The sequence below is a fragment of the Ruminococcus sp. CAG:330 genome, assembly GCF_000437175.1.
Taxonomy (GTDB): Bacteria; Bacillota; Clostridia; order Oscillospirales; family Ruminococcaceae; genus Ruminococcus_C.
This window is the reverse complement of record NZ_FR898065.1, coordinates 1-44,513: the sequence shown is the minus strand read 5'-3', so window position 1 is coordinate 44,513 and position 44,513 is coordinate 1. Positions and strand designations below refer to the sequence as shown.

At 53.5% G+C, this 44,513-nt stretch carries 30 protein-coding genes, 3 tRNA genes, 1 rRNA gene and 1 riboswitch; of the genes, 12 read left to right on the top strand and 22 right to left on the bottom strand.

Annotated features, from left to right (window positions below; all coding sequences use genetic code 11):
- The coding region (gene rnr / locus QZL66_RS07715; RefSeq protein WP_293601985.1) for a ribonuclease R at window positions 1-2,010 on the top strand (2,010 nt) is incomplete at its 5' end.
- 385 nt (window positions 2,011-2,395) lie between these two features.
- Here rnr and QZL66_RS07710 read toward each other — a convergent pair.
- The 8 genes from QZL66_RS07710 to glmS form a co-directional block, all read right to left on the bottom strand.
- Window positions 2,396-4,792 (bottom strand): GH36-type glycosyl hydrolase domain-containing protein, encoded by a 2,397-nt coding sequence (locus QZL66_RS07710; protein WP_022411153.1) that lies wholly within the window; start codon window positions 4,790-4,792, stop codon window positions 2,396-2,398.
- A gap of 340 nt (window positions 4,793-5,132) precedes the next feature.
- Window positions 5,133-6,092 carry a TIR domain-containing protein gene (locus tag QZL66_RS07705; protein ID WP_022411152.1) on the bottom strand — a complete coding sequence of 320 codons (960 nt, stop codon included), beginning with the start codon at window positions 6,090-6,092 and terminating at the stop codon, window positions 5,133-5,135.
- Between the two features lie 150 nt (window positions 6,093-6,242).
- Window positions 6,243-7,607 carry a hypothetical protein gene (locus QZL66_RS07700; RefSeq protein WP_022411151.1) on the bottom strand — a complete coding sequence of 455 codons (1,365 nt, stop codon included), beginning with the start codon at window positions 7,605-7,607 and terminating at the stop codon, window positions 6,243-6,245.
- 16 nt (window positions 7,608-7,623) lie between these two features.
- On the bottom strand, window positions 7,624-8,208 hold the full coding sequence (locus QZL66_RS07695) for an RNA polymerase sigma factor (RefSeq protein WP_022411150.1): 585 nt from the start codon (window positions 8,206-8,208) through the stop codon (window positions 7,624-7,626).
- A gap of 158 nt (window positions 8,209-8,366) precedes the next feature.
- A complete protein-coding gene (locus tag QZL66_RS07690; protein ID WP_022411149.1) occupies window positions 8,367-10,061 on the bottom strand; it encodes a leucine-rich repeat domain-containing protein in 1,695 nt (564 codons plus the stop codon).
- 22 nt (window positions 10,062-10,083) lie between these two features.
- Window positions 10,084-11,565: a leucine-rich repeat domain-containing protein gene (locus tag QZL66_RS07685; protein WP_022411148.1), complete on the bottom strand. Its 1,482-nt coding sequence runs from the start codon at window positions 11,563-11,565 to the stop codon at window positions 10,084-10,086.
- On the bottom strand, window positions 11,562-12,761 hold the full coding sequence (locus tag QZL66_RS07680; RefSeq protein WP_022411147.1) for a leucine-rich repeat domain-containing protein: 1,200 nt from the start codon (window positions 12,759-12,761) through the stop codon (window positions 11,562-11,564). Before QZL66_RS07680 ends, QZL66_RS07685 begins: the two co-directional genes overlap by 4 nt.
- 58 nt (window positions 12,762-12,819) lie before the next feature.
- Window positions 12,820-14,640 carry a glutamine--fructose-6-phosphate transaminase (isomerizing) gene (glmS, locus tag QZL66_RS07675; RefSeq protein WP_022411146.1) on the bottom strand — a complete coding sequence of 607 codons (1,821 nt, stop codon included), beginning with the start codon at window positions 14,638-14,640 and terminating at the stop codon, window positions 12,820-12,822.
- Window positions 14,641-15,104: 464 nt separating this feature from the next.
- Between glmS and QZL66_RS07670 the strand changes: the two genes are divergently transcribed.
- From QZL66_RS07670 to metG, 9 genes are all read left to right on the top strand, one after another.
- A tRNA-Thr gene (locus QZL66_RS07670) sits at window positions 15,105-15,180 on the top strand.
- A 27-nt stretch (window positions 15,181-15,207) separates the two neighbouring features.
- Window positions 15,208-15,292: transfer RNA gene (locus QZL66_RS07665), tRNA-Tyr, on the top strand.
- Between the two features lie 139 nt (window positions 15,293-15,431).
- Window positions 15,432-17,252: a translational GTPase TypA gene (typA, locus tag QZL66_RS07660; RefSeq protein ID WP_022411145.1), complete on the top strand. Its 1,821-nt coding sequence runs from the start codon at window positions 15,432-15,434 to the stop codon at window positions 17,250-17,252.
- 106 nt (window positions 17,253-17,358) lie between these two features.
- Entirely contained in the window at window positions 17,359-18,054 is a 696-nt protein-coding gene (locus tag QZL66_RS07655; RefSeq protein WP_022411144.1) for a leucine-rich repeat domain-containing protein, read from the top strand.
- 15 nt (window positions 18,055-18,069) lie between these two features.
- Window positions 18,070-18,750 carry a hypothetical protein gene (locus QZL66_RS07650; RefSeq protein WP_022411143.1) on the top strand — a complete coding sequence of 227 codons (681 nt, stop codon included), beginning with the start codon at window positions 18,070-18,072 and terminating at the stop codon, window positions 18,748-18,750.
- A gap of 423 nt (window positions 18,751-19,173) precedes the next feature.
- The gene (serC, locus tag QZL66_RS07645; RefSeq protein WP_022411142.1) at window positions 19,174-20,259 is read left to right on the top strand and encodes a 3-phosphoserine/phosphohydroxythreonine transaminase; all 1,086 of its coding nucleotides are present in this window, start codon (window positions 19,174-19,176) and stop codon (window positions 20,257-20,259) included.
- Between the two features lie 17 nt (window positions 20,260-20,276).
- A complete protein-coding gene (locus QZL66_RS07640; protein WP_022411141.1) occupies window positions 20,277-21,437 on the top strand; it encodes a phosphoglycerate dehydrogenase in 1,161 nt (386 codons plus the stop codon).
- Between the two features lie 72 nt (window positions 21,438-21,509).
- Window positions 21,510-21,621: riboswitch (THF riboswitch) on the top strand.
- Between the two features lie 107 nt (window positions 21,622-21,728).
- A complete protein-coding gene (locus QZL66_RS07635; RefSeq protein ID WP_022411140.1) occupies window positions 21,729-22,352 on the top strand; it encodes a folate family ECF transporter S component in 624 nt (207 codons plus the stop codon).
- Between the two features lie 348 nt (window positions 22,353-22,700).
- A complete protein-coding gene (metG, locus tag QZL66_RS07630) occupies window positions 22,701-24,653 on the top strand; it encodes a methionine--tRNA ligase (RefSeq protein WP_022411139.1) in 1,953 nt (650 codons plus the stop codon).
- An 85-nt stretch (window positions 24,654-24,738) separates the two neighbouring features.
- Here the strand turns inward: metG and QZL66_RS07625 are convergent, their stop codons facing one another.
- Window positions 24,739-26,325 (bottom strand): dockerin type I domain-containing protein, encoded by a 1,587-nt coding sequence (locus QZL66_RS07625; RefSeq protein WP_022411138.1) that lies wholly within the window; start codon window positions 26,323-26,325, stop codon window positions 24,739-24,741.
- A 128-nt stretch (window positions 26,326-26,453) separates the two neighbouring features.
- Here QZL66_RS07625 and QZL66_RS11960 point away from each other — a divergent pair, with 128 nt between their 5' ends.
- Entirely contained in the window at window positions 26,454-26,813 is a 360-nt protein-coding gene (locus QZL66_RS11960) for a helix-turn-helix domain-containing protein (RefSeq protein ID WP_022411137.1), read from the top strand.
- Window positions 26,814-26,874: 61 nt separating this feature from the next.
- Here QZL66_RS11960 and tsaA read toward each other — a convergent pair whose 3' ends face one another.
- The 11 genes from tsaA to QZL66_RS07565 form a co-directional block, all read right to left on the bottom strand.
- Complete coding sequence (gene tsaA / locus QZL66_RS07615) at window positions 26,875-27,546, bottom strand: tRNA (N6-threonylcarbamoyladenosine(37)-N6)-methyltransferase TrmO (RefSeq protein WP_293601999.1); 672 nt, start codon at window positions 27,544-27,546, stop codon at window positions 26,875-26,877.
- A 22-nt stretch (window positions 27,547-27,568) separates the two neighbouring features.
- On the bottom strand, window positions 27,569-28,630 hold the full coding sequence (locus QZL66_RS07610) for a hypothetical protein (RefSeq protein ID WP_022411135.1): 1,062 nt from the start codon (window positions 28,628-28,630) through the stop codon (window positions 27,569-27,571).
- Window positions 28,627-33,894 carry a hypothetical protein gene (locus QZL66_RS07605; protein ID WP_293601979.1) on the bottom strand — a complete coding sequence of 1,756 codons (5,268 nt, stop codon included), beginning with the start codon at window positions 33,892-33,894 and terminating at the stop codon, window positions 28,627-28,629. Before QZL66_RS07605 ends, QZL66_RS07610 begins: the two co-directional genes overlap by 4 nt.
- Window positions 33,895-34,519: 625 nt before the next feature.
- Window positions 34,520-34,747 (bottom strand): hypothetical protein, encoded by a 228-nt coding sequence (locus tag QZL66_RS07600; protein WP_022411133.1) that lies wholly within the window; start codon window positions 34,745-34,747, stop codon window positions 34,520-34,522.
- 18 nt (window positions 34,748-34,765) lie between these two features.
- Window positions 34,766-35,572 carry a sugar transferase gene (locus QZL66_RS07595; RefSeq protein ID WP_022411132.1) on the bottom strand — a complete coding sequence of 269 codons (807 nt, stop codon included), beginning with the start codon at window positions 35,570-35,572 and terminating at the stop codon, window positions 34,766-34,768.
- Window positions 35,548-35,724, bottom strand: a complete 177-nt coding sequence (locus QZL66_RS07590; RefSeq protein WP_226942537.1) for a hypothetical protein — start codon at window positions 35,722-35,724, stop codon at window positions 35,548-35,550. The genes QZL66_RS07595 and QZL66_RS07590 overlap by 25 nt, the downstream gene beginning before the upstream one ends.
- A 621-nt stretch (window positions 35,725-36,345) precedes the next feature.
- Complete coding sequence (locus QZL66_RS07585; RefSeq protein WP_022411131.1) at window positions 36,346-36,972, bottom strand: accessory gene regulator B family protein; 627 nt, start codon at window positions 36,970-36,972, stop codon at window positions 36,346-36,348.
- Window positions 36,972-37,124, bottom strand: a complete 153-nt coding sequence (locus tag QZL66_RS07580) for a cyclic lactone autoinducer peptide (protein ID WP_022411130.1) — start codon at window positions 37,122-37,124, stop codon at window positions 36,972-36,974. The genes QZL66_RS07585 and QZL66_RS07580 overlap by 1 nt, the downstream gene beginning before the upstream one ends.
- A gap of 161 nt (window positions 37,125-37,285) precedes the next feature.
- The gene (locus tag QZL66_RS07575) at window positions 37,286-38,578 is read right to left on the bottom strand and encodes an ATP-binding protein (protein ID WP_022411129.1); all 1,293 of its coding nucleotides are present in this window, start codon (window positions 38,576-38,578) and stop codon (window positions 37,286-37,288) included.
- A gap of 11 nt (window positions 38,579-38,589) precedes the next feature.
- On the bottom strand, window positions 38,590-39,312 hold the full coding sequence (locus QZL66_RS07570) for a LytR/AlgR family response regulator transcription factor (protein ID WP_022411128.1): 723 nt from the start codon (window positions 39,310-39,312) through the stop codon (window positions 38,590-38,592).
- Window positions 39,313-39,491: 179 nt separating this feature from the next.
- Window positions 39,492-41,771, bottom strand: a complete 2,280-nt coding sequence (locus QZL66_RS07565) for a cation-translocating P-type ATPase (RefSeq protein ID WP_022411127.1) — start codon at window positions 41,769-41,771, stop codon at window positions 39,492-39,494.
- 255 nt (window positions 41,772-42,026) lie between these two features.
- On the opposite strand from QZL66_RS07565, the gene QZL66_RS07560 reads away from it, so the two are divergent.
- A complete protein-coding gene (locus tag QZL66_RS07560) occupies window positions 42,027-44,189 on the top strand; it encodes a leucine-rich repeat protein (protein WP_022411126.1) in 2,163 nt (720 codons plus the stop codon).
- Window positions 44,190-44,309: 120 nt separating this feature from the next.
- Here QZL66_RS07560 and QZL66_RS07555 read toward each other — a convergent pair.
- Both QZL66_RS07555 and rrf read right to left on the bottom strand, forming a co-directional pair.
- Window positions 44,310-44,385: transfer RNA gene (locus QZL66_RS07555), tRNA-Asn, on the bottom strand.
- Between the two features lie 32 nt (window positions 44,386-44,417).
- Window positions 44,418-44,513: ribosomal RNA gene (rrf, locus tag QZL66_RS07550) — 5S ribosomal RNA — on the bottom strand; the annotation flags it as partial.

Sequence of the window (44,513 nt, the reverse complement as noted above, 5' to 3'; positions counted from 1 at the left end):
ATCAACGAGCTGCGCCACGAAGGTGCCATCTGCGAGCGCCGGCGGGGATATGTTTCCTCCGCCAACATGGGATATTTCCCGGCAACCATCGTTCGCCTGAGCCGTACCTTTGGCTTCGCACGGCCGGAGGAAGAGGGTGCGCAGGATGTCTTTATTCCCGGAAAGTTCCTGCAGGGCGCAATGACCAAAGACCGTGTGCTCATCGGCAACATTCCCTCCCGCAGCGGAAAGCCGGAGGGCGAGGTGCTCGCCATTCTGGAGGAGGCGGACAGCAAGCTGACCGGTGTCATCATCGACGACAACGGCAGACTGATGTTCCGTGCGGACACCATGTCCAAGACTCCCATCCAGATTCAGCGCAAGGACAGCGTCATCTATCACGAGGGCGAAAAGGTGCTGGCAGAGGTCGTATACCGCGGACAGCGCCACGCAGAGCACAAGGTCAAGATCGTCTATAGCTTCGGCGTTTCCACCCGTGCCAGCGTCTGTGCGGAGGCAATCGTTGCCATCCGTGGCGTAAACGTGGCGTTTCCGGAGGAGGTCGTTGCCGAGGCTGAACAGCTGGCAAACGCACCCATTCCGCAGGAGGAATATGAAAAGCGTCTGGATCTGCGCAGCACCCCCATCTTCACCATTGACAGCGCACACTCCAAGGATCTGGACGACGCAGTTTCGCTGGAAAAGACAGCCTCCGGCTACAAGCTGGGCGTACACATCGCCGACGTATCCCACTATGTCCGCCCGAACACCCCGCTGAACACCGAGGCGCTGGACCGTGGCACCAGCATCTACTATGCGAACCACGTCATTCCCATGCTGCCCACCAGCCTGTCCAACGGCATCTGCTCTCTGAACCCCTGCGAAGACCGTCTGGCGTTCTCCGCACTCATGGAGCTGGACGAAAACGGCGAGATCGTGAAGTACGAGTTCCGCAAGACGGTCATCCGCTCCGCCGTCAAGGGCGTATACAGCGAGGTCAATCAGATTCTGGACGGCTCGGCTTCTCAGGAGCTGCTGGACAAGTATCGGGATGTCATCCACATGATTCCGCTGATGAACGAGCTGTGCGACATCCGTCTGCGGGAGCGGAAGCGCCGTGGTGCGCCGGAGCTGGAAACCGCCGAGGGTGCGCTCATCATCAACGATGAGGATGTCTGCGTGGACGTGGTTGCACGGGAGCGTGGAAAGAGCGAGTGCATCGTCGAGGAGATGATGCTGCTGGCAAACGAAGCTGCCGCAAAGATGGCACGGGAAAAGAACCTGCCTTTTGTCTATCGTGTCCACGACAAGCCCTCTCCGGAGAAGATCGAGAATCTGGAAAAGATCCTCCTGCGTCTGGGCGTGGATGTGCCGGTGTTCACCGACATCAAGCCCCGCCATCTGGCAGAGATTCTGGACGGCGCAAGAGGCACCGACCTGTATCCGGTGCTGAACGTCATGGTGCTGCGCTCCATGGCAAAGGCTGCCTATGCGCCGGATCCCATCGGCCACTTCGGTCTGGCACTGAAGGACTACGCCCACTTCACCTCCCCCATCCGCCGTTATCCCGACCTGGCAATCCACCGGATCCTCAGCAGCTACTGCGAGAATCCCGATGCCGATGCCATGCACGAGATGTACGACAGCTTCGTTGTAGAGGCTTCCACACGCTCCAGCGACACGGAAGTTCGTGCCATCACCATTGAGCGGAGCGCCGACGACTGCTACAAGGCGGAGTACATGCAGCAGCATCTGGGCGAGATTTTCGACGGCATTGTTGCCGGTGTCACCGATTTCGGCTTCTATGTAGCATTGCCCAACACCGTAGAAGGTCTGGTGCACGTGGCAACCCTGCCGGAAAGCGACTGGGTCAACGACGACAGCATCGCTTTCAAGGAAGAACAGGGAAGCGCATGCTACCGTCTGGGCGACACGGTACGGGTGCAGTGCACCAAGATCGATGTCAACAGCGGAAACGTGGACTTTGCGCTGGTAGACGAAAACGGCAATCTGCTGGGAAATGCGAAATAACGCTTTCCCATCATCTTGCATAAAAACAGCAGGCGGATGTGATGAACACGTCCGCCTGCTTTGGTATCTTAGAGCCTGTGCAGTATTTTATGATATTCAGCTGTGTAAACTCTGAAACCGTGGCAGAGTAAAATCCAAGTAAAAACCCGCCTGTGTCCGAAAAAGCCGGAACGCAGGCGGGTTTTCTGTTGATTTCTAGTGTGTCTGATTGGATTCTAAGGCTTAGAGCTTGTGTTCGTAGGAAATATATGCGGATTTTCGAGCAAATTTTTTTGCAGACAAGGCAAAAATTTGCAGGCATACTTTCGTATGGCAAGAATTTTTAACGCAGTATGCAACAAAATTTGCCGAAAAGACGTAGATAGACGCCTATGAACACGAGCTCTTAGCCCAGAACGACCTCAACGGTGTTCTGTTCAGCCAGTGCATCCGCCGGAACATAGTCGCCGTCCAGCTTCTTGCCGTTGAGGGTCAGAGAAGCCACACCGCTTTGTACGTGTGCCGGATTCTGTACGGTGATGCTGAGCTTCTTGCCGCGGAAGGTCTTTTCCATGGTGAAGCCGTCCCATGCTGCCGGAATGGACGGGCAGATATGCAGACCATCTGCATCCGGACGCATACCGCAGATACCCTCGACGCAGCCAACCATCACGGTGGATGCGGTACCGGTCAGCCAGTGTACGTGAGAGCGTCCTGCATACGGGGAAGCCGTGGACTCGGTGAACTGACCGTGTACATACGGCTCCAGAACACGCTGCTCTGCCTTGTCATTCATGGATGCCGGCGAGCTCTCCTCGAAATAGCGGAATGCATCGTCGCCGTGACCCAGCAGGCTCTCTGCCAGAATCAGCCAGCCCTGCGACTGGGAGAAGATACCGCCGTTTTCCTTGGTGTCCGGATTGAAGATGTGCATCAGAGCGCCGTCAAAATAGTGGTCGATGTACGGCGGATCCAGCAGCTTTGCGCCATACGGGGTGTCCAGAATGTCTGCCACGGACTGCATTGCCTTGTCGCTCTGCTCCTTGGAGGCAAAACCGGAGATGACACTCCAGCTCTGGGGGTTCAGCCACATGGAAGCCTCCGGATCCTTCTTGGCGCCAACCACAACGCCGTCCTCCCGAATGCCGCGGATGAAGCGGTCTTCGTCCCAGCAGTCTGCCAGCGCTTCGCCCAGCGCCTTCTGCGCCTTGGTCAGGTAGGAGATGTATTCGGTATCCTCACGCTCTGCTGCCAGTTCCTGCATCATGGACATTGCATAGTACAGCTGGAATGCCACGAATGTGGACTCGCCCTTCTTGCCCAGACGCAGACAGTCGTTCCAGTCTGCGTGCAGACCAGCCGGCATATTGTGGTCGCCCAGACGCTCCATGGAGAAGCGGATGGCACGCTTCAGATGATCGTAAACGGTGTCCTCACCGCCGTTGGCATAGACGATGACCTCGTCATAGAATGCCTTGTTGCCGGATTCGCCCACATACTTGCGGATGGTGGGGAACAGCCACAGGGCATCGTCTGCACGGTAGGACGGGTGTCCGGTCTCCTTGACGTACTCCGGATCGTCCGGTGTGTTCTCGTGGCCGGCATTGTGGTCGAACTTGACCAGCGGCAGACCGCCGCCGTTGTCCACCTGTGCGGACAGCATAAAGCGGATCTTGTCGGCAGCAAGCTCCGGATCCAGATGGATGATACCCTGAATGTCCTGAACGGTGTCACGATAGCCGTAGCCGTTGCGCAGACCGCAGTATACGAAAGAGGCTGCACGGGACCAGATAAAGGTGATGAAGCACTGGTATGCGTTCCAGACGTTGATCATGTTGTTGAACGCATCGGACGGCGTCTGTACCTGGAAATTGTCCAGCTTGCCGTGCCAGAACTGCTTCAGTTCCTCCACTTCCTGATCTACCTTGCCGGCAGCCTCATAGGAAGCCAGAATCTCGTTTGCCTGTGCGTTGTCCTTCTGCCCCAGAATGTAGATCAGTTCCCTGGACTCGCCCGGCTGGAGCACGATGTCGCTCTGGAGCGCACCGCATGCGTTGGAGTTATAGTTCATCTCGCCGTTGCACTTGCCCTGCTCTACTGCAATGGGGTTGGAGTAGGTGCGGTACGGGCCGATGAAGCTGTCCAGATTGCCGTTATAGCCGGTGATTGGTGCGCCCACCATGCCGAAGAACCGCTCTCTGTGATTGGAACCGGTGGCATCCTTGCCGCTGTTCTCGTTGATGTGCTGGAGGATCTTGTTGCCCTCGAAGCTGGTGCGGGTGATGAACAGGGTGTACTGGAGGTTGACCTGATCCTGCTCATAGTTGTTGTCGTTGGTGAATTCTACGAAGCCGAAGGCGGACAGGTTTCTGGGCTTATCGCTGTTGTTGGTGATGACCGCACGCCAAACCTCATAGGTTGCGCCGTTGGGCACGTAATAGGTCACCTCAGAGCGGATGTCTGCATAGTCGGCAGAGATCACAGTGTATGCGGTGCCGTGACGGCAGACGCTCTTGTAGGTATCCAGCGGCTTGCCAACCGGCTGCCAGGAAGCCGACCAGTAATCTGCGGTGTCGTTGTCCCGCAGGTAGATGTAACGGCCAGGCAGTGCCATCATCGAGTTGAAGCGATAGCGGCTGATTCTGCCGTTTGCGCCGGACTTGACGAAGCTATAGCCGGCAGCATTGTTGGAAATGATTGCGCCGTATTCCGGCGAACCAAGGTAGTTGACCCACGGTGCCGGGGTATCCGGATGGTCGATCACATACTCCTTGTTCTTGAGGTCAAAGTAACCATACTGCATAAGTAGGATTCTCCTTTATCGGTATTTTTCTGAATTTTTACCGCAGCGCTCTGAGAGCCTGCGCCCTGCCGTCTGCCATTGCAATCTGTGCAAGAGAAGCAGCGCAGGTGTTAGAATCTGTCTTCACAAGACACACGGATACGCTTGTGAAGACTGGTTCTTATGTTATCATATCATGGAACAGCATTTTTTGCAAGGGGGTTTCGGAAAAAATCCGATTTTTTTCGGGAAATTCCGGAAAATTTACATGCAGGGCAAAAAATCACATCGGCCGTCTTGAAACACGATTCTCCCGGATTCACAGCCCCCTTGAGATTTATCAGGAGAAGTCCCTGATAAATCAGTTTGTTCCCAGGGTGCGGCTTGCCTTTTCCCAGATATAATCGAATTCTTTTGTATAGAGCTGATATGCGTCATCTGTTCCATAAAACGTGACATGATAATTGTCGGAGGGCCGATAATTCCCATAAGTGTAATATTTCACATTGACAGCACCGCCATCCTTGCCTCTGATGATATACATCCTGTGCATCAGCGGAACATCTGAAATCCGCACTTCTATGTTCTGCGGGAATTTCTTCGAGAGCTCGTCCCATTCGGCTGCGGTGTCATCGAGCGAAACATATTTTTTTAACGGCTGTCTCATGTGCGAGCACACCAATTCAGCAACATCGCCGGTATTGACCAGCACTCTTAATTTGAGATGTCTGGCAATGATATCCGTGAGAATATCCACCTTTTCCGTTTCCCTTTGCCACTCTGCACCGGCGTGAAACGCCATGTCCACACCGGAAACAGAAGCGATCTTCTTCAGTCCCTCCTGGAAAAAAGCATCGGTCTGTAAAAGATTTGAAACCGGCTCTTCCACATCTACCAGATAATCCCGGATCTTCTCGATGGTTGCCGGAAGATATTCCTGACTGAACAGCACCCCTTGTTTCGTATCCAGCATTTTCATGCAATCCGGCAGCTGCTGGACCAGTTCTTTTTCCTGCGGGAACGTAAAATCCGGATACCGAACCGGAATAATATTTTTGTTCAGCCGAACCGCTTCCAGATATTCTCTTCGAACCCAGTCGTCTTCATTCACACAGCGTTCCAGTGTTCCGTTTGTCAAAACCAAAATAAAGTTCGCCGACTCTTGAATCGCAACAAACAAATTTTCATCAAATTGTCCGGAATGTTCCTGCTCCAGATCAAGAAAGCAGCGAACGCCCTTCTCTTTCAGCAATTCTCTGAGAACCTGTGCCATAAGAAACCCTGTTTTTCTCCGATAACTTATAAACGCATCGTATTTCATGCCATCCTCCATCTCCACCGATTTTGACAAAGCCCCACATTTCCAGTATAACATAAAACGCCTTATGATGCAACAAAAATCCACAAAAAACAGCCCCGCCCGTCTGCACCGCAGCAGACAGCAGAGCTGTTTTCCACTTCAAAAAGGAGATTATTCCGCCGAATAGATCACCGTTTCGTCAGAAACGGCAAAGCCACCAAACGTCTCCGTTTCCGCATCGCCGCCCTGAAATGTGAGGCGCACCAATTCCACTTCCGCCACATCCTGCGGTGCAATGGGTTCGCTATAGCAGAGAACCATGGAGAAATTTCCCTGCGAGTCTGTTTCCGTCCCGTACAGAGACATCAACGGAATGTACGAATCCAGACTATCTGCGGCGCAGCTTGGAATTGCGTGGATCTGCCGAATGGCATAATCCGAAGCTTCCGCCTGCCCTACCATATCCTCTGTGTACACATCGCTGAGCTTTCTGCCGTCTTTCAACGTGATCACGAGCGTGACATTGCTTTTCTCCCTCTGCCATTCCCTTGGCATAGAGATATTGGCAGAGAGCGTTTGCAGTGTGACACTGCCGCCGTCAAACGCTGCGGTGATGGGGGCATTTCCAACAAAGTTCAGCGCCATCTCCGTGTGCCATGTTCCATCCAGCACTGCATCAGAAGAGGCGTAGCACTGCGCACGCTTTTCCATTTGCTTCTGCGCCAACTGGTTCTGGCTACGGTATTCTTTCCATGCAGCAACATCAAATTCTGCCGGAAGTTCTCCTGCTGCCAAGCCATCCAAAGCAGCGGCACCATACACCTCCCGCACGTAATCACTGAGAAAGGAATCCTCATACTGATTTACCTGTGCATCAATCGCCTGGATCTGCTGATCGGTATAGAAATTCTGGAACGTCAGCTCCAGCTTTTTCCCTTGCAGTCCGGATTTCTGGATGCTGAGATTCAAATAGTAGGCGCCGTTTTTTTCCCGAAGTTCTGCCACCGTTCCGCCGTCGTTTGCCTCCTCCAGCAGTACCGTTCCGTCTGTGTCCAAGACAGAAAGCTGATACGGAATCTTCAAGCCGTCCGTCAGCGATACGCCGGATGCCGTGACAGAAAAGCTCAGCAGCGCCTGACTATCATCGCCGTACATTCCCAACAGTGCAAACTGCACCTGTGCATTGGTACTATCGATTACCGCATGCGGCACGGTGACCAGCGATTCCATTTTTTCCGGATGTTCCGGCACTTCTTTGGAAAACAGGCTGCGGAAAAACGCTTCAGTTCCACCGATTCCGGCAGCTGTGGAGAGCATCGTTCCGCCAGTCACCAGAACTGCCGCAGCGGCAGCACCGGCAACCCAGCGTGTCCACGTTCTGCGGCGCAGCGAATGCATCGGCTTTATCGTGATTCCCAGCTGTTCCTGCACACGCTTTGCAACAGCATCTGCTGCAATCTCCTCTGATGTTATCTCCGGTACGCCGTTTTTTTCCGCATCATAGTGGTCAAACCAATCGTAATCATTCATTTGCATATTTTGTCACTCCTTTTCATATGGCAGCAAACTGTATCTTCTGCACCGCCGGCGAATCCTCATAGGCATAGCCACGGTCAATCAATTCCTGCTGCAAACGCTTTCGGGCACGGCTCATCCGCATTTTCACCGCAGATTCTTTCATGCCGAGATCCTCTGCGATCTGCTTAACGCCCTCGTAGTAATAATAATGGCGCACCAGGATCTCCCGATCTTTTGGTGCAAGGGCATCCAGCACATCCTGCAGCATCTCCGCCAAAATCTTCTGATCAATCTCCTGCTCAATGTCCTCGCAGCAGCAAATTGATTCCGCCTGCTCTAAACCAACTGTTTCCTGATATCCGCGCAGCCGATTCTTGGCGCAGTTTCGAGCGACAGTCGCAAGATAGGGGCGCAGTTTCCCCTGCTGAATTTCTTTGCTGTGGTTCCAGACGATGACAAAAACATCTGCCGTTACCTCTTCTACATCGGACTCTGTCAGCACCTTCCCCAGAATGTTCCGAACAATGGTTCCCACATATGCGGTGTATTGCTGCATCAGTTCGGACAGTGCATCCGGATCATGCTGTTTCAACTGTTTTATCAGCCTTCGTTCCTGCATGCGATCACCTTCTTTTTCTGTATTTCACGGCCGTTCACTTATAATAACACCGCTGCCGCCCGTTTGGTCACATTTTGAGCAACAAAAAAACAGCCCCGCCCGTCTGCACCGCAGCAGACAGCAGAGCTGTTTAACATCAGAACCGAAACGAGTTTCCGTTAGTCCTCTTTGGTGTCATTCTCCCCATCGGATTCCGCAAGCGGTTCCGGCTGGTCTGCGTGGCCGATCTGGTGGAGTCTGCCGTGGGTATAGGTATCGTCATACTCCGGAACGGCCGCATCCTCCTCCGGCCCGTCGTCCTCCAAGATGCCGCGGTAGCCGTCATCCGGCTCCTCCGCTGCCTCGGCAGCGCCGTTCTCTCCACGCTGGGAAAGCGGAATCTTCTGAAGTTCCTTTGCCTGGCGCAGCGCTTCCTTTTCCTCCCTGGTCATGATCGTCCGGCGAATCACCTGCACGGCAATCAGCAGCACCACGAGAATGGCAGCGCACAGCACCACGTAAAATACCAGTCTGCCCCAGTCGAAGTTCAGGGCCTTGAAGTTGATCTTCACGTCGCACTTCTTGACGTAATCCGCAGCAGCACCGGTGTATCCGATGAGCAGAAAGTCATCCATGGCCTCCACCTGCATGTCATCGGAGCTGCTGCCGGAGGAGGAGTTCTCGCTGCTGTCGCTTTCCACGGAAACACAGCCAAACGCATAGTCCCCGATGGAGGACACCCGCTTGGGCAGTGTCACCTCTTTCAGGCTGTCGCAGCAGAAAAAGGCATAGCTGCCGATTTCCAGATTCTTTTCTGCGGTGTCCTCATCCTCTGCGCCCACAAAGGTGACCTCCTTTAGAGCGGAGCAGTCCGAGAACGCCGTTTCCCCGATGGTCGTCACGCTCTCCGGAATGGTAATGGATTGCAGTCCGCTGCAAAAGTCAAACGCCATCTCTCCGATGTACTGCAAGTCATCGTGGAACGTCACCTGCTGCAAGTTTTCAGCGGCAAAAAATGCTCCGGCGTATACCACCAGCGTTCCCTCCGGCACTTCAAAGGACGTGTCCTCCCGTCCTGCCGGATAGGCATAGAGGATGTCGTGCGCCTTGTTATACAGCACGTTGTCATCCACAATGTAATTGGGGTTGCCGTCCTCCACGGTCAGGGTCTTCAGACTCCGGCAGCCGAAAAACGGCAGTGCACCAATGTCCTCTAGCGTTGCCGGCACATCAAAGGACTCCATGGACATACAGCCATAAAACGTATACGAACCCAGCTGCGTCACATGTGCCGGAATGGAAACCTCTTGCAGCGCCGTGCAGTAATAGAACAGCTGGTCGCCGATGGTTTCCAGCGCACTCGGCAGCGTGACCTCTTCCAGCGAGGTGCAGTAGCCAAACGCCATGCTTCCGATCTCTGTCACATCGTCCCCAAGCTTCAGATCTTTCAGTGAAGTGCAGTTGAAAAACGTGCCGTCCTCGATCTTGGTAACAGCGTCCGGAATCGTCAGCGATTCCAGCGAGGTGCAGCCGTAAAAGGCAGCCGAGCCAATGGACTGCACCGTTTCCGGAATGGTCAGACCCTGCAGGGATTCGCACTCTGCAAACGCCTCTTCCCCGATAGCAGTGACGTTGTAGCCGTCGATCTCCGGCATAATGCTGACGTGAGTCGCCGAAGTGGCACAGCCGGTGACGGAAACATTTGTGCCGTCTGTAATGGTATAGGTCAGCGTGCCGTCGTCAAAGGTGTTGGACTGCGTTGTGCTCTCCTCGGCAAATACCGCACCGGAGGAAACGGCAAGCATTCCGGCAGACAGCACCGCTGCCAGAAATCCGGCAAAGGTGCGTGCCGCCGTGTGTTTGATATGCTTCATAAAATTTCTCGGTCCTTTCCGTCTATTTTCTCTTCCCCGGTTTCGTCGCCGATGCCTGGCGCGTGGTCGTGCGGATGCGGTTCCGGCTGCGATGCACCAGAACAATCGCCGTAATCCCGCCTGCCGCAGCGACAGCGATGCCGCCGGCAAGCAGCCATTTCCACAGGGACGCATGCTTCCAGCTGCGCTCATAGGCACGCACCGCAGCGCTGCCCCCATTGCGGATGTTCAGCTTGTCGATGCGCTGGTCGTCCTTGCCGTCTGCATTGGTGTAATACCCCAGTGCCTTTTCCCCGATCTCTGTGATGCTCGCCGGAAGCGACAGTTCCAGCAGCGCACCGCAGTTATAGAAACATTTCTCGCCCAGCTGTGTCACGCCGTCCGGAATGTTGATGTCCGCCAGCGCCACATCGGAATAGAAACAGTAGTCTCCCAGCGTCTGCATCGTGTCGGGCAAGGTCACCTGCTCCAGAGACGTGCAGTAGGCGAACACCGCACCGTTGAGCTGCGTCACGCCGTCCGGCACGGCAATGTTCTTCAGCGCCGTACAGTAATAGAAGCAGTCCTCCCCGATTGCAGTCACCTGATTCAGGTCGATCTGTTCCAAGGTGGAAGCGCCGATGAAGCTCCAGTCCGAAAGCGTCCGGCACGCATCCGGCACCGCATAGCCGGTTTCCTCCCGTGCCTGCGGATAGCGGATCAGCGTGGACTGGTCGGCGGAAAACAGCACGCCGTCCTCGGCACAGTATGCGGAATTGCCCTCTTCCACAGAGAACGCCGTCAGCGCCTGACAGCCGTCAAAGGCATAGTCGCCGATGGAGGTGCAGGATGCCGGCAGTGTGATGTCCGTCAGCTTCTGGCAGTTCTGAAAGGCATACTTCCCGATGGAGGTCAGCCCATCCGGCAGCTCCAGCGATGCCAGCGCCGTGCAGCTGTAAAACGTCTCGTTTCCAATGCTTTGCAGAGTGTCCGGCAGTTCCAGAATAGACAGGAATGTACATTCATAGAACAGAGCATCCGGCAGCGCCGTCAATGTCTTTGGCAGGTTGATGATGTTCAGCATGGAGCAGCTCTCGAAAGCACCCTTGCCGATGGAGGTCAGCCCCTCCGGCAGAACTACCTCGCAGAGCATGGGACAGGAGGCAAAGGCACTCTCGCCGATAGCAGTCACATGCTCCGGAATCGTCACGGTGGAGACGAAACTGCAATTCATAAACGCTGCATCGCCGATCTGCGTCACCGGTGCCCCGTCGATCTCCGCCGGAATCTCTGCGCTGGTGGCAGCAGTGTCGCAGGAAGTGATGGTAATGCCGCCGTCCGTATTTTCCCGATAGGTGAACACATCATACTTGGCATCCTGCGAGGTGTCCACAGAAATGCCGCTGTCCTCCGCTGCCGCTGCGGATGTCTCCAGTTCCGCTGCTGCTGCCGGAAACTGCGGCACAGTGCCGAGTAAAAGCACCGCTGCAAGCAGACCGCATCCGATCTGATACCACGTTCTCATCGTTTTTCCTCAGCGGACTTATCAGAGGATTCCGGCGCATCCTTTTTCTTCTTACCGCCGGCGATCAGCACCACACCGCCAACCAGCAGCACTGCCACGCAAACGCCCAGCAGCACCCACTTGCCGTACTGCTGCCACGGACTCTTCTCTTCCACTGCGGTCTGAAGCTTGGTATCCTCAGTGGCAGAGGCTGCGCTGTCCTCAGTGAGGACGCTCTGGAAGGTAAAGCTGTTGACATAGTCGTTCTCGGAATCCTCCACGGTGCAGTACCGCTGCGCTTCCGAACCGACGCTGCCGTAGATCACGAAATCGCTTACAGCAGTCTTCATGTCATCCTCGTATCCAAAGGCGCAGAAGCCAATGGCGCTGACACTTGCCGGAACGGTCACCTCTTTCATGGCAGTTCCGGCGAACGCTGCCATCTCAACGGTTTCCAGACCGTCTGCAAATGTCACACTGCTCAGGTTGGCGCATCCGGCGAATGACGCTGCGTCAATGCTGCGCACCGATGCCGGAAATGTCATCTCTGTGAGGCGGGTACAGTAGGCAAACGCATAGTCATAGATCTCTGTCACTGTATCCGGCAGCGTCACCGACTGGATGTCGCTGTAGGCAAACGCCCACTCATCAATGAAGAGCAAGCCGGAGGGCAGGCTGACGCTGGTCAGACTCGTCTGGGCAAAAGATGCCGGCCACAGCTCGGTTACGCCGTCAGGCACGGTGTAGGTGTCCCCCGACTTTGCCGGCGGATAGGCGATGAAGCTGGTGCCGTCTGCGGAGAGCAGCGCACCGCTGTCGTCCACTGCAAAGCTGGTGCTGCCGCTCTCCACCGAGAACGACTCCAGCGAGGAGCAGCCAAAGAAGCAGGCATCGCCAATGCCGGTCATGCTCTCCGGAATGGTGACGGATTGCAGGGACGTCTGGCTCTCCAGTGCATCATCCCCCAGCTTTGCCACAACGTGGCCGTCCAGCTTGCCGGGCAGGGTCAGATCCGTGTCCTTTCCGCTATAGCCGACAATGGTCGCCGTGCCGTCTGTCTCCAAAGTATAGGTATAGTCACCGCTGGTCACGGTTTCCGCCTGTGTGGTATCCTCTTCCATTCCGCCGATTTCCTCGTCTGCCGAAACCGGCAGGGCAAGCAGTGCAGTGCCGGTCAGAACAGCAGCCACCAGAAGTGTGATCTTATGTTTTCTCATAATTCTTTCTCATCCTTTAAATTTCTCTGGAAATGCGCTTTCCCATCCTGCGCTTTCCTTATTCTACCGTTACCGACTTTGCCAGATTGCGGGGTTTATCCACATCATTTCCCTTGAGCACCGAGGTATAATATGCGATGAGCTGAAGCGGTACGACCGCAATCATGGGCATCAGCAGATCGTCGAATTCCGGCAGATCAAAACGAATGTCCACTGCCTCCGGATCTACGCTGTCGCTCTCCCGGCAAACCAGAATCACCCTGGCGCCCCGTGCCTTGACCTCTTTGATGTTGCTGATGGTCTTTTCTTTCAGCGCCTTCTGCGTTGCCACGGCGATGACCGGCATGTTCTCCGTAATCAGGGAGATGGTGCCGTGCTTCAGTTCGCCGGCTGCGTAGGACTCCGAGTGGATGTAGGAGATCTCCTTGAGTTTCAGCGAGCCCTCCATGCTCAGTGCGTAGTCCAGCCCGCGTCCGATGTACAGCAGGCTGTCTGCGGTAATCAGCGAGGAGGCGATGTACTGCGCCTGTTCCTTGTGCTCCAGAATGGCAGCGATGCTGTCCGGTGTCTGCTGGAGCAGTTCCACCAGTCTGCGGCACTCCGCCTCATCGATTTTTCCCACAGCCAGCGCCAGTTCAAAGGCAAACAGATACATCACAGCGATCTGCACGATGTACGCCTTGGTGGAAGCCACGGCGATCTCCGGCCCTGCGTGGGTATAGATGAGCATATCCGCCTCCCGTGCGATGGAACTGCCCATGGCGTTGACAATGGCGAGGGTCTTTGCCCCCAGCGACTTCGCCAGACGCATTGCTGCCAGACTGTCCGCCGTTTCACCGGACTGGGAGATGATGATGACAAGGTCGCCCTCTCCCACCAGCGGTTCCCGATAGCGGAACTCCGAGGCAATGTCCACAGTCACCGGCACACGTGCCAGCTTCTCGATCACGTACTTGCCCACAGTGCCGGCATGCATTGCCGTACCGCACGCCACCACCTGAATATGGCGGAAGCCACGGAGCACCTCCGGCGTAATCCCGCACTCCTCCAGATTGGGCAGGCCGTTCTGGATGCGGGGCGCAATGGTATTGCGAATGGCGGTGGGCTGCTCGTGAATCTCTTTCAGCATGAAGTGGGCATAGCCGCCCTTGCCGATTGCCTCCACATCCCAGTCCGCCGTTTTCAGCTCTTTCTGCACCGGCTGTCCAAAGGCATCGTAGATCTGCACGCCGTCACTGTTCAGCACGGCGATCTCCTCGTGTTCCAGCAGATAGTAATCCCGTGTGTACTCGATGATTGCCGGCACATCCGAGGCAATGAAGCTCTCGCCCTTGCCAACGCCCACGATCAGCGGGCTTTCACAGCGCACGGCATACACCTGATCCGGATGGTCGGCGAAGATGATGCCCAGCGCATAGGAGCCCTCCAGGTCACGGATGGTCTCGGAAATCGTCTGAATGGGACTGCCGTTATAGCGGTAGTCCAGCAGCCGTGCCACCACTTCCGTGTCCGTGTCGCTGGTGAAGGTCACGCCCTTGCCCATGAGGAAGTCTTTCAGCTCCTTGTAGTTTTCAATGATGCCGTTGTGCACGATGGTGACTCTTCCGCCGGTGTGGGGATGCGAATTCACATCGGACGGCTCGCCGTGAGTCGCCCAGCGGGTGTGGCCGATGCCCACATGCCCCTTTGGACGGCCCTCCTTTTCCATCCGCTCCTCCAGATTTTTCAGACGGCCCTTCGCCTTGGCAACAACGATCTTCCCTTCCTGAAACACGGCGATGCCTGCGGAGTCATATCCGCGGTATTCCAGCTTGCTCAGACCGCTCATCAAAACATCCGTGCAATCCCGCTTTCCCACATATCCAACAATTCCACACATAGAATCAATCCCTCACTTTCCGTTTCCGGCAAAACAGCGCCGAAAAACAGATCTCTTTATTTTCTTTCTGAATACATTATAATAGTATTATCGATAAGCTCTTGTATTTTACAAAAGATGCCCTATAGATTATAACATAAATGCAACGGGAATGCAACTGATTTTTTGGTGAAAATTACGTGATTGCGATTTGAAAAGGAAATCATCCGCCGTTTTTGAGCCGCTGGGTTCCGCTGCGCCGAATGCGCCGGGTTTGCCGTCTGACCCCGGATTGCTCTTACTTCAGGTATTCCGCCGTTTCAACCGCATTTGTTTTCTTTTACAGCACAATCAAAATTGCCTGCATCGCAAGCACCTCTAGAAATATTTCTAAACTTTATTGCTATAAAACTTAAAAAATCAAAAACCTCAAAAAAATGCTTGACGAATGGGACATCCTGTGATATAATAAATATCGTTGCAGCGCTGGTGTAGCTCAGTTGGTAGAGCAGCTGATTTGTAATCAGCAGGTCGGGGGTTCAAGTCCGTCCACCAGCTCCAATATTCTACAACCTACATGTGTGATTTGGGAGAGTTCCCGAGTGGCCAAAGGGGGCAGACTGTAAATCTGTTGCTTCTAGCTTCGATGGTTCGAATCCATCCTCTCCCACCAAAAAACAGGTAGACTCTTCGAGAGTTTACCTGTTTTTTTTCGATTTCATGTGTATGGCTTTGTAGATCCAAAAATCAGAAGCCGTGTCCTGCGGATGCTGCTTCTTCAAACGACGAACACGAGAAAGAGGAAGAGAATTATGGTACGAGAAGATTTGAGAAATGTCGCCATTATTGCCCACGTTGACCACGGCAAGACCACGCTGGTTGACGAGATGCTGAAGCAGGGCGGCGTATTCCGGGAAAATCAGGCTGTGGCAGACCGTGTCATGGACTCCAACGATCTGGAGCGTGAGCGTGGTATCACCATTCTGGCAAAAAACACCTCGGTACGCTACGGCGACACCAAGATCAATATCATTGATACACCGGGACATGCGGACTTCGGCGGCGAGGTAGAACGTGTTCTCAGCATGGTAGACGGCGCACTGCTGCTGGTAGATGCGGCTGAGGGCCCGATGCCTCAGACACGCTTTGTGCTCTCCAAGGCACTGGAAATGAACCTGAAGATCATCGTTGTGGTCAACAAGATCGACCGTCCGGACGCACGCCTGGACGAGATCGCAGACGAGGTGCTGGAGCTGCTCATGGATCTGGATGCCAGCGAGGAACAGCTGGAAAACACCCCGTTCCTGTACTGCTCCGGCCGTGCCGGCACGGCCAGCTTTGACCCCCACGAAACAGGCACCGACCTCAAACCCCTGTTCGACACCATTATGTCCTATGTGGATCCGCCGGAGGGCGATCCGGAGGCACCGCTGCAAATGCTGATCTCCTCCATTGACTATAATGAGTACGTGGGCAGAATCGGCATCGGCCGCATCGCAAGAGGCACCATTCAGGTGGGACAGCAGGTGCTGCTGGGCAACTACCACGATCCGGAGAACTCCCGCCGCAACAAGATCGTCTCCCTGCTGCAAATTCAGGGACTTCAGCGTGTGCCGGCAGAGTCCGCAACCGTGGGCGACATCGTCTGGATCAGCGGCATTGAGAACATCTCCATCGGCGACACCGTCTGTGCGCCGGAGTGCTTCGAACCGCTGCCGTTCACCAAGATCAGCGAGCCGACGGTGGAAATGACTTTCTGTGTCAACGACAGCCCGTTTGCCGGACAGGAGGGTAAGTTCGTCACCTCCCGCCAGCTTCGTGACCGTCTGATGCGGGAGCTGCTCCGTGACGTTTCCCTGCGTGTCACTGAGACCGACAGCACCGATGCATTCCGTGTTGCCGGCAGAGGTGAAATGCACCTGTCCATCCTGATTGAAAACATGCGCCGTGAGGGCTACGAGCTGGGCGTTTCCACGCCTCGTGTTCTGTTCCACGAAGTGGACGGCAAGCGCTACGAACCCATCGAGGAACTGTCCATCGACGTTCCGGAGGAGTGCGTTGGCTCTGTCATGGAAAAGCTTGGCTCCCGTAAGGCAGAACTGCAGGACATGCACCCGCAGGGCAGCCGTACCCGTCTGACCTTCCTGATCCCCTCCCGGGGTCTGTTCGGCTATAAGAGCGAATTTCTCACTGACACCAAGGGCGAGGGCATCATGAGCAGTGTCTTTTATGAGTACCAGCCGTACAAGGGCGATATTCCCCGCCGCAGCGTTGGTTCGCTGATCTCTTTCGAAACCGGCGAAGCTGTCACCTACGGTCTGTTCAACGCACAGGAGCGCGGCTCGCTGTTCATCGGCGCAGGCGTGCCAGTTTATGAGGGCATGGTTGTGGGCGCATCCCCCAAGGCAGAAGATCTGGTAGTCAACGTCTGCAAGCGCAAGCACCTCACCAACACCCGTGCCAGCGGCAGCGACGATGCGCTCCGTCTGGTACCGCCGCGCAACCTGAGTCTGGAAGACTGTCTGGAATTTCTGGCGGACGACGAGCTGCTGGAGGTCACCCCCAAGACACTCCGTATCCGGAAGCAGATCCTGAGCAATCAGACCCGTGCAAAAATGCGCGGCAAAAAATAAGAGCAACGCCGCACAAGCTTTGTGCAGGATTGCCTAAAACTCGTGTTCCCCGAAAGCCAACCGCACCGATTCAGTTTCAGTCGGTGCACCGAAGAAAGGAACGAATATGACACATCATCCATTTTGGAAAAAAACATTGTGGGCTGCCCTCCTGACCGCAGCGTTCGCCATGACCGCTACCGGCTGCGGCAATCAAAAGGATGACAGCAGCACCGCCGGCGCAAGCACCTCCGCCTCCCAGACCGAAGTCGGCACGACACCGGAAGGCGGCGACACTGCACCGGAAACCAGCATCTTCAACTATCAGATGAACGATGACGGCACCATTTCCATTACCGGATACAACGGGACAGATACCGATCTGAACATCCCGTCCACGGTGGACAGCTATGTGGTTTCCGCCATCGCCGACCACGCCTTTGAGGCAAACTGGAATCTCACCAGCGTGACGCTGCCGAATGGTCTGGCCACCATCGGCGAGAGTGCGTTCATGGACTGCGGTTCGCTGACCTCGGTTTCCATTCCGGAAACGGTTTCCACCGTGCGCCGTGCGGCATTTGCAAGCTGTTCCAGCCTGACCAGCATCTCCCTGCCGGCTGCAACAACCACCGTTATGGAAGAGGCGTTCACCGGCTGCGGCAGCCTCACCGACCTGACGATCGCCAGCAGCACGCTGGAATACGACCGCTGGGGTCTGGTAGAGGGCGCAGAACCGCTGGCAGTGACCATCACCTGCCCGTCCGGCTCCGCCATTGAAACATGGGCAGCGGAAAACGGCATTTCCACCCAGCCGCTGGCATAAGGAAAGGACAAGCGCATGAAAAAATCCCTTTGGAACCGTATTACCGCACTGCTGCTCGCCTGCACCGCCCTGTTTGCCATGGGCGGATGCGGCAGCAAGGCAGATTCCTCCGACACCTCGGAGAGCAGCGCTGCTTCTGAGAGCACCGGAGAGGACATCCAGCCGGTGACGGAATCCAACCCCGATGATATGGATTACAAGCTGACCTACGACAGCGAAGCTGTTCCGGAAGGTCTGGCAAACACCATCTCTCTCTATTTCTATGCCATCGACACCCAGAACTATGACCTCTACAAGGCACAGCTCTATACGGACTATCAGGAATCCATGGAGGCATACTTACAGGAGAAGTACAGCTATGGCATGGAGCGCGGACTGGAACAGTACCACGAGACGCTGGTGAACTATGCCCAGACCGACACCTTCACCATCACCGGTCTGGAAATGGCACAGGCAAAGGAAGTCCTCCAGGAAAACTTTGAGGAGGACACCGACTTCGTACAGGATTATCTGGACACCTACGCCTCCCTGCTGGGCGACGACTTCGTCAGCAAGATGAAGGAGGACGCCACCGCCATCTATGACATCGCCGTAACCATGAAGGGCAACGATGCCGACGGCAACGAGATCACCATTCTGGACAACGTAGAAGTTCTGGCTGTGGAAATCGACGGAACGTTCGGCATTCTCGGCTAACCCCACAATACAACCGTTTTTGACAAGACCCGTGCTGCATCTTTGCAGGCGGGTCTTTTTGGTGCAAAAACGACAAAACCGGTGCCGGGAATCCGCCTTGGAAAAACAATTGTCCGCAAATTTTATGCAGAACTTGACAATTGCACGAAAATGGCGTATAATAAAAAGTACCGTTTCAAAAAACCGGTCAGAGCAGAAGCTTGTTTTCACGGAGATCCATACATAGAGGGGCCTATGGAATTACTGGCGCTTTGGAAAACCATGCGCCATGCCCATGGAAGCAGCTCTGAGAATCTGCTGCAAACAGATTCTACAGGGACACTGTTCCAGTGTCGCCTGCCATTTCCGGCCGTCCTGGATCGGAAAACAGAATTTCAAAGCGTATGGTTTTGCATGCCACGCTTTGCAGGAGGGTATTTAGCGATGCACAGAGTGTATAACTTTAGCGCAGGCCCGGCAGTGCTGCCGGAAGAAGTGCTGCAGGAAGCAGCAGCTGAAATGATGGATTACAAAGGCACCGGTATGTCCGTAATGGAAATGAGCCACCGCAGTGCCGCATTCGACGAGATTATCAAAACAGCAGAACAGGATCTCCGTGACCTGATGGGAATTCCCGACAACTACAAGGTTCTGTTCCTGCAGGGAGGCGCATCCCAGCAGTTTGCAGCTGTCCCCATGAACCTAATGAAAAACGGCGTAGCTGACTACATCGTCACCGGTCAGTGGGCAAAAAAGGCATATCAGGAGGCGCAGAAGTACGGCAAGGCTGTCAAGATCGCTTCCTCCGAGGACAAGACATTCTCCTATATTCCGGACTGCTCCGATCTGCCCATCGACGAAGACGCCGATTATGTCTATATCTGTGAGAACAACACCATTTATGGTACCAAATATAAGAAGCTGCCCAACACCAAGGGCAAGCCTCTGGTGGCAGACGTTTCCTCCTGCTTCCTGAGCGAGCCGGTAGATGTCACCAAGTACGGTGTGATCTACGGCGGTGTTCAGAAGAATGTGGGTCCGGCAGGCGTTGTCATCGCCATCATTCGGGAAGACCTGATTCCGGAAAAGCCGGCTGTGGAGAACACCCCCACCATGCTGGCATGGAAAACACAGGCGGACGCAGACTCCCTGTACAACACACCGCCCTGCTACGGCATTTATATCTGCGGCAAGGTGTTCAAGTGGCTCAAGAAGATGGGCGGTCTGGAAGCAATGCAGAAGCACAATCAGGAAAAGGCAAAGATCCTGTACGATTTCCTGGACGAGAGCAAGCTGTTCAAGGGCACCGTCCGCAAGGAAGACCGTTCTCTCATGAATGTACCGTTCGTGACCGGCGACAAGGAACTGGATGCCAAGTTCATCAAGGCTGCTACAGAAGCCGGCTTCGTGAACCTGAAGGGCCACCGCACCGTTGGCGGTATGCGTGCCTCCATCTACAATGCAATGCCCATCGAGGGCGTGCAGAAGCTGGTGGACTTCATGCGTCAGTTTGAAACAGAAAATGCCTGAAGAAAGGATGGAATCCCATGTATACCATTCAAACACTCAATAAGATCTCTCCTGCCGGAACCGAACGGTTCGGACAGAATTACACCGTAACCGACACCGCTGAGAATCCGGATGCCATTCTGGTGCGCAGCGCATCGCTGCACGAAACCGAATTTGGCTCCAACCTGCTGGCAATCGCCCGTGCAGGTGCCGGTGTCAACAACATCCCGCTGGATCGCTGCGCAGAAGCCGGCATCTGTGTATTCAACACACCGGGTGCCAATGCCAATGCCGTAAAGGAACTGGTGCTCACCGGTCTGCTCATCTCCTCCCGAAAGATTCCGGAGGCAATGACCTGGGCGGCTGGTCTGACCGACGGCGAAACCACCGTTGCAAAGCAGGTGGAAAAGGGCAAGAGCCAGTTCGCCGGCCCGGAGATCAAAGGCAAGACACTGGGCATCATCGGTCTGGGTGCCATCGGCGCACTGGTTGCCAACGCAGCCGTTGCACTGGGCATGAAGGTCGTCGGCACTGACCCGTTCCTGTCCATCGGCGCAGCACTGCGTCTGGATCCGTCTGTGACTGTCGTCAAGACACAGGACGATGTTTTCGCCGTAGCCGATTACCTGACCATCCACGTACCGTTCAACAAGGACACAGAGGGCATGATCAATGCCGCTTCCATCGCCAAAATGAAGGACGGCGTTCGTGTGCTGAACTATGCCCGCGGCGAACTGGTCAACGATGATGATATGATCGCAGCGCTGGAGAGCGGCAAGGTGGCTTACTACTGCACCGACTTCCCCAACGCAAAGACCTGCAACGCAAAGCACATCATTGCAACCCCGCATCTGGGTGCTTCCACACCGGAGAGCGAGGACAACTGCGCAAGCATGGCAGCCGATGAGCTGATGGCTTATCTGGAACAGGGCGACATCCGCAACAGTGTGAACCTGCCCAATGCACAGCTTCAGGCAGTATATACCAAGGTTTGTATCATTCACCGGAACGTTCCGGCAATGATCTCCGCCCTGACCTCTGTCATCGGCGTGGCTGGCGCAAACATTGAGAACATGACCAATGCCAGCAAGAAGGATTACGCTTACACCATTCTGGACATCGACGGTGTCACCGAGGGAATGATCAAGGCACTGACCGCCATTGACGGCGTGCTGCGTGTTCGTGTGATCGAAAAGTAAATTCTACGGCATCTCCCCGGCATTTCTCTCTGCCGGGTGACTTCAGCGCACTGCGCTGAAATAGATTGCATTACCAGAGTAGGAAACGGTGCGTTAAGTGTCCGGCAGACGGGGAGTTGCTGCCGGGACGAAAAATTCAGGACAGTGTCCCGAATTTGCGGTGCCGATTCCGCATCCCGCTGAATGCATCATAAGAAGTCCTGATTTTTCAGAAAGCCTTTCTTGAAATTCACTCCTTATGTGCACGAAGCACCATTTCAAAATGCCCGTCAAGGGTAAGGAGGTATTTTCATGAGAGGCTTTTTGTCATTATTCACTGATTCCGCACGTGAACTGAAACAGGTGCGGACCATCACCGTTGCAGCGCTGTTCATGGCGCTGTCCATCGTCCTGCGCACCATCGCCATTCCCATCGGCACGGACATCCGCATCACGTTCGCATTTCTGGGCGTGATGATCATCGCCATGCTGTATGGCCCGGTGGTTTCCATGATTGCCGCACTGGGCACGGACATCATCGGCTATCTGCTGGACGGCTCCAAAATGCGGGAATATAACCTGCTGCTGGCGCTGGTGGTTGTTCTGAATGCGCTGGTATACGGTCTGTTCCTGTATCGCCGCACATCCCAGAAGAACCTGCTGTTCTCCGCCGTGCTGGCACGTCTGACCGTGGTGCTTATCGGCAATCTGGTGCTGAACTCCAGCATTCTGTACGCATGCTACATCAATCCGGATTTCCCGTTTGCCATGTCCGGCTCGGCATGGAGCGCATTCGGCACCTGGATGCTGCCCCGTCTGATCAAGAACGTGGGACAGTTTCCCTTTGACGTCATCATGATCTGCGTTCTGCTGCCCATCGTCGTCAAGGCTTACCAGCAGGTATTCCACAAGTCGGTCCTGCGCACGGTAAATTAAGAACCTGTCTTTCCATGCGTACACACGTGCCTTGTGAAAACAGGTTCTAAACACCTGTCTTTCCAAGCGGATCAGCTCCCATAATCCGTAAAACCACCCGCTGTCCGGTGTCACTCTGGTGCCGAACAGCGGGTGTTTCTTTGCCATGGCAGACGGGACACAGCGGATTTCGCCGTCTGTGAACCGCAATTCATAGAAAGCGCTGCCTGCCGGCTTCTCTCAAAACGCAAATCCCGAAAAAAACACGTGACAAATTCAGAGAAATATGTTATAATAGAGGTTAAGAGCCTACGCCGCCGGAACTTATTTCCACAGGATCCGGCGGCTGCAAATAAAGGAGGATCCTGTATGTCAAAAAAGCCGTTCTATATTACCACACCGATCTACTATCCGTCCGGCAATCCGCACATCGGACACTGCTACACCACCGTTGCCTGCGATTCCATCGCACGCTACAGACGGATGCAGGGCTATGATGTGCTCTTTCTCACCGGTACCGATGAGCACGGTCTGAAAATCGAACAGAAAGCCGCTGCCAAGGGCGTTACCCCGAAAGAATACGTGGACGAGATCGTCAAGACGTTCAAAGCCCTCTGGGCAAAGATGCACATCAGCTATGACCGCTACATCCGCACCACCGACGATTACCACATAGAGACGGTACAGAAGATTTTCAAGAAGCTGTACGATCTTGGCTACATCTACAAGGGCGAGTACAAGGGCAAGTACTGCACCCCGTGCGAGAGCTTCTGGACGGAATCCCAGCTGGACGAAAACGGCTGCTGTCCGGAATGTCACCGTGAGGTGACCGAGGCAAAGGAAGAGGCATACTTCATGAAGATGTCCCCCTTCGCCGACCGCATTGAAAAGCTGCTCACAGAGACCGACTATCTTCAGCCGAAAACCCGTGCGGTAGAGCTGGTAAACAACTTCATCAAGCCCGGTCTGGAAGACCTGTGCGTTTCCCGCACCTCTTTCAAGTGGGGCATTCCGGTCACATTCGACCCCGACCACGTGGTTTACGTCTGGGTCGATGCGCTGTCCAACTATATCAGCGCACTGGGCTACGGCAACGAAGCTTACCACGATTTCGACCGCTACTGGCCGGCAGATGTCCACATGGTTGCCAAGGACATCATGCGGTTCCACGCCATTATCTGGCCGGCAATACTGATGGCGCTGGATCTGCCGCTGCCGAAGCACCTCGCCGTTCACGGCTGGATCACCTTCAACGGACAGAAGATGTCCAAGTCGCTGGGCAACGTAGTTGACCCGTTCCTGCTGGCTGACCGCTACGGCGCCGATGCCATCCGCTATCACATCCTGCGGGAAATGGCGCTGGGCGCAGACAGCTCGTTCTCCAACGAGATCATGATCAACCGCATCAACTCCGATCTGGCAAATGGTCTGGGCAATCTGGTTTCCCGTACCGTTGCCATGGTGGACAAGTACTTCGGCGGCACGCTGCCGGAGGAACGTCAGGCAGGCGAGTTTGACGACGACCTCATTGCAGCTGCCACCGGACTGAAAGCAAAGCTGGAGACGCTGCTGGACAAGACCCAGCTGAACCAGATGCTGGCGGAGATCTTCCAGGTGGTATCCCGTGCAAACAAGTACATCGACGAGACAGCGCCGTGGATTCTGGCACGGGACGAGGCAAACCGCACCCGTCTGGCAACGGTGCTGTACAACCTGCTGGAGACCATCCGCATCATCACCCTGCCGCTGGGCGCATTCATGCCGGAGACCATGCCGAAGATCTGGGCGCAGATCGGCGCAACAGAGAACACGCTGACCTACGACACCGCCGACCAGTTCGGCACACTGCCGGCAAATGTGACGGTGCACAAGGGCGAGATCATCTTCCCGAGAATTGACGTGGAGAAGGAGATCGACGAGCTGAACCAGCTGATTCTGGCAGCACAGCCCAAGGAAGAGCCGAAGGAGCCGGAGTTCACCCCGCAGCCGCTGGCAGAGGAGATCGGCATCGAGCAGTTCGGTGCGGTGGATCTGCGTGTGGCAAAGGTGCTGGAATGCGAAAAGGTGAAAAAGTCCAAGAAGCTGCTGAAGCTCCAGCTGGACGACGGCATGGGCGGCAGACAGGTGGTTTCGGGCATTGCACCGTGGTACAAGCCGGAAGACCTGATCGGCAAGAAGATTATGCTGGTGGCAAACCTGAAGCCGGCAAAGCTGTGCGGCGTGGAAAGCTGCGGCATGATCTGTGCGGCAGATATGCCTAACGGTGATGTCAAGGTGATCTTCCCTGACGAAAGCCTGCCGGTAGGCTCGAAGATCCGCTAAACGAACAAAACGCAAAACCATAGAAAAAGAAGCCGTACCTCGGAGTGGTCTGAGGTACGGCTTTTCTGTTGGGGATGCGGTTGAGTTATGCCAGCTTCTGCCGGAGCAGTGCCAGGTCGAAGCCGTTGACAGTGCCGTCTGCGTTGAGGTCAGCGGTCTGCCACTGGGATTGTGTCAGGGTACGTTCCTGTAGAAGGTATCGCTGGAGTAGAACGGCATCGGCGGTGGTAAGGGTGTTGTCGGAGTTGAGGTCGCCGGGGATTGTATCATATACTTGAATCTGCTTATAATCAAGAACCGTTGAAGATTCCCCACAAGCATTTTCCGCATATAAAAAATAACCATAGGTTCCTGCTTTATCAAATGAGCAAGTATATGTATCTTTTCCTGTTACATCAATAAAATCTACTCGCTTTCCATTATAATCAATTGGGATAGCTAAACGAGTGGCATTTTGACTTGTAAAAGAAAATGTTATCGTTTCACCAATTACATAGTACGATTTATCTGTTGAAATAGACAAATTTGATGGCGGGTTGTCTTGCACAGTAAATTCGATATATTCAGTTGTAGATTCTCCACATGCATTTTCTGCATATAAAAAATAGCCATAAATTCCTGCTTTATCAAACGAACAAGTATACGTATTTTTCCCTGTTACATCAATAAAATCTGTTCTTTTTCCGTTATAATCAACTGGAATAGCTACTCTTACAGCATTATCACATGAAAATGAAAATGTAATTTGTTCACCTACTGCATAACTGTTTTTATCTGTAGAAATCGTTAAATTCGCAGGAACAGAACTATCAACTCGAAATTGTTTATAATCTAAAACCGTAGAAGCTTCGCCTGCTGCATTTTTAGCATATAAAAAATAGCCATATACACCTGGTGTATCAAATGAGCAAGTATATGAAGATCTTCCAGACACATCAATAAAATATTTTCGTTCTCCATTTACATCTATCGGAATATACATTTCTGTTGCATTTGAACACGAAAACGTGAACGTCACTGTATCATTAACTTTATACTTTCCGTCATTAGATGTTATACTCAAATTTGTCGGCGGATTTGGATTCGGATAATTCGGTCTCAAATACAACCGAATCGAACCGCCCATGCTTTTCGCAACGCTCTGTGCATTTCTCTCTCCGGCACATCTTCCGCCAGGATAAGTTTTCCCCTGGTTATTACCGCCGGCACAGTACACAGTGCCACCCTCGACCCTTGTTACAATTTCCACGTGTGACCATGAAAAAAACAACAGGTCTCCCGGCTGCGGCGAAGATACTACAACCGCACCTCTTTTTCGCATCTTTTTTTCAAAATCTGCAACCGTTCCACCGTGTGCAACGATTGAATCATCACATCCGGCATTTTCAAGGCAGTCCGCAACATATTCATCACACCATGCCCCATAATCGACCCCAGAATACCCAAAATCAGAACAAGTTCGACCAGCTTGTGATTTCGCTATCGTCGCAACATCCTGTGCAACATTGCCGGTCAGAGTATATCTGCTCTTATCAAAGCCATCCTTTCGACAGCAAATCGCAGAGACTGTCAGTGGATTCATTGACAAAGAACCCAGATATGTTCCAAATAACACAATGCTGACAAACGCCGCAACCCACCGGACAAACCTTGTTTTCCTGCTTGCTTTCACTGATACCAACTCCTTTGTGCTTTATAGTCATATCTGACTATTCTATTCATATTATAATCTATTTAGATTGATATGTCAATATCTTTTAGCCATTTGTGATAAAATAAACGAAAAAAGGAGTGGCACACATGGCTTTTTATCAGCGAATTCGAGATCTGCGAGAAGATGCAGACAAAACACAATCTGAACTTGCAGCATATCTTGGGACAACTGCCCAGTACTATGGCAAATATGAAAAAGGAGAACGTGAACTTCCGTTTTCTCGTGCCGTCCAGCTGGCGGACTTCTACGGGGTCAGTCTGGACTACATCGCCGGACGCACCAACATTCCTGTCAACCGCTGTACCGTTTCGCTCCACGAAGACACCGCTGCCGTGCTCCAAAAATACAACGCCCTCACCGAACGCAACAAGGGCAAGCTGGAACAATTCCTCGACACCCTCTATGAACAGCAGGCTCAGCAAAAAGAAGTGCAATCCTCCGGCTGAAATAAATACCACACAAAAGTCCCCGCACCGTCTGACCGATGCGGGGACTCTTTTGGTCCGCTTATTTTTCCGGTGTCACGCTGCAAACTGTCAGCGTTTCCGCCTGCACAGTGAACCGGATCTCCATGCCGGCAAAGGGGAAGCCGTATACCCGTTCCGGGTCGTGCTGGTAGGACGGGCGGGGATCCTGCGCTAGCAGTTCCGTCAGCGGTTCACGCAGATGCGCCGGCACCTGTGACAGCCACGCCTCCGGAAAGACCACGTGCAGCCGGTGGGCTGCTGCCTGCACCGCAAATCCGCCTCTTGCCTCCGGATGGCTGTCGATATGGGGCAGGTAGGGCTTGATGTCATAGATGGGCGTGCCGTCCATGAGGTCGGCGCCGGTCACGATCAGATACGGCGCATCTTTCCCGTGGAGCACCACCTCTTTCAGCGCCACCACCGACAGCCCCACCGGATTCGGCCGGAACGGCGAACGGGTGGCAAATACCCCCATGCGCTGGTTCCCGCCCAGTCTCGGCGGACGCACCGTGGGCGACCAGTTTTCCCGCACCGCCTGCGAGAACTGCCAGATCAACCAGATGTGGCTGTATTTCTCCAGCCCCCGAAAGGCGTCGGCGTTGCGGTAGGTCGGCTCCATCACAATTCGTGATTCCAGTTCCACCAGACCGCTCTGCCGTGGAATCCCGAACTTTGTCGGGAAATCGTTTCGAATGCGTGCGATGATTTTGATAGTATCACTTCCTTACGGGCTCTTAAAGCAAGCCCAGCGACTGCATGTCCTCATAGCTCAAGATGTCCCAGTGCGCCAGCTTGTTGCGTGCCTCCCGATAGCTCCGCAGCTTTTCATAGTCCTTCTGCTCCACGTGGCACTTGGTGTTGCAAATGAAGTACAGCGTGCCCAGTTCCAGTTCGTCCGGCTCGTAGATGGTCTCGCCGTTGGAATTGCGGACGGGCATCACGCCCATCAGCTTTTCGTGATGCTTGCGGATAAATGCGCTCCGGAATTGCTCCATCTTCGGGAAGATGATCTTGATCTGCGCCTCCCACACAGCAGCGTGTACCCGTTTTTCCAAGTCTTCGCTGTTGTAGCCGTAGTCCGCAAAGAGCGTTCCCACCGTTTCCAACGGCGATTGGGCGAGTGCCACGCCCTCGTCTGCCAGTTGTCCCGCCTGCTCGACGTTTTCGCCGGCAATGTGGTCGGCAATCTCGGCGATGTACTGCTTCTGTGTGCTGCTGCACCGCAGCGGCGCCGTTACCGCCAGACAGAGCATCAGCCCGTCATAATCCGAAACATAGTCCTGATAGTTCAGGAAGGTCAGCTGCCGGTAACCGCTGACGCTGGAGCACTGCACCTCCAGCAGAAAGACAGCGTGCTGGGCATTCTCCGGAAAGCTCTCCAGATAGTCCCGCACAAATTGAAACCACGCCTCGCATTCGTCCCGATGGATGCCCTTGACATAGATATACATCTGGTGGAGCGTCACCGGTTTGCTTGCCAGGTATTGTCCATAGGTCTGGGTGGGCCAGTAGTTGTCGTAGTCCCACTGCTCACAGTGATTTTTCAAAATGAATTCCCCGGGTTCCATGCGTTTTTTGGGATCACGCTCATATGGTGCTTCTATCACCAAAAAATCCCGTGTGGCGCTGGTCTGATGCAGAGAATTTTGGAGCATGCTGATAAAAACCGAGCGCCACGGCACATCGCCGGGAAAGTTCAGGACGACAGAATTTTCCAGCTCCACCTGTTCCAGCACGTCTTTCTGAAATCTTGCAGGGTTGGGGGTGCGTCCCCACCACAGCTCTTCTGTCATCATGCTTCTTCACCATCCCCGATATAATTTGCCAGCTGGTTGGCAACCTCTTTCTGGTCGCCCAGCAGTTCCCGAAAGCTCTTAGTGGAAAAAACATAGGTTCCGCCGTTGTCCCCCAGCACGTTCAGGTCGCACATCTCGATGAGCAGTTCGTTGATCTGTTCGTCTGTCAGCCGCAGAAGTCTGCCGATCTGGTTTTCCACGGCGATCTCCCGAATCTCTGCGAGAGAGTAGCCGGCATCCGACTGCTTCCGATAATACAGCTCGGCAATGATCAGTGCAATGATCATGTAGTAGCCGCCCTCGTCCTTATCCACCTTCAGGGTGATGTCCAGCTTCTGCCGGATCATCTCGTTAAAGCCGGGATCCGAGAGCACGCTCTTGAGGTGGGTTTCTGTCACAATGTACGGCGGTGTTTCCGTCTCGTTATAGCCGGCATAATCCCGCTTCATTGCCTCCAGCAGCTTCTGGCAGTACAGCTGGATCAGACCCGGGAAATAATTGGTCTGCGCCAGAATCATGGAAATGGTATTCTCATCCTGGAACCGGATGCCCAGATAGCCCAGCGCATGGGTCAGCAGTTCTGTGCCCTCCGGCGTCTTGAACGGGTGGATGGTCAGGGGTTCCAGATGGGTCAGTCCGATGTTGTTGGAAAGCACCTCCTCCCGATTGAATCGGATCAGGTTGTGCGTTCCGGCGATGACGAACTTGAACTTGCTGGACTGGATCTCCTTCAGCTCGGAAATCGGTTGATACTTGATCGCACTGCAGCTTTGAATGAAGATATCGCCCTCATCCAGCATCAGCAGCAGATAGTTAATGGGGTTCTCCTCGTCCATCAGACGGCGCTTGATGTGCCGTGTCAGAACGCTCCAGTCGTCGCACTCGCAGGATTCGTCCAGAATGCCCTCGTCCACCAGCGACTGGGAAACCTTTCGGGCAGCCTGCGGATATTCCAGATGAAAGACATCGACTACCACCGCACGATGCCCCTGACTGTTGCCATCGATTTCCTTTCTCGCCATATTCAGCAGGGCGCTCTTACCCAGCTGGCGTCCGCCGTAGATCAAGTTTGCGCCATTGGGCGACTTGATTTTTTCCAGTTCTGCGGTGCGTCCGGTGAACAGCTCCGGCGGGAATTTCTTGCCGGATTCCGGTATAAAGGGCTGGCAGTAGGCAAACGGCAGTGCCGTCGCCATAAGTATGCGGTTGATGGCGTTGGTGCTGTAGTGCTTTGCCAGATAGAACAGCAGCACACGGTCGATCAGCAGGAACACCTTGGAGAACGACTGGTTCTCCTTGAGCTTCCGTGCAAAGTGACGGCGCTGGGACAGGGACATGGAATCATCCAGAAAAATGATGGTATTCATGGAAACGGTGTTGATCTTCTCCAGCATGTCCATCAGGCGCTCCGGATTGAAGTCGCCGGTGATGCACAGCACACGGAAGCCATCCTCCTCCGAATCCGAGCCAAATGCCGGAATGGGGTGCGAATAGTAGATATGACCGCTCCGCTTTTTCATCCTCACGTTATAGATGTCTGCCCCGGCATTCGGCTCCTCCGTCACCGTGCAGTCCGTCCAGCCCAGCAGTTCCAGCAGCTGCGTCACACGCTCCACACCGGCATGCTCACTGCCATTGGAGAGCCATTTCTCAATCAGACGGGCGCCGCTGCGCCTGTCCTTCATCAGAGTGTTGGCAGAACGCCGTTTGATCGCCTTTTCCATGGTGATGCCACGGTCAGACACAACCTCGTGGAGCGAAGCGTACTCTTTCAGGAAGCTCTCCAGATAGTAGAACGGCTCTTCCGAGAAGTCCCGCACCTCTGTGATATCCTGCCGGCGAATGCGGTTGATCATGTTCTCCGCAGCTGTATAATTCTGCGTTTCGATGAGTCCGGCAATCTCCTCCTTGGTATAGGGGCCGTGTTCCAGCTCCGGATTGCTGAACACCGTGTCCAGCTGGCGGGACAGCTGCTCGCCGTATTCCTTGGCGTTGTCTGTGATCTCCTGCTCCAATGCCTCCAGCAGGGAGATATAGAAGCCGAAATCGCCGGAGTGCAAGGTGATGTCATACCACACATCAGCACAGTTGGCAATGGCGGTCTTAACGCCACGGATGTCCGAGATTCTGCCGTAGCTCTGTGCCAGTTCCAGTTCGTTCTGGAAGTCCTGATGCAGCCACAGGATCTGCTTCTCCGCCAGATTCATGCAGCGGCTATAGAGGGTGTACTTGCTGTGCTTTGCCACAGCATCCAGTCCCATTTCTACAGCGTACTCCTGAATGAGCCGTGCGGTGCGCAGATTGCACTGGGCACGATCCTCGCCGAAGATCTCGTCCACCCGATGTTCCAGCGTCGGAAGCTTGGCTGCGGCGTGCTGTTCAATACGGGAGAGCACGTTGAATTTCGGCAGCCGGCAGAATGTGCCCTGCAGTTCCGGCAGGAAGTCATCTCCCAGCAGAATATGGCTGCTCAGCAGGAACGGCTGGTAGAAATACTTCCGGTTCTGTGGACAATAGGAGCCGTCCAGACGTGCGCACAGTTCCTTTGCCGTGTAGACAATGCTCGCTGCACCGCAGCCCGGTACGCTGGCAAAGTCCTCCGCCAGTGTTTCCAGATTGCTGTAGATGGCATCCTTTCCCTCCAGATAGAGCCGGTTGGCGTACTCGTTCTCCGAGTTTGTGGACTTCTTGACCACATCCAACCACTCGCAGATGCACACCAGCGCCCGTTTCATGGCATTGACGATATTTCCACGCCGGCCGCCCACCAGCTTGACATAGCGGTCAACCGGCTCTTTGTTCTCCTCCATCTGGTCGGCAGCACGATCCCAGCCATCGTCCACGTAGTCGTCGATGCGCTTCTTGTCCAGATTTTCCTCCGAGATCTCGTGCTTCTTGCGAATGAAGAGGTCGGTCATCATCTGCTGAACCTCGGCACTCCTGCTCCGGTCGTCCCCGCAGACGATCTCCAGACACTGCTTCAGTTTGCTGTCTGAATCCTGAAACAGGATCTTGCGGGTGATCGTAATGCGCATAACGCTCTCGCTGCGTTCACACTGCGCCTGAATGCTGTCACGGCACTCCTTGGCGCCCCGCACGATCTCCTCCGCTGTCTTTCCGTCCTTCCCGCTGGGGTTGGTCACGTAGTCCGCAAAGGCATCCATGCCGTAACCGGTATTTTCCCGAAAGCTATACAGCTGGTTCAGCAGGAACTGGGCGGCACTGTGCTGTTTTGCAAGGTCGCCGTCCAGCGCAATGTTCTGAATATCCCCCAGACCGTAATCCGGAATGCTATAGTGATAGAACAGGGCACGAAGAGTTGCCGCAAAGACCAGCGCCTCCGCATCCTCCTTAGAGAGATAGTCCAAGTCCATCACATCATAGATAATAGTTGCCACCTGCTCTGAGGTATAGTGACACTTGGCTGCCGGATCGTCATAGGCGTAGCTGACAGCCAGCGAAACCGGCTGCAATGCCGGACAGAGGCTGGCTGCTGCCGTCAGATAGGACAGCATGCAGTATTCCTTTCCTGCACCGAAAGACAGCGCCGTCTGGCAAACCTCCTGCTCCGTCTTGCCCAGCTTCTCAAAATCGCCGCCATCCTGATACTGTTCCAGATAGAAGGACAGCTCCTTTTCCGGCTCTGATTCCTCTTCCGGTTCTGGTTCTGCCTCCGCTGCCACTTGTGACGGTTCCAGCTTCGGTGCAATGGGCGTTGCATGAAGCTCCTCTTCAAAGCGCACCACAGAAGCAGAAGACGGGCGTTCCTCAGGATCAGAGGAATGGTTTTCCTCGGAAGAGGGGATCTGGAATTTTTCTACGCTGTCCAATTTTTCCAGAAGTCCCTTGACCTTGTTCTGGTTCGATATTTCCGCATATTTCCGTGCCTTAGCGAGATCTCCCGCTTCGAAATACAGATTTGCAAGTGTGGGGCAGACCTGGTGTTCATTGAGGTATGACAACTGGGTGTTCTTCAAAGCAGCATTTTCTTTTATATATATTTTGTGCCAGATCTCGTAATGCTCCATCGCCTCCTGTTTCCGCTCCAAGTGAATCAGACTCTTGGCCATTCCAAAGTGACAATACAGCTCCTGGAATTTTTCGTCCGGACTAAGCACATCCAGTTCTTTTTGCATCAATTCCAGATATTCTTCCCACATTTCCAAGAGTTCGTATGTTTTCTGGAATTTCTGACAAACATCACTAAATTTCTTGGTATTTTTAGAGGCAATGACTTTTTTCCATGTTGCCATGCCATACTTGCGCAGGAGTTCCCGCATGATGTCATAGTACGATTCTGCCGCATCAGATGTTTCATCTATGCTCAAAAAGCTTCTCAGCAGCCCTATGAATGCGTTCTCCTGTCTTGCGGTATCCAACGAACTCTGATACAGCTGGAATGCCCCTCGAAAATCGTTCTGCATGAAACATTGATTGGCATAATCCAACCGTCTCAGGATCAGCGCCTCTTCCTTTTCAATCTGCACCGGCTGTTCGTCCTTTAGCCGGAACCGAACCCACTGTTCTGATACGCCCTGCTCGCACTCGCTCTTCAAGGTCTTATCAACAATGTCACGGAATTTAAACGCATAGATCTTTTCTACACCCTTCTCATCCGCAACGGTGATCTCGCCTTTCTCTCCGACCCACGTCACTTTGCTGATCTTGCCCGACAGCATATTGTTTTCCTGCTCCATTGCTCTCTGCACAAGCAAATTCGTTGCCGAATCCGATTTTTCCGGCTCTTCGGGCTCTTCCGGTTCTTCCGGTTCTCCCTGCGGGAATTCCTCCAGCAATTTCGCCACGGCGTTCCCTTGATAAGCGTTATTCAGCGCTTCCAGCAATGTTTCACTGGTGCATTCCCCAGAGACTGCAATTTTTTTCTTTTGACAGATCTTCTGCATGGTATAGCACAACAGATCGATCCCCTGGCAGAGATAACTGGATGCGTCCCGATCCTTTGCTACATAGGCAAAACCGCTCATATCGCCGCTCTCCAGCGAGGCGATCCGGAGCACTTCCATTGCCTCCGGGATGACATCTGTCTGTTTGTTTTTCCAAAGGAATGCTGCCGCAAAAGCAGCTGCCTGCGCATATGTCTCTTGTTCATATGCAGCAAGGTATGCCTCCCGCAAATCATCACCATAGGCGAATAATGACCAGGCATTTTGATAATCCTGATCTAAATAGCACACATATGCGATCAACTGTGTCACATGGGAATCATAATATAATTGATCGTCTTTATCCCAGGTATCCCACAAATTTCTAACTGCCTGTTTGGTCTTGTCGGTATCATGATTTTTGATCCCGTTGATCAATTTATTATAGGGAGATTGGAGTTTTTTCTTTTGGTCTCTTTTGAGAATACTATATTGTTCTTCTAATTTTTGCGCACAAGAAAAAGATGGGATCTTCACATCTTTCATTTTCATATCCACTTGCGCTGGAGTTTCTGTCAAGGGCTGTGCTTGTGGCTGCGTCAACGGCATTGCATTTGTGATACCGAACTGCTCTATCGCTGCGATTTGATCGTAGCGCACCACTGCGGTAGATGTAATCTGTACCGCAAGGGATGCGGTATTGTCATTTTGCGTGACAACCCCTGCAATAACCTGCCCGCTCGACAGCGTTAATTTGATTTCCGTTCCCGGTTTTGCTTGAGACAGCATTTGTTCGAATAGATTCATGAGATACCTCCAAAAGATATTTCCGTTTCCTGTTTTTCCCATGGAAAAAATCGACATGCCATGGGAATTGTGAAAACGGTTGAGTTTATTATATCTCACATTAAAATATTTGTCAATGCCACACAAACAGAAAAAAACAGCCTGTTGCGAAAAAACAGGCTGTTTTTTTGAACTGTGCGAATTTTACCGCAGAAAAATCTCAGGCTTTCGCCTGTCCCGCCAGCTGGCGCACCATTTCCATGTCGTCCTCTGTCACACGCATGTTGGTGCAGAGCGTTTTGCCCTCTGCGGTGGTCACCTGAATTTCGATGACGCTCCCCACATTCACGCAGCGGGAAGCCGCCGCAAAGAACTGGGGTACCTTGGGATGATTGCGTTTGAATTTACTGAACAGACTTTTCATCTGCATCATTGCCATTGGATTCATGTCCAACACCTCACTTCATTAGCGTGCGCCCTTTCTGCGTAACACGGCAACCAGCATCTTGAACATCAGCTTGATGTCCATCCGCAGATTTCTCGTCTGAATGTAACGGATATCGGATTCCACCCACGCATCGAATCCCATATCGCTGCGTCCCTCCACCTGACAGATACAGGAAAGTCCGCCCTTGACAAGCAGGCGTTCCATCTGGTGGGGCGTATATAGAACCACTTCCCGGGGCAGGGGCGGACGGGGGCCGATGATGGACATCTGTCCCCGCAGCACGTTCCAGAGCTGGGGAAGCTCGTCGATGGAGGTCTTGCGGATAAAGTGTCCGAACCTGGTGATTCGTGGATCGCTGTCGCTCTTGAACGCCAGTCCGTCGGTCTGATTCTCCTTTTGCACCTCGGCAAACTTCTCCTCCGCATCCTGACACATGGAGCGGAACTTATACATCCGGAACATCTTGCCGTTTTCCGTCAGACGCTCCTGAGAAAAAATCGGATTGCCGCCGTCCTGCGCAAAAATAACCAGTGCCACCACGCCCATAGGAACAGCGAGGAGCACCAATGCAAGAAACGAAACCACAATATCGATCAGACGCTTGACTGCACAGTAGGCACGTCCGCCAGCCGGTTTCACATGACTGTATTGCAGCGTTTCCGCCACACCGGCAGAGAGCAGCCGCAGCGCACGCTCATCAAACTCCAGGATCGGATATTTCGTAATGCCCTCCGGATTTTTTTCCAGTTCCGAAAGGGTCACCTCTGTTACCATTTCTTCTGTCAGTTTCGGCTTTTTCTTCAACTCATGTTCAGAGCCGGCCATAATTTTTCTCCTTCCAATTCCCGCCGCTCACATTCCGGCGAAAAAACGATGTGCGGTCCAAACGCCAAACTTCTCCCATTTTCCGCACATTTCGCTGGGAAATTGGCACCATCTATGCATCCGCCGCCTTTGGCATCTGCGATTTCATCCATATTTCGCCCGTTCCCCGCAATGCGCCAAAATCTGCGCAACTTCTACCGGACATATGGGGCAAACAAGTGCCCAAAACGCAGGAACGTAGCATTTCTATTATATCGGATTCTGCGCATTTTGTCAACCACTCCAGCGGAAATCCGCAAAATATTCCGGTCCGTGCCACACAATGTCTACACTCCACCGTATTTCCAAGAACCTGCTTCCTGCGGACGAACAAAAAAACAGCGGGAACAGACTTGCACAAATGTCCGCTCCCGCCGTTATGTGACCTTTTCAGATCTTACTTCCGCTCCCGATGCTGCACATGCACCGAAAGCTTCCGCTTTTTTCTTCTCTTCCGAATGCGCTGCCATGTCCGGCACGTCTCCCGAACACGCACACAGTTTTGTCCTGTGAATTCTTATTTAAGCCTTACTGTCGATTTATCTTATGCATCAGGAATCCGAATCCGCATTTCAAAACTGTCCGCACACTTCCAAAAAGTTTCCGCACCGTCCCAAACGGTTCGATGCAGCATGTGCTCCAAGTACAAGGATTTACATAGAATACCACCTGGCACAATTCTCGCATTCCGCACAATGAATCCAAGAAACCAGTGTCTTTGCTCATCCAGAATACTATTTCTGCAATTTGCCGCTATCTCCAGACCATTCGTCTTCCGCATCCTGCTGCATATGCCGGCGGTTTTTCCAAGCCCCGGCCAGCAGCATCCCGCACTCCGTCCCAAGACCAAGCGCAACAATGGCAGCGAGTTGTTCCCTTGCCAGAATCACAGCCAGCAGTCCCGCCGCAAGCTCTGCGATCAGCACCGCATGCGCCCGTCTGCGATAGACATGACGCTCTGTTTCATCCAGCGGATGGTTCTCCGTTTCTACCGGTGCCATGATCCAGATCACCACACCAGACACTGCGAGCAGCCCCAGCGATACCGCCGGAGGAATCGGAACCCACTTGAGAATCCCCAGCAGCCCGGCGATCAGCAACGTGGAAAAAAGATAGCATCGAAACGGGGTGTCTGCGTGGTGACCACCGGCACTCACCCGAATCGGGATATAGGCAACATTTAAAAGCACACAGGGTAAGAACAACCCAAAAGCGGCTCCCAGCAGCAGCGTTGTCCCAACATTCAGCAGCAGCATAAGCATCTGGTAAAAGCCAAATGCGTATACGTCTGCCTCCTCCTGAGATACCGTTCCTGCCTGTACCAACTTCCCCGCAAATTTTTCTGCCAGACGTGCCAGCATCAGAACTTCCGCATCTTCTTTACAGACTTGGGCATCTGGGGCTGATAGTTCCACCAAACGCACGGAAGGTTTGCAGTAAACTCAGAAGCCTTTCTGGATACAGCAGCAACACCGGTCAGAATACCCTTCTTCATTCCCTTTTTGCTCTGCATGGTTCATGTTCTCCTTTCTGAAAATCCAAGACGTCTTGTATCACCCAGTATAGCACCATTTTCGCTGAAAATCAACCCTCCAGCTTTATTTGGTCGTTTTTCGTCTTCATTTGGTCAAGTCAAAAATTTTTTTGGGAGAAAATTTTCAAATTTTGGGAATTTTAATCCGAATTTGGAACTGGAATAATCAGTAAAACATCAAATCTTTCCAGCCCCCGATGAATCTCCGCCGTGCCATCATACTTCTTTACTGTCATTTTTACGTTGGATAACCCGATGCCGATGTGCGATCTTGCCGTTGCATCCCGTGGCAGTTTTCGCTCCTCCTCCTCGGACAGACAGCTGTTCTGGATCCGCACTCGGATCAGTCCCATCCTCTGTTCCAGCTTCAGTTGGATCCACCGCTGTTCCGGCGGAAGCTTCATGCACGCCTCCACCGCATTGTCCAGCAGGTTGGAAAAAATGGTGGTGAGATCCATGTCGGAGATAAAATGCAGGGAGCGTTCCTCCACATCCATGTCCAAAAGAATCGACTCCTTCTGGGAACGCTCTGCGAGAATGTTCAGGATGATTTCCAGCATGGCATTTTGATTCTTGATCATGGGCGAGAGCTGTCCCACGGCCTTGTGCATATCGGCAAAGTACTGCCGTGTCCGATCGTCCTCCCTGCCCTTCGTCTGCTGTTCCAGCATATTCAAGTGCCGGTTGATGTCGTGCATAATGGAACAGGACTGGTCGTATTTCTTTTGCAGTTCCCGATACATTTGCAGCTGAATCTGTCCTTGCTGTTCCATCAGTTCCACCTGCCGCTCCGCCTCTCTCGCATGAGAGATCTGGTAAAACACAAAGATGATATAGATGTCCAGCAGCAGATATCCTCCCATCAGCAGCATCAGAAACGAACCTCTCGAATACTCCTGAATCGATGTGGAAATATAGGCGAAGATCGCCACCTGAAAGAGAATCAGCAGGACATAAAACACGCCCTCATGCCACCGGATGGATTTTCCCTCGCTCCGCCCGAGCAGAACGCTCAAAAGACGCACCAAAACGATCACAATAAGCCAGTTCCAGACGTGGTCCTGGAAAAACATAGCATCCTCGCTCAGCACTGTGACAATGGTGACACGGCGAAGCGCCGATACCAGCAGGACACCAAAGGTGTCGGCAGTCATCGTTGCCGCCACAAAAGCCCCCAGATTGAGCACCAGCAGCGGATACGGCCGCTCATACAGAATCCAGAGCAGGAGCAGCATCATCAGGCAAAAGGAAATGAAGTTCAGCGGCGGAATCCGCAGATAGCCAACCAGCATCTTCCCCGCCACGACTGCAGCCGCCAGCACGAACCGCAGCACACGGCGTTCCTTCCAGAGCTGGTACCTTGCGGACAGGAAAAACACGAAAAGAACTGCGCACAGCAGTGTCGTCATACATTCCAGCGCAAATTTTACCACAGACCATCACCTCACTTGAAATAACTATGGCTGAGAAACTCAAAGATCTCCGGATACCGCCGTCTGGCGACCAGAATCACATCACCGTTTTTCATGATCAGCGACTTTGCCTTGGTGTTGACGGATTGAATGTACTGGATATTCACGAGAAAACTCTGACTGGGCATAAGAAACAGATTGTGGTTCAGCATGTCATACAGCTGGGTAATGGTATTTTTCACCTGATGCCGTTTTTTCTCGGTGACCACCTCGATCACCCGATCTTTCAGATAGTGGAAATAATAGATCTCGTTCGGATCAAACCGTGTCAGCATCTCCCCCTCCATGAGGTAGATCTCACCCTCCTGCTCTTCCTGCTGCATGCTGCGGGCGTAGTTCAGGTAGTCCTCCAGATTCTGCACCAGCTGTTCCTCCTCCACCGGCTTCACCAGAAAGGCAAAGGGGTGGATGGTCATGGAACGCATGATGTGCTGGGAATAGGATGTAATGAAAAACAGCACCGTCCGTGTGTCACGGTTCCGCAGCTCCTGCGCCGTTTCAATGCCGTCGATACCGCCCATCTGGATGTCCAGAAAGACCACGTCGATAAACTCCTGATCTTTCAGCAGCGCCTCCCCGCTGGAAAACAGATCAATGCGGTGTGCAATTTCCTGTTTTTGAAAAAAATTTCCCACGATTCTTGCAATCTCCCTCGCCTGCGACGCTTCGTCATCGCATATTGCAATTCGAATCACACTTTTCCCTCCTATTTTTCTGTTTTTTCTCCTATCATAACATAAAACATGGTAAAAATCAAGGGAACATTTGTGAAAATTAACCACGAAGTCCCTCTATTTCCTGAAAAAAGCAGGTCGCTCTGCGCTGTTGCAGAGTGACCTGTTTCACAAATCTATGGATGATCCGGCTTGTCTCGTCAAGCCGTTTTTTTCCGGAAAACCGTACAGGAGAGCAGCCGTTCCGTCAGCACGCTGACCGCCGTGAACAGCACAAAGAGCAGCAGTGTGGTTCCGGTGGGCACTGCCATATGGAGGATATCCAGACAGAGGATGTGATCCTTGAGGAACAGACACAGGGCAACCACGGCATAGTGTCCCACCGCCGTTGTCACCGCCAGAAACGCCCGCAGCCGGTTCATGGGGTAGCACATCTTAAAGACGCCCATGATGCCCACCGTTCCGATCAGCAGGTACAGCAGGGCATTCGCCTGGGTATTCTCTCCGCCGGCGCCGATGATGCCTGCGGCGTACAGAATCAGATACAGCACAAAGCACACCCCAATGGCAATGGCGTTGGGGGCAGCCCGTCGAATGGCCTCGGGCAGGAAGCGTGTCGTGACCTTCTTGGCGTTCGGCTCAAAGGAGGCAAAGAAAGACGGATAGCCCTCGATCACCAGATCGATCAGTGTGATCTGAATGGGGATGAACGGGAACGGCGTATTCGTCACCAGACAAATGGCGCACAGCAGAATGGAGTACAGCGTCTTGATAAAGAACACGCCGGCGGACTTGGTGATGTTATTGACCACACGCCGTCCCTGCATGAGGACATCCCGCAGCACGGAGAAATCCGAGTCCAGCAGCACCAGCTGCGCCACCTGACGGGCAGCATCGCTACCCTGTCCCACAGCAATGCTGCAATCCGCTTCTTTCAGGGCGAGCAAATCGTTGACGCCGTCGCCGGTCATGGCGACGGTATGCTTTTTCCGGTGCAGCGCCTCCACCAGCTGTTTCTTCTGAACCGGTGTCACACGTCCAAAGACGGAGTGTGTTTCCACAATGGCGTCGATGTCCTCGTCCCCGATCTGACTCATATCGATGTACTTTTCTGCCCCCGGCACGCCAGCCTGTGCGGCAATGGCGGAAACCGTCACCGGATTATCGCCGGAGATGATCTTTACCGCAACGCCCTCGCTGCGGAAATATTCCATGGCAGCAGGGGCATTTTTCCGGATGGGATCCACAATGGTAATGGCAGCGAGCAGCTGGATCTTCGGCAGCGCCTCCTGTTTGGAAACCGTCTCCTGTGTGATGCCTGCCAGCAGGATTCGCTTACCCGCCTGCATATGCGCCCGCAGCTGCTCCGGCAGTTCCGACGGGCACAGCTTTTCCGGTGCGCCCACAACAAATGTGACACCGTGGGCAAAGGTAATGGCGCTCCACTTCCGGTCGGAGGAAAAGGGAACGCTTGCCGCCTGTGCGTAGGCATCCGACCAAGTAAAATATTCGTTCAGCGCCTGAAATGTGGCATTGTTATCGGTGGTATTCTGAAGAAAGCTGCCCATAAGCTTCCGGAACTCCGCTTCCGCACCGTCTGCCAGCGGAATGACCGCCTCCACCTGCATTTTTCCCTCTGTCAGCGTACCGGTCTTATCCAGACAGAGCACGTCCACATGCGCCAGATTTTCCAGCGAGTACAGATCCTGCACCAGCACATTTTTTCGGGAGAGTGCCACAATGCCGGCAGCAAGTCCGATGCTGATCAGCAGGTACAAGCCCTTGGGCAGCATACCCAGCAGTCCGGCGGAGGTAGTGACAACAGCATCGTAAAGGCTGTTGTCCCGCATCAGGTACGCCTGCAGGAACAGGAGCACACCCAGCGGCACGATAAAGAAACCCGTCAGCTTGGTGACCTTCCGCATAGAGAGCACCAGCTCCGAGTTGATCGCCTTGGTTTTCTTTGCCTCTCTGGCGATTTTGGCAGCGTAGTTATCGCTGCCCACGTGGATGACCTGCGCACGGCACTTTCCGCTGATGACAGAGCTGCCGGAGAGCAGCGAATCCCCCGTCTTCTTCAAGATGGCGTCCGACTCACCAGTCAGGAGGGACTCGTTGACTTCCACCGTGCCCTCCACCACTGTGGCATCGGCGCAAATCTGCTTACCGCTGTCCAGCAGCAGGATGTCCTCCAGTTCGATCTCCTCCACGGCGATTTCCTGCACCTTGCCGTTTCGCTCCACCTCTGCCTTGGGCGCAGAAAGCAGGGAGAGCTTCTCAATCAAACGCTTTGCCTTGATCTCCTGCGCAATGCCAATAATGGTATTGAACGCAATGACAAAAATAAAGAACAGGTTGGACCATGCGTGAACGTACACCAGCGCAACGGCGATGAGCAGATTCAGCAGGTTGAACAGCGTACAGATGTTTTCCCGCAGAATTTGCCCGGTCGTCTTTGTGATTTTCTCCTGACGATTCATGCTCGATAAATTCCTTTCTATGATACAATCCCCTGAAATGTAACATACTCAACTTTTATTGTAGCACAGAAAATGAATTTTGTCAAGACATCGATTTATATATGACAAAATTATTTCATGCAGCATTTTTCTCTGTTTCGTTCACAAGCCTTCCAATTGTTTCACATCTCACGGCGGATTGACAAAATATAATTTCTTTGTTATAATAAAACGGTAAGAAATTATTGAAACAGCCGTCAAAACAGGAGGAACATTATGAATTGGAAAAAAACTGCTGCCGGTATTCTGGCGCTGTGCATCTGCATGACGCCAGTTGCCATGCATGGGAAAGCGTTTCCTGGCGTTTCGCTCTCCGCATCCGCTGCTGAAACCACTTCGCTGACCTACACCGATGACAGCGTAGGCACCATCACATACCACATTGATAACGCCGGTATCCAGATCGAACAGCTGGTATTCACCGGAACGACACTCCAAATTCCCGCCGAAATCGACGGTACACCGGTGAACAGCATCGGCAGCTTTGCCCTCTCCAAGTGCACTGCGCTGGAATCCCTCACGCTGCCGGACAGCATCACCAGCATTTCATTTCAGGCATTTTCAAATCTGGAAAATCTCACTGATGTCACCCTGCCGGACAGCATCCGCAGCATTGGCAACAGTGCATTTTCCGGCTGCACGGCGCTCACAGAAGTGCGTCTTCCCAAGAACCTCCGTGCCGTGGAGGATTACCTGTTTGCCAGATGCACCAGCTTAAAGAACGTGACTCTGCCGGAACAGCCGGACTATCTCGGCGCACTGGCATTCTCCAACACCGCACTGGAATCCATTGACATTCCGGCTTCCGTCACCAGCATTGGAGGGAGCTGCTTCAAGAACTGCACCGCCCTCCAAACCGTCACATTCCGGAACGGACTGGAAACCATCGGGGACAGTGCGTTTTTTGCGTGCAGCGGGCTGACGGAACTCTCCTTTCCCAGCACGCTGAAAACTGTGGGCAGCGAGGCGTTTAACAGCTGCTCCAGCCTTAGCAGCATCTTCTTCCCCAAAAGTCTATCCGGCATTGGCATGTACGCCTTTCACAAAACCGCATGGTTCAACGCACAGTCCGAGATTGCGGGCAATCTGATCATCGTCAACAACATTCTGATCGGCAGCGGTGAACTGAGCGGAGAAGTAACACTTCCGGAAGGATTGGTGACCGTCGCTCCCGGTGCGCTGAGAAATCAGAGACTGGTCACGGGGCTGCATATTCCGGAGGGCGTCACCACCATTGGCGCATATGCATTCCAGGACACCAGCATCTCCGCCATTCAGCTGCCCGCTACACTGGAGGAAATCGGCGACTATGCCTTTTACGGAACGGAATTGGAGGACATTCAGATTCCGGACCGTGTCACCGCCATCGGCGATATGGCATTCGACAGCACACCGCTGATTCAGAAGCAGAATTCCGAGAGCATGGTATATGCCGGAAACTGGCTGATCTCCTGCGATTCCAGCGTCACCAGTGTGACCATTCGTCCGGACACCGTCGGCATTTCCAGCAACGCCTTTGCCCACAATAAAAACCTGACGGAGGTGCAGATTCCCGAGGGTGTGCGTGTCATCGGCATGATGGCTTTCAGCGGATGCGAGAAGCTGCAAACCGTGACGCTGCCGGAATCTTTGGAGAGCATTGGCACAGAAGCATTCCGCAACTGTTATGCTCTGGAGAAAATCTACATTCCGGACAATGTGACCACGCTTGGCGCCAAAGCATTTCAAAAATGCCAGACGCTGACCGAGGCGCATCTCCCCAACGGCATCACCAAAGTTCCCAGCAATCTCTTTACAGGGTGTCAAAAGCTTGAATCTATCGCCATTCCCGCCAATGTGACGGAAATTGGAGATGCTGCTTTCTCCGCTTGCTACGCTCTTACCTCCGCCACGCTTCCCGATGGCTTAGAGCGCATTGGCTCCAGCGCATTTTCTTCCTGCCGTGCCCTTACCGCCATGGAACTCCCCGCCAGCGTCAAAGAAATTGCAGTGCGGGCATTTGAAGATTGCTGGGTGCTTCAGAAAATCACCATCTGCAACCCCAACTGCGACATCTATGGCAGCATCGAAACCATCTCCAACGGCATTAAATCGAAGGAATACAGCGGACACTTTGATGGCATCATCTACGGTTACCGTGATTCCTCCGCACAAAGTCACGCCGAAGCATTCGGCATCACATTTGTTGCATTGGATGGGGTTGATTTTGACATCAACGGCGACGGCGAATGCAATTTTGCGGACTATGTTCTGCTGCAAAAATATCTGATTCGTCAGGAAAATCTCTCCAAGGGGCAACTGCCCTCGGCAGATATCAGTCAGGATGCCGCCATTAATGGCATGGATCTGGCACTGCTGCGCCAGTGGCTTTTCAAGTAATCGTAAATCTACAGATATCGTAAAAATGCGGACAGCGAATAAATCGCCGTCCGCATTTCTCATTTATTTCGCAAGGATTCATACAAACAAAAAAGCTACGGATTTTCCCGTAGCTTTCAATGGCTCCCCCAGCTGGACTCGAACCAGCGACACCGCGGTTAACAGCCGCGTGCTCTACCGACTGAGCTATGGAGGAATATCTAGAGCATTCATATGCTCTAAATGCTATGCCGGCATTGACCAATTTTCCCAGATCGAGATGATCAAGTATCGTAGGCGCGAAAGAGCTTAACTACCGTGTTCGGAATGGGAACGGGTGGAACC

What these genes read in the sequence shown, in the direction of transcription:
- typA (WP_022411145.1), top strand. Translation starts at nt 15,432, where the DNA reads ATGGTACGAGAAGATTTGAGAAATGTCGCCATTATTGCCCACGTTGAC.
- QZL66_RS11960 (WP_022411137.1), top strand. Translation starts at nt 26,454, where the DNA reads ATGGCTTTTTATCAGCGAATTCGAGATCTGCGAGAAGATGCAGACAAA.
- QZL66_RS07685 (WP_022411148.1), bottom strand. Translation starts at nt 11,565, where the DNA reads ATGAGAACGTGGTATCAGATCGGATGCGGTCTGCTTGCAGCGGTGCTT.
- QZL66_RS07705 (WP_022411152.1), bottom strand. Translation starts at nt 6,092, where the DNA reads ATGAAATACGATGCGTTTATAAGTTATCGGAGAAAAACAGGGTTTCTT.
- QZL66_RS07650 (WP_022411143.1), top strand. Translation starts at nt 18,070, where the DNA reads ATGAAAAAATCCCTTTGGAACCGTATTACCGCACTGCTGCTCGCCTGC.
- QZL66_RS07565 (WP_022411127.1), bottom strand. Translation starts at nt 41,771, where the DNA reads ATGAATCGTCAGGAGAAAATCACAAAGACGACCGGGCAAATTCTGCGG.
- QZL66_RS07710 (WP_022411153.1), bottom strand. Translation starts at nt 4,792, where the DNA reads ATGCAGTATGGTTACTTTGACCTCAAGAACAAGGAGTATGTGATCGAC.
- QZL66_RS07560 (WP_022411126.1), top strand. Translation starts at nt 42,027, where the DNA reads ATGAATTGGAAAAAAACTGCTGCCGGTATTCTGGCGCTGTGCATCTGC.
- QZL66_RS07655 (WP_022411144.1), top strand. Translation starts at nt 17,359, where the DNA reads ATGACACATCATCCATTTTGGAAAAAAACATTGTGGGCTGCCCTCCTG.
- QZL66_RS07635 (WP_022411140.1), top strand. Translation starts at nt 21,729, where the DNA reads ATGAGAGGCTTTTTGTCATTATTCACTGATTCCGCACGTGAACTGAAA.
- glmS (WP_022411146.1), bottom strand. Translation starts at nt 14,640, where the DNA reads ATGTGTGGAATTGTTGGATATGTGGGAAAGCGGGATTGCACGGATGTT.
- QZL66_RS07690 (WP_022411149.1), bottom strand. Translation starts at nt 10,061, where the DNA reads ATGAAGCATATCAAACACACGGCGGCACGCACCTTTGCCGGATTTCTG.
- QZL66_RS07585 (WP_022411131.1), bottom strand. Translation starts at nt 36,972, where the DNA reads ATGCTGGCACGTCTGGCAGAAAAATTTGCGGGGAAGTTGGTACAGGCA.
- QZL66_RS07595 (WP_022411132.1), bottom strand. Translation starts at nt 35,572, where the DNA reads ATGGCCGGCTCTGAACATGAGTTGAAGAAAAAGCCGAAACTGACAGAA.
- QZL66_RS07610 (WP_022411135.1), bottom strand. Translation starts at nt 28,630, where the DNA reads ATGATGACAGAAGAGCTGTGGTGGGGACGCACCCCCAACCCTGCAAGA.
- QZL66_RS07695 (WP_022411150.1), bottom strand. Translation starts at nt 8,208, where the DNA reads ATGCAGGAACGAAGGCTGATAAAACAGTTGAAACAGCATGATCCGGAT.
- QZL66_RS07590 (WP_226942537.1), bottom strand. Translation starts at nt 35,724, where the DNA reads ATGGATGAAATCGCAGATGCCAAAGGCGGCGGATGCATAGATGGTGCC.
- QZL66_RS07600 (WP_022411133.1), bottom strand. Translation starts at nt 34,747, where the DNA reads ATGAATCCAATGGCAATGATGCAGATGAAAAGTCTGTTCAGTAAATTC.
- QZL66_RS07680 (WP_022411147.1), bottom strand. Translation starts at nt 12,761, where the DNA reads ATGAGAAAACATAAGATCACACTTCTGGTGGCTGCTGTTCTGACCGGC.
- serC (WP_022411142.1), top strand. Translation starts at nt 19,174, where the DNA reads ATGCACAGAGTGTATAACTTTAGCGCAGGCCCGGCAGTGCTGCCGGAA.
- metG (WP_022411139.1), top strand. Translation starts at nt 22,701, where the DNA reads ATGTCAAAAAAGCCGTTCTATATTACCACACCGATCTACTATCCGTCC.
- QZL66_RS07640 (WP_022411141.1), top strand. Translation starts at nt 20,277, where the DNA reads ATGTATACCATTCAAACACTCAATAAGATCTCTCCTGCCGGAACCGAA.
- QZL66_RS07580 (WP_022411130.1), bottom strand. Translation starts at nt 37,124, where the DNA reads ATGCAGAGCAAAAAGGGAATGAAGAAGGGTATTCTGACCGGTGTTGCT.
- QZL66_RS07700 (WP_022411151.1), bottom strand. Translation starts at nt 7,607, where the DNA reads ATGCAAATGAATGATTACGATTGGTTTGACCACTATGATGCGGAAAAA.